General features: G+C 60.8%; 57 protein-coding genes, 1 other RNA gene and 1 pseudogene (2 of these 59 running past the window's edge). 23 read left to right on the forward strand and 36 right to left on the reverse strand.

Going from position 1 to position 55,856, the window contains the following annotated elements; all coding sequences use genetic code 11:
• The 4 genes from rsmH to rsmI all read right to left on the reverse strand — a co-directional run.
• On the reverse strand, positions 1-750 hold the 5' portion of the coding sequence (rsmH, locus tag BLO97_RS11920) for a 16S rRNA (cytosine(1402)-N(4))-methyltransferase RsmH (protein WP_003205354.1). The gene continues 198 nt to the left of window position 1, outside the view; 750 of the gene's 948 nt are visible here — the first part of the coding sequence; its start codon is at positions 748-750; the stop codon falls past the left edge of the window.
• The gene (mraZ, locus tag BLO97_RS11925) at positions 747-1,202 is read right to left on the reverse strand and encodes a division/cell wall cluster transcriptional repressor MraZ (RefSeq protein WP_003205355.1); all 456 of its coding nucleotides are present in this window, start codon (positions 1,200-1,202) and stop codon (positions 747-749) included. The genes rsmH and mraZ overlap by 4 nt, the downstream gene beginning before the upstream one ends.
• A 308-nt stretch (positions 1,203-1,510) precedes the next feature.
• Positions 1,511-1,864: RNase P RNA component class A (gene rnpB / locus BLO97_RS11930), an RNA gene on the reverse strand.
• Positions 1,865-1,938: 74 nt separating this feature from the next.
• Positions 1,939-2,844, reverse strand: coding sequence for a 16S rRNA (cytidine(1402)-2'-O)-methyltransferase (rsmI, locus tag BLO97_RS11935; RefSeq protein WP_072348523.1), 906 nt, complete (start codon positions 2,842-2,844; stop codon positions 1,939-1,941).
• Positions 2,845-3,151: 307 nt separating this feature from the next.
• On the opposite strand from rsmI, the gene BLO97_RS11940 reads away from it, so the two are divergent.
• The 5 genes from BLO97_RS11940 (at position 3,152) to BLO97_RS31895 (ending at position 6,974) form a co-directional block, all read left to right on the forward strand.
• On the forward strand, positions 3,152-4,963 hold the full coding sequence (locus tag BLO97_RS11940; RefSeq protein ID WP_092345996.1) for a penicillin-binding protein activator: 1,812 nt from the start codon (positions 3,152-3,154) through the stop codon (positions 4,961-4,963).
• Positions 4,963-5,325 carry a YraN family protein gene (locus tag BLO97_RS11945; protein WP_092345998.1) on the forward strand — a complete coding sequence of 121 codons (363 nt, stop codon included), beginning with the start codon at positions 4,963-4,965 and terminating at the stop codon, positions 5,323-5,325. The genes BLO97_RS11940 and BLO97_RS11945 overlap by 1 nt, the downstream gene beginning before the upstream one ends.
• Positions 5,326-5,427: 102 nt before the next feature.
• Entirely contained in the window at positions 5,428-6,021 is a 594-nt protein-coding gene (locus tag BLO97_RS11950; RefSeq protein WP_007928463.1) for a phosphoheptose isomerase, read from the forward strand.
• Positions 6,018-6,596, forward strand: a complete 579-nt coding sequence (locus tag BLO97_RS11955) for a BON domain-containing protein (RefSeq protein ID WP_003178201.1) — start codon at positions 6,018-6,020, stop codon at positions 6,594-6,596. The genes BLO97_RS11950 and BLO97_RS11955 overlap by 4 nt, the downstream gene beginning before the upstream one ends.
• A 252-nt stretch (positions 6,597-6,848) precedes the next feature.
• Positions 6,849-6,974: a hypothetical protein gene (locus BLO97_RS31895; RefSeq protein ID WP_256571814.1), complete on the forward strand. Its 126-nt coding sequence runs from the start codon at positions 6,849-6,851 to the stop codon at positions 6,972-6,974.
• A gap of 584 nt (positions 6,975-7,558) precedes the next feature.
• Here the strand turns inward: BLO97_RS31895 and BLO97_RS11960 are convergent.
• The 7 genes from BLO97_RS11960 to rplM form a co-directional block, all read right to left on the reverse strand.
• Positions 7,559-7,972, reverse strand: a complete 414-nt coding sequence (locus BLO97_RS11960) for a ClpXP protease specificity-enhancing factor (RefSeq protein WP_053124982.1) — start codon at positions 7,970-7,972, stop codon at positions 7,559-7,561.
• Between the two features lie 16 nt (positions 7,973-7,988).
• The gene (locus tag BLO97_RS11965; protein WP_003178195.1) at positions 7,989-8,606 is read right to left on the reverse strand and encodes a glutathione S-transferase N-terminal domain-containing protein; all 618 of its coding nucleotides are present in this window, start codon (positions 8,604-8,606) and stop codon (positions 7,989-7,991) included.
• Between the two features lie 148 nt (positions 8,607-8,754).
• Positions 8,755-9,537, reverse strand: coding sequence for a cytochrome c1 (locus BLO97_RS11970; RefSeq protein ID WP_063324477.1), 783 nt, complete (start codon positions 9,535-9,537; stop codon positions 8,755-8,757).
• Positions 9,537-10,748, reverse strand: a complete 1,212-nt coding sequence (locus BLO97_RS11975; RefSeq protein WP_063324476.1) for a cytochrome b — start codon at positions 10,746-10,748, stop codon at positions 9,537-9,539. Before BLO97_RS11975 ends, BLO97_RS11970 begins: the two co-directional genes overlap by 1 nt.
• The gene (gene petA / locus BLO97_RS11980) at positions 10,748-11,341 is read right to left on the reverse strand and encodes a ubiquinol-cytochrome c reductase iron-sulfur subunit (protein WP_060740746.1); all 594 of its coding nucleotides are present in this window, start codon (positions 11,339-11,341) and stop codon (positions 10,748-10,750) included. Before petA ends, BLO97_RS11975 begins: the two co-directional genes overlap by 1 nt.
• A 256-nt stretch (positions 11,342-11,597) precedes the next feature.
• On the reverse strand, positions 11,598-11,990 hold the full coding sequence (gene rpsI, locus BLO97_RS11985; protein ID WP_003205364.1) for a 30S ribosomal protein S9: 393 nt from the start codon (positions 11,988-11,990) through the stop codon (positions 11,598-11,600).
• 14 nt (positions 11,991-12,004) lie between these two features.
• Positions 12,005-12,433 (reverse strand): 50S ribosomal protein L13, encoded by a 429-nt coding sequence (gene rplM, locus BLO97_RS11990; protein WP_003205365.1) that lies wholly within the window; start codon positions 12,431-12,433, stop codon positions 12,005-12,007.
• A gap of 245 nt (positions 12,434-12,678) precedes the next feature.
• Between rplM and BLO97_RS11995 the strand changes: the two genes are divergently transcribed.
• Positions 12,679-13,719 (forward strand): NADP(H)-dependent aldo-keto reductase, encoded by a 1,041-nt coding sequence (locus BLO97_RS11995; protein ID WP_092149508.1) that lies wholly within the window; start codon positions 12,679-12,681, stop codon positions 13,717-13,719.
• Positions 13,720-13,850: 131 nt separating this feature from the next.
• On the opposite strand, the gene BLO97_RS12000 is transcribed toward BLO97_RS11995, so the two are convergent.
• Positions 13,851-14,987 carry an acyl-CoA dehydrogenase family protein gene (locus tag BLO97_RS12000; protein ID WP_063324474.1) on the reverse strand — a complete coding sequence of 379 codons (1,137 nt, stop codon included), beginning with the start codon at positions 14,985-14,987 and terminating at the stop codon, positions 13,851-13,853.
• A 244-nt stretch (positions 14,988-15,231) separates the two neighbouring features.
• Between BLO97_RS12000 and BLO97_RS12005 the strand changes: the two genes are divergently transcribed.
• The gene (locus tag BLO97_RS12005; protein ID WP_175489844.1) at positions 15,232-16,128 is read left to right on the forward strand and encodes a GlxA family transcriptional regulator; all 897 of its coding nucleotides are present in this window, start codon (positions 15,232-15,234) and stop codon (positions 16,126-16,128) included.
• A 106-nt stretch (positions 16,129-16,234) separates the two neighbouring features.
• On the opposite strand, the gene zapE is transcribed toward BLO97_RS12005, so the two are convergent.
• The 3 genes from zapE to BLO97_RS12020 form a co-directional block, all read right to left on the reverse strand.
• Positions 16,235-17,329, reverse strand: a complete 1,095-nt coding sequence (gene zapE, locus BLO97_RS12010) for a cell division protein ZapE (protein WP_092346002.1) — start codon at positions 17,327-17,329, stop codon at positions 16,235-16,237.
• 101 nt (positions 17,330-17,430) lie between these two features.
• A complete protein-coding gene (locus BLO97_RS12015; RefSeq protein ID WP_092149495.1) occupies positions 17,431-18,786 on the reverse strand; it encodes a tryptophan--tRNA ligase in 1,356 nt (451 codons plus the stop codon).
• A 24-nt stretch (positions 18,787-18,810) separates the two neighbouring features.
• Positions 18,811-19,440 (reverse strand): alpha/beta hydrolase, encoded by a 630-nt coding sequence (locus BLO97_RS12020; RefSeq protein WP_063324470.1) that lies wholly within the window; start codon positions 19,438-19,440, stop codon positions 18,811-18,813.
• Between the two features lie 147 nt (positions 19,441-19,587).
• On the opposite strand from BLO97_RS12020, the gene BLO97_RS12025 reads away from it, so the two are divergent.
• Complete coding sequence (locus BLO97_RS12025; protein ID WP_046063603.1) at positions 19,588-20,022, forward strand: Z-ring associated ZapG family protein; 435 nt, start codon at positions 19,588-19,590, stop codon at positions 20,020-20,022.
• 194 nt (positions 20,023-20,216) lie between these two features.
• Here BLO97_RS12025 and BLO97_RS12030 read toward each other — a convergent pair whose 3' ends face one another.
• The 8 genes from BLO97_RS12030 to BLO97_RS12065 all read right to left on the reverse strand — a co-directional run bounded on the left by BLO97_RS12030 (position 20,217) and on the right by BLO97_RS12065 (position 29,808).
• The gene (locus BLO97_RS12030; RefSeq protein ID WP_092223703.1) at positions 20,217-21,602 is read right to left on the reverse strand and encodes an aspartate aminotransferase family protein; all 1,386 of its coding nucleotides are present in this window, start codon (positions 21,600-21,602) and stop codon (positions 20,217-20,219) included.
• Entirely contained in the window at positions 21,599-23,086 is a 1,488-nt protein-coding gene (locus BLO97_RS12035) for an NAD-dependent succinate-semialdehyde dehydrogenase (protein ID WP_092346004.1), read from the reverse strand. The genes BLO97_RS12030 and BLO97_RS12035 overlap by 4 nt, the downstream gene beginning before the upstream one ends.
• 131 nt (positions 23,087-23,217) lie before the next feature.
• Positions 23,218-23,697: an Lrp/AsnC family transcriptional regulator gene (locus BLO97_RS12040; RefSeq protein ID WP_092346006.1), complete on the reverse strand. Its 480-nt coding sequence runs from the start codon at positions 23,695-23,697 to the stop codon at positions 23,218-23,220.
• A gap of 184 nt (positions 23,698-23,881) precedes the next feature.
• Complete coding sequence (gene doeB / locus BLO97_RS12045; RefSeq protein WP_092346008.1) at positions 23,882-24,883, reverse strand: N(2)-acetyl-L-2,4-diaminobutanoate deacetylase DoeB; 1,002 nt, start codon at positions 24,881-24,883, stop codon at positions 23,882-23,884.
• Between the two features lie 3 nt (positions 24,884-24,886).
• Complete coding sequence (gene doeA, locus BLO97_RS12050; protein WP_092346010.1) at positions 24,887-26,077, reverse strand: ectoine hydrolase DoeA; 1,191 nt, start codon at positions 26,075-26,077, stop codon at positions 24,887-24,889.
• Positions 26,078-26,117: 40 nt separating this feature from the next.
• On the reverse strand, positions 26,118-27,110 hold the full coding sequence (locus BLO97_RS12055; RefSeq protein WP_092346012.1) for a cyclodeaminase: 993 nt from the start codon (positions 27,108-27,110) through the stop codon (positions 26,118-26,120).
• Positions 27,111-27,131: 21 nt separating this feature from the next.
• Positions 27,132-28,103 carry a hydroxyectoine utilization dehydratase EutB gene (gene eutB / locus BLO97_RS12060; RefSeq protein WP_092346014.1) on the reverse strand — a complete coding sequence of 324 codons (972 nt, stop codon included), beginning with the start codon at positions 28,101-28,103 and terminating at the stop codon, positions 27,132-27,134.
• 310 nt (positions 28,104-28,413) lie between these two features.
• Positions 28,414-29,808 (reverse strand): MocR-like ectoine utilization transcription factor EhuR, encoded by a 1,395-nt coding sequence (locus tag BLO97_RS12065; RefSeq protein WP_092346016.1) that lies wholly within the window; start codon positions 29,806-29,808, stop codon positions 28,414-28,416.
• A gap of 290 nt (positions 29,809-30,098) precedes the next feature.
• Here BLO97_RS12065 and ehuB point away from each other — a divergent pair, with 290 nt between their 5' ends.
• From ehuB to ehuA, 4 genes are all read left to right on the forward strand, one after another.
• Positions 30,099-30,956: an ectoine/hydroxyectoine ABC transporter substrate-binding protein EhuB gene (gene ehuB, locus BLO97_RS12070; RefSeq protein WP_092346018.1), complete on the forward strand. Its 858-nt coding sequence runs from the start codon at positions 30,099-30,101 to the stop codon at positions 30,954-30,956.
• 81 nt (positions 30,957-31,037) lie between these two features.
• Positions 31,038-31,697: an ectoine/hydroxyectoine ABC transporter permease subunit EhuC gene (gene ehuC / locus BLO97_RS12075; RefSeq protein WP_092149462.1), complete on the forward strand. Its 660-nt coding sequence runs from the start codon at positions 31,038-31,040 to the stop codon at positions 31,695-31,697.
• Positions 31,694-32,350, forward strand: a complete 657-nt coding sequence (gene ehuD, locus BLO97_RS12080) for an ectoine/hydroxyectoine ABC transporter permease subunit EhuD (RefSeq protein WP_092346020.1) — start codon at positions 31,694-31,696, stop codon at positions 32,348-32,350. Before ehuC ends, ehuD begins: the two co-directional genes overlap by 4 nt.
• Positions 32,350-33,219, forward strand: coding sequence for an ectoine/hydroxyectoine ABC transporter ATP-binding protein EhuA (gene ehuA, locus BLO97_RS12085; RefSeq protein WP_371914657.1), 870 nt, complete (start codon positions 32,350-32,352; stop codon positions 33,217-33,219). Before ehuD ends, ehuA begins: the two co-directional genes overlap by 1 nt.
• A 246-nt stretch (positions 33,220-33,465) precedes the next feature.
• On the opposite strand, the gene BLO97_RS12090 is transcribed toward ehuA, so the two are convergent.
• Both BLO97_RS12090 and BLO97_RS12095 read right to left on the reverse strand, forming a co-directional pair.
• Positions 33,466-34,203, reverse strand: a complete 738-nt coding sequence (locus BLO97_RS12090) for a YiaD family glycine zipper/OmpA-like lipoprotein (protein WP_063324469.1) — start codon at positions 34,201-34,203, stop codon at positions 33,466-33,468.
• Between the two features lie 152 nt (positions 34,204-34,355).
• Entirely contained in the window at positions 34,356-35,531 is a 1,176-nt protein-coding gene (locus BLO97_RS12095) for an aspartate aminotransferase family protein (RefSeq protein WP_092149456.1), read from the reverse strand.
• Between the two features lie 99 nt (positions 35,532-35,630).
• Here BLO97_RS12095 and BLO97_RS12100 point away from each other — a divergent pair.
• From BLO97_RS12100 to BLO97_RS12115, 4 genes and pseudogenes are all read left to right on the forward strand, one after another.
• Positions 35,631-36,527 (forward strand): annotated as a pseudogene (locus BLO97_RS12100) (LysR family transcriptional regulator); the annotation flags it as partial.
• Positions 36,528-36,785: 258 nt separating this feature from the next.
• On the forward strand, positions 36,786-37,799 hold the full coding sequence (locus BLO97_RS12105; RefSeq protein WP_092223715.1) for a sensor domain-containing diguanylate cyclase: 1,014 nt from the start codon (positions 36,786-36,788) through the stop codon (positions 37,797-37,799).
• A gap of 91 nt (positions 37,800-37,890) precedes the next feature.
• A complete protein-coding gene (locus BLO97_RS12110; RefSeq protein ID WP_092346022.1) occupies positions 37,891-38,634 on the forward strand; it encodes a DUF72 domain-containing protein in 744 nt (247 codons plus the stop codon).
• A gap of 139 nt (positions 38,635-38,773) precedes the next feature.
• Positions 38,774-39,478, forward strand: coding sequence for a hypothetical protein (locus tag BLO97_RS12115; RefSeq protein WP_072348620.1), 705 nt, complete (start codon positions 38,774-38,776; stop codon positions 39,476-39,478).
• Between the two features lie 186 nt (positions 39,479-39,664).
• Here the strand turns inward: BLO97_RS12115 and BLO97_RS12120 are convergent, their stop codons facing one another.
• The 10 genes from BLO97_RS12120 to hmpA all read right to left on the reverse strand — a co-directional run bounded on the left by BLO97_RS12120 (position 39,665) and on the right by hmpA (position 48,081).
• Positions 39,665-39,979, reverse strand: coding sequence for a helix-turn-helix domain-containing protein (locus BLO97_RS12120; protein ID WP_063324464.1), 315 nt, complete (start codon positions 39,977-39,979; stop codon positions 39,665-39,667).
• Positions 39,976-40,320 (reverse strand): toxin, encoded by a 345-nt coding sequence (locus BLO97_RS12125; protein ID WP_092223719.1) that lies wholly within the window; start codon positions 40,318-40,320, stop codon positions 39,976-39,978. The genes BLO97_RS12120 and BLO97_RS12125 overlap by 4 nt, the downstream gene beginning before the upstream one ends.
• Before the next feature lie 139 nt (positions 40,321-40,459).
• Positions 40,460-41,347: a heme o synthase gene (gene cyoE / locus BLO97_RS12130; RefSeq protein ID WP_003178131.1), complete on the reverse strand. Its 888-nt coding sequence runs from the start codon at positions 41,345-41,347 to the stop codon at positions 40,460-40,462.
• An 11-nt stretch (positions 41,348-41,358) separates the two neighbouring features.
• On the reverse strand, positions 41,359-41,694 hold the full coding sequence (gene cyoD / locus BLO97_RS12135; protein ID WP_014340102.1) for a cytochrome o ubiquinol oxidase subunit IV: 336 nt from the start codon (positions 41,692-41,694) through the stop codon (positions 41,359-41,361).
• Positions 41,695-42,321 carry a cytochrome o ubiquinol oxidase subunit III gene (locus BLO97_RS12140; RefSeq protein ID WP_063324462.1) on the reverse strand — a complete coding sequence of 209 codons (627 nt, stop codon included), beginning with the start codon at positions 42,319-42,321 and terminating at the stop codon, positions 41,695-41,697.
• Between the two features lie 3 nt (positions 42,322-42,324).
• Positions 42,325-44,355, reverse strand: coding sequence for a cytochrome o ubiquinol oxidase subunit I (gene cyoB, locus BLO97_RS12145; RefSeq protein WP_092149448.1), 2,031 nt, complete (start codon positions 44,353-44,355; stop codon positions 42,325-42,327).
• 3 nt (positions 44,356-44,358) lie between these two features.
• The gene (cyoA, locus tag BLO97_RS12150; protein ID WP_057451773.1) at positions 44,359-45,306 is read right to left on the reverse strand and encodes a ubiquinol oxidase subunit II; all 948 of its coding nucleotides are present in this window, start codon (positions 45,304-45,306) and stop codon (positions 44,359-44,361) included.
• 333 nt (positions 45,307-45,639) lie between these two features.
• Positions 45,640-45,987, reverse strand: coding sequence for a hypothetical protein (locus BLO97_RS30900; protein WP_139197678.1), 348 nt, complete (start codon positions 45,985-45,987; stop codon positions 45,640-45,642).
• Positions 45,988-46,080: 93 nt separating this feature from the next.
• Complete coding sequence (locus BLO97_RS12160; RefSeq protein WP_033062546.1) at positions 46,081-46,590, reverse strand: disulfide bond formation protein B; 510 nt, start codon at positions 46,588-46,590, stop codon at positions 46,081-46,083.
• A 309-nt stretch (positions 46,591-46,899) separates the two neighbouring features.
• Complete coding sequence (gene hmpA / locus BLO97_RS12165) at positions 46,900-48,081, reverse strand: NO-inducible flavohemoprotein (RefSeq protein WP_092346024.1); 1,182 nt, start codon at positions 48,079-48,081, stop codon at positions 46,900-46,902.
• A 152-nt stretch (positions 48,082-48,233) separates the two neighbouring features.
• Between hmpA and norR the strand changes: the two genes are divergently transcribed.
• The 5 genes from norR to BLO97_RS12190 all read left to right on the forward strand — a co-directional run bounded on the left by norR (position 48,234) and on the right by BLO97_RS12190 (position 53,402).
• Complete coding sequence (gene norR, locus BLO97_RS12170; RefSeq protein ID WP_092149442.1) at positions 48,234-49,790, forward strand: nitric oxide reductase transcriptional regulator NorR; 1,557 nt, start codon at positions 48,234-48,236, stop codon at positions 49,788-49,790.
• Positions 49,791-50,155: 365 nt separating this feature from the next.
• Positions 50,156-51,058 carry a chemotaxis protein CheV gene (locus BLO97_RS12175; protein WP_057451776.1) on the forward strand — a complete coding sequence of 301 codons (903 nt, stop codon included), beginning with the start codon at positions 50,156-50,158 and terminating at the stop codon, positions 51,056-51,058.
• A gap of 101 nt (positions 51,059-51,159) precedes the next feature.
• Positions 51,160-51,486, forward strand: coding sequence for a hypothetical protein (locus BLO97_RS12180; RefSeq protein ID WP_072344311.1), 327 nt, complete (start codon positions 51,160-51,162; stop codon positions 51,484-51,486).
• Positions 51,487-51,565: 79 nt separating this feature from the next.
• Complete coding sequence (locus tag BLO97_RS12185; protein WP_092346026.1) at positions 51,566-52,315, forward strand: YkgJ family cysteine cluster protein; 750 nt, start codon at positions 51,566-51,568, stop codon at positions 52,313-52,315.
• 115 nt (positions 52,316-52,430) lie between these two features.
• Positions 52,431-53,402, forward strand: coding sequence for a 2-hydroxyacid dehydrogenase (locus BLO97_RS12190; RefSeq protein WP_063324456.1), 972 nt, complete (start codon positions 52,431-52,433; stop codon positions 53,400-53,402).
• 222 nt (positions 53,403-53,624) lie between these two features.
• Here BLO97_RS12190 and BLO97_RS12200 read toward each other — a convergent pair whose 3' ends face one another.
• A complete protein-coding gene (locus BLO97_RS12200) occupies positions 53,625-54,527 on the reverse strand; it encodes a DMT family transporter (protein WP_072344318.1) in 903 nt (300 codons plus the stop codon).
• A 136-nt stretch (positions 54,528-54,663) separates the two neighbouring features.
• Between BLO97_RS12200 and BLO97_RS12205 the strand changes: the two genes are divergently transcribed.
• Positions 54,664-55,539, forward strand: a complete 876-nt coding sequence (locus BLO97_RS12205; protein WP_092346028.1) for a helix-turn-helix domain-containing protein — start codon at positions 54,664-54,666, stop codon at positions 55,537-55,539.
• A gap of 129 nt (positions 55,540-55,668) precedes the next feature.
• On the forward strand, positions 55,669-55,856 hold the start of the coding sequence (locus BLO97_RS12210; RefSeq protein WP_092149430.1) for a sigma-70 family RNA polymerase sigma factor. It continues 301 nt past the right edge of the window; the window shows 188 of its 489 coding nt (coding positions 1-188); the start codon lies at positions 55,669-55,671; the stop codon falls past the right edge of the window.

The raw sequence follows: 55,856 nt of genomic DNA on the forward strand, positions 1-55,856 counted from the left end.
GTCTTCCAGGGAATGGAAGCTGATCACCACCAGCCGACCGCCGATCTCCAGCGCTTCAAGCGCCGCTTCGAGACCGACTTCCAGATCGCCCAACTCGTTATTGACGTGGATGCGCAAGCCCTGGAACGCACGGGTCGCCGGGTTCTTGCCCTTTTCCCAGGCCGGATTGGCAACTTTCAGCACTTCGGCCAGGTCGCCGGTGCGCTCGAATGGCTTGATGTCGCGGCGTTCGACCACGGCGCGGGCCATGCGGCCGGAGAAACGCTCTTCGCCGTATTCCTTGAAGACACGGGCGATTTCTTCCACCGGGGCGGTATTGACGAATTCGGCGGCACTGATGCCACGGGACGGATCCATGCGCATGTCCAGCGGGCCGTCATTGAGGAAACTGAAACCGCGCTCCGGGTCGTCCAGTTGGGGCGAAGACACGCCCAGGTCGAGCAGCACGCCACTGACCTTGCCGGCCAGGCCACGCTCGGCGACTTCCGAAGCCAGCTCGGCAAAACTGCGTTGCACAATGACAAAGCGGCCGTCTTCGGCCGCCAGCGCTTGCCCGGTGGCAATCGCTTGAGGATCCTTGTCGAACCCCAGCAACCGGCCACCCGGACCGAGCTTGCTGAGAATCAACCGGCTGTGTCCGCCACGCCCGAATGTGCCGTCCAGATAGCAGCCATCAGGACGTACGGCGAGAGCCTCGACGGCTTCGTCAAGCAGTACGGTGATGTGGTTAAAGCCGCTATCAATAGTCACAGGATCAAATCACGCAGTTCATCAGGCATGGCGCCCGGTTGTTGAATAGCAGCGAGGTCGGCGGCAGAAACCGCATTCCAGGCATCTTCGTCCCACAGCTGGAACTTGTTCAGTTGGCCTACCAGCATCGCGCGCTTGTCCAGCTTGGCGTATTCGCGCAGGCGCGGCGGAACCAGGAAACGACCGCTGCCATCGAGTTCGAGGTCGACGGCATTGCCGATCAGCAAACGTTGCAAACGGCGGTTTTCTTCACGCAACGAAGGCAGTGCGCGCAGTTTGGTTTCGATGATTTCCCACTCATCAAGAGGGTAAACACACAAACATGGATCAACGGCGTCGATCGTGACGATTAACTGCCCCGAACTTCGCGAAACGAGCTCGTCACGATACCGGCTCGGCATGGCGAGACGGCCTTTTGCATCGAGACTGATAGCGTTAGCTCCGCGAAACACGTCTGCGTTTCTCCACTTTTTGGCGTTTTACCTTCAAAAAAACCCACTTCATGCCACTTTCCGCCACTTGCGCACACTATAGGAATGCGCCCACCGCACCGTCAAGGCGCGGATTGAAGGAAAAGCCTTATAGATCGGAGATTTAGGAGCGTTTCAGGAGGGGTAACAAGAATCTGACGTAGGAAATTTCACCTCAACCCGAGGAAGCACAGGAGGCTGCGCGCACAAGTTAAAGTGATTTGTTAAGAGTAAGATTTTTTTGGTATTAGGAACTGCGTCTGCCAGTGATTCCAGCAGGAAGGGAAAAGGTGGAGAGTCGATCTGTAAGCCGGGTTCTGTCTTGAACAGTCATTCGTCTACGATGGCCATCACTGGACATCTTTAGCAACCTACCCGGTCCCAGCGCGGGCCACGCCTTGGGACCCTATTTGGTCTTGCTCCAAGTGGGGTTTACCTAGCCACGAACTGTTGCCAGCCGTGCGGTGCGCTCTTACCGCACCTTTTCACCCTTACCGGCGCCGAAGCGCTTAGGCGGTTATTTTCTGTGGCACTTTCCGTAGGCTCACGCCTCCCAGGCATTACCTGGCACTTCGCCCTATGGAGCCCGGACTTTCCTCCCCCCCCTAATTCTCATAGAGGGCAGCGACTGTCCGATCGACTCTCCGCCGCGAAGGTTAACGGTAGAGCGCTTGAAGAACAAGCGCTAAAAGCCTTGGGCCAGACCCACGCCTTGGTTTCACTGGCCTTTCTGTTTTTCCAGTGCGACCTGGTACAGCACATTCTTGCGCTCGCCAGTGATTTGCGCCGCAAGGGCCGCGGCACGCTTGAGCGGCATTTCCTCGAGTAGCAGGTTCAGGACGCGCATCGCTTCGCTGCTGACAGCGTCTTCACTTTCCGGGGCTGTCCACCCGGCCACCAGCACGACACACTCGCCGCGCTGCTGGTTGCTGTCGCTTTCGACGAAGGCTCGCAACTGCGCCAACGGCAACCCCTTGAGGGTTTCGAAGGTCTTGGTCAACTCGCGAGCCAGCAGTGCCGGGCGCTCGGCGCCGAACACCAGTTCCATGTCTTGCAGGCATTCCAGAATGCGGTGCGGCGCCTCATAAAAGATCAGCGTGCGCGGTTCTTCCTTTATAGCCTCCAGGCGCGCCCGACGCCCCACCGCCTTGGCCGGCAGGAAACCTTCGAAGATGAAACGGTCCGAGGGCAGGCCCGCCGCCGACAGCGCCGCGATCAATGCACAAGCGCCCGGCACCGGCACCACGCTGATGCCCGCCGCCCGAGCCTGACGCACCAGATGATAGCCCGGGTCGGAAATCAGCGGCGTACCGGCATCGGAAATCAGCGCGACGTTATCGCCCGCCAACAGCCGGGTAATGAAACGACTGCCCTCATCCCGCTCATTGTGTTCATGACAGGCCGCCAACGGCGTGGAAATGCCGAAATGCTGCAGCAGGCGCTGGGAATGACGGGTGTCTTCGGCTGCGATAAGGGCAACCTCTTGCAGGATTTTCAGCGCACGGGCACTGATATCGTCCAGGTTGCCGATGGGCGTCGCCACCACATAAAGCGCGCCGGCAGCGGAATTCAAAGCACCTGGAGCAGTCAAGACACACACCTCATGATCGGTAAAAACCGCCATTGTAGCGTGTGCAGGCCGTCTCGGCTGTTCACATCAGCCATTGTGGCGAGGGAGCTTGCTCCCGCTCGGCTGCGCAGCAGCCGTAAAATCTGCCAGCCGCCCCCCCGGATATACCGTGTTGAATGGGTTTGGGGCTGCTGCGCAGCCCAGCGGGAGCAAGCTCCCTCGCCACGGAGGGCAGTGCCTTTGTGCTGTGCCGCACTCTCTGCAATACCTAAATTGATCGATTCACACCACTAACATCGCGCCCCGGCCAGCGCTTGGGTACAATTCGACGCTAATTTGATCTCGTATCAGGAACACTTACATGATCGCTTGCCTGCGGCTGCTCTCCGCCCTCTGCCTCGCTGCCCTCCTGGCGGCCTGCGCCAGCTCGCCCTCGTCCAGCCTTGGCGAACTTCCACGCACCCCGGATGCCAGTATCGAGCAGTTGCTCGAACAGGCCACCCAAAGCAAAAATCCGGAAAAAGCCGCCCTGCTGCGCCTGAGCGCTGCCGACCTGGCCTACCGCCAGGGCAATGCCGGCCAGTCCGCACAGATCCTGCAACAAGTGCCGATGGAACAACTCAAGCCCGGCCAGCAGATTTTCGCCAGCACGCTGTCGGCTGAACTGGCGATGACCCGCAACCAGCCCAAGGCGGCACTGACCGCCCTGGCCCACCCAAGCCTGCAACACCTGAGCGAAATGCCGGTGGAGCAGCAGGTCCGTACCGGTACCGTCCGCGCCCGCGCCCTGGAGGCCGATGGCCAGACCCTGGCCGCCGCCAAGGAGCGCATTTTCATCGCGCCCCTGCTGGAAAACGACGCTGCGGCAAAAAACCACGAATCCATCTGGTCGTTGATCGCCTCGCTGCCCACCGACCAGTTGCAGCCAAGCTCCAACGACGACCTTGGCGGCTGGCTGAGCCTGGCCCAGGCCGTCAAGACCGCCGGCACCCTGGAACAACAGCAGGCGGCGATCGACCACTGGCGCGAACAGAACCCGAAACACCCCGCCGCCCTGCAACTGCCGACACCACTGGTCAAGCTCAAGGAACTGGCGAGCCAGCCGTTGAGCAAGATTGCCCTGCTGCTGCCACAAAATGGCCCGCTGGCTGCGGTTGCCAAGGCCTTGCGTGAGGGCTTCATGGCCGCGCACTACCAGGCCCAACAGGCCGGCCAGAAGCCGCCAAGCATCCAGTTCTATGACAGTTCCAGCCTGACCTCCATGGACGAGTTCTATCGCAAGGCCCAGGCCGACGGCGTGCAACTGGTAGTCGGACCGCTGGAAAAACCACTGGTCAAGCAGATCAGCACCCGCCCGCAACTGCCGATCACCACCCTGGCGCTGAACTACAGCGAAGGTGAACAAGGGCCGCCGCAACTGTTCCAGTTCGGCCTGGCACCCGAGGATGAAGCCCGCGAAGTCTCCCGTCGCGCCCGCGCCGACGGCCTGCATCGTGCCGCCGCCATGGTACCGAAGGGTGAATGGGGCGATCGCGTCCTGAGAGCCTTCAGCCAGGACTGGCAGGCCAATGGCGGCACCATCATCGCAATCGAACGGGTCGACCAGCCAGTCCAACTGGCCCAGCAGATCGCCGACATGTTCCAGCTGCGCCAGAGCGAAGGTCGCGCCAAGAGCCTGCAAAGCACCGTTGGCACCACGGTCGCAGCCCAGCCGTCCCGTCGCCAGGACATCGAGTTCATCTTCCTGGCCTCGACGCCGCAACAGGCCCAGCAGATCAAGCCCACCCTGAACTTCCAGTACGCAGGTGATGTGCCGGTCTACGCCACTTCTTCAGTGTTCAGCGCCAGCGGCGACCAGAACCAGTACAACGACATGAGCGGCATCCGCTTCTGCGAAACCCCGTGGCTGCTCGACGCCAATGACCCGCTGCGCAAGCAGGTCACCGCCCAGTGGCCCCAGGCAGGCGGCAGCCTGGGCCGGCTGTACGCGATGGGTGTAGACGCCTATCGCCTGGCACCGCGCCTAGGCCAGCTCAAGACGTTGCCGGACAGCCGCATCGAAGGCTTGTCGGGCAGCCTGGCCGTGTCTGCTACCCAGCGCGTACAGCGTCAACTGCCATGGGCCGAGTTCGTCAACGGCCAGGTGCAGCGCCTGCCGGACACCCAGCGCTGATGCCCGACCGATCACGCCAGCAAAGCGGACGGGATGCCGAGGGCCAAGCCCTCGCGCATCTCCAGCAACAAGGCCTGCGGCTGGTGGCGCAGAACTGGTTGTGTAAACGCGGCGAGCTTGATCTGGTCATGCTTGACGGCGATACAGTAGTATTCGTCGAAGTCCGCTACAGAAAAAATACTCAATGGGGTGGCGCGCTCGACAGCATTGACGAGCGCAAGCGCCAGAAGCTGGTTTTGGCCGCACAGTATTTTCTGCAAAGCGAGCCTCGCTGGGCCGATCATCCCTGCCGCTTCGACGTGGTTGCCATCGACAGCAACGCCGCCCAGTTGAACTGGCTGCAGAACGCCTTCGACAGTTGAGCGCCCATGCCGAGCCGGACACCTCCACCTAACTTTTTTGCTCTTTGCTTTGCGCGCCGCACATGTTTGTGCCGATAAGCCGCGCTACTTAAGGTCACACAGATGGACATGCAATCGCGAATTCGCCAGCTTTTTCAGGCCAGTATCGACACCAAGCAACAGGCGATGGACGTACTTGCACCGCACATCGAGCAAGCCAGCCAAGTGATGGTCAACGCCCTGCTCAACGAGGGCAAGATGCTTTCGTGCGGCAATGGCGGCTCGGCCGGCGACGCCCAGCACTTCTCTTCGGAACTGCTCAACCGCTTCGAACGCGAGCGCCCGAGCCTGCCGGCGATCGCCCTGACCACCGACAGCTCGACGATCACCTCGATCGCCAACGACTACAGCTACAACGAGGTATTCTCCAAACAGATCCGCGCCCTGGGCCAACCCGGCGATGTGCTGCTGGCGATTTCCACCAGCGGCAACTCGGCCAATATTATTCAAGCGATCCAGGCCGCACATGATCGCGAAATGATTGTCGTAGCATTGACCGGTCGTGACGGCGGCGGCATGGCGTCCCTGCTATTGCCAGAAGACGTCGAGATCCGCGTACCGGCCAATGTCACCGCACGTATCCAGGAAGTCCACCTGCTGGCGATCCACTGCCTTTGCGACTTGATCGACAGCCAACTGTTCGGGAGTGAAGAATGACCCCTAATCGCCTAGGCCTTCTGGCCCTGACCCTGTGCCTCGGCATCAGCGGCTGCACATCGGTGGTTAACGCCAGCCGGGAAAAGCCGATTGAAGATGACCGCGGCACCCGCACCTTCGGCAGCAAGATCGACGACTCCCTGATCGAAACCAAAGTGGGAGTGAACATCGCCAAGGCCGACCCGGACCTGGACAACAACTCGCACATCGTCGTCACCAGCTTCAACGGTGTCGTGCTACTCGCCGGCCAAACCCCGCGCGCCGACCTCAAGGCCAAGGCCGAACAGGAAGCCAGCGCTGTGCAGCGGGTCAAGACCGTGCATAACGAATTGCAGGTCTTGCAGCCTTCCTCGCTGCTGGCGCGCCAGAACGATGCGTGGCTGACCACCAAGATCAAGACCCAGATGCTCACCGACGCCAGCATTCCTGGCTCACGCATCAAGGTTGTGACCGAGAATGGCATCGTTTATCTGCTGGGTTTGCTGACCAAGAAAGAGGCCGCCCAGGCGACCAACCTGGTGCAGGGTGTGTCTGGGGTGCAGAAGATCGTCAAGTTGTTTGAATACATCGACTAAGGGGTGGTTCGGTTGCGGGCTTTGTGAGACGCAGCTTGTTGGTCATGTTGATCATTTAAGAAAACGGCGCTTCTTCCAGGGTGGGAAGGCGCCGTTTTTTTATGGGCGGGATTTTCGGGTTTTGGGTGTATATCCGTTGCTGCGGTGACGGCCACTGACGGTTCCGCTCTTACAGCGGGTCACTTTTGGAAGAGCGCCAAAAGTAACCAAAAACGCTCTGCCCCACCACTCGGTGCCTCGCTAGGGCTCGGCATGCCCGAACGCAGGCATTGCTCCGTGGGCCGCCGCGAAGGGCCATCCATGGCCCAGCGCGGCTACCTCGGCATCCATGCCGAGGTGCCCACTGCGCAATGCCTACGTTCGGCCAGCGTGGTTTAACGGGGCGTCAAAGATCAAGATCAAGATCAAGATCAAGATCAAGATCTAAAGCAAAGCAAGGGCGGGGATATATCCAGCATCTATGTGGCTGGGCCACCGCTATCGCGAGCAAGCTCACTCTTACATGGGGTTGTGGGTGTTCGCAGCAGCTACACACGACACAAACACCTGTGGGAGCGCGATCCCCATCAAGAACCAGGTCGGCTATCAGGCCGCCTCGCAGTGGACGTTGATCTCGGCGCCCCGTTAACCACGCTGGCCGAACGCAGGTATTGCGCAGTGGGCAACCCGGCATGGATGCCGGGTTAGCCGCGCTGGGCCATGGATGGCCCTTCGCGGCGGCCCACGGAGCAATGCCTGCGTTCGGGCATGCCGAGCCCTAGCGAGGCACCGAGTGGTGGGGCATATAGCGTTTTGCTTACTTTTGCGCTTTTCAAAAGTGAGCCGCTGTAAGAGCGGAACCCTAAGTGGCCGTTACCGCAGAAACGGATATACACACCAATCCACCAATAAATGCAGCCAAAAAAAAATGCCCACATCTCTCGACACAGGCATTTTCCTCAGCGAACAGATCACCCGCTCCGCTACTTCACCACCTTAAGACTAGGCCTACCGCTAGGCCGCGGCGGCTCGTCATCCGGTGGTGGCAGGTCGTCATCCGGCTCGAACTCTTCTTCACCGTCCAACGGCGCTTCCAGCTCAAACACCATGCCCTGGCCATTCTCCCGGGCATAAATCCCCAGAATCGCAGCAACTGGCACGTACAGGGTGTGCGGCACACCACCGAAGCGCCCTTCAAAGCTGACGGCGTCATTATCCATGTGCAGGTGACGCACAGCGGCTGGCGACACGTTCAGGACAATCTGCCCATCATTGGCAAAACCCTGCGGCACCTGCACCGACGGAAATTCGGCATTGACCAACATGTGCGGGGTGCAATCATTGTCCACAATCCACTCGTAGAGCGCGCGGACCAGATAAGGTCGACTGGAGTTCATAGCGGCTCCCTAAGCCTTAGCGCATGTCACGTTCGACACCAGACAGACTCGCCTGGAAAGCCTCACGCGCGAATTGGCGCTCCATATAATCAAGCAGCGGCTTGGCAGGCCGCGGCAGTTCGATACCCAGAATCGGCAAACGCCAGAGTATGGGCAATAGGCAGCAATCCACCAGACTTTGTTCCTCACTGAGGAAAAACGGCTTATCGACGAATAGCGGCGATACGCCAGTCAGGCTTTCACGCAATTCCTTGCGTGCCACGACCCGCGCCGGCTCCTTGGTCCGGGAATCCAGGATCAGATCCACCAACCCGCACCAGTCACGCTGGATGCGATGGATCAGCAAACGGCTATTGGCACGCGCGACAGGGTACACCGGCAGCAAAGGCGGATGCGGATAACGCTCATCCAGATATTCCATCACCACGGTCGACTCCCACAATGCCAGGTCACGATCGACCAGCGTAGGCAGGCTGCCGTAAGGGTTCACCTCGATCAGCTTCGGCGGCTGACGGCCCGCTTCGACGTAAATGATCTCGGCGCTGACACCCTTCTCTGCCAGTACGATGCGTACCCGGTGGGAATAGTGGTCGGCGGGGTCGGAGTAACAGGCCAACCGATTGGTCACGCCCATGGCGATCCTCCTCGCTTGTTGAAATTATCGAAAAACGGAAAAACGAGCGCGCCCAGAGGGCGTCTCCCGTAACACCTGGCTGGCCAGGCTCGTTACATTAGAGACGCCCTTGGGCGCGCACGATTAACAGCAACGGCTTACAGCTTTATCAATGCACGTCTTTCCAGTATTCACGCTTGAGCAGGTACGCGAATACGAAGAAGAACGCCAGGTACAGCAATACATAGGTACCGATGCGCTGATGCTCCAGCTTCACCGGATTGGCCGAGTAGGCCAGGAAGGTCACCAGGTTCTTGACCTTCTCGTCGAACTGCTCCGGCGTCAGGCTGCCGGTGTTCGGCAATACAGTCAGCTGGTCGCAGGCTTCATGAGTCAAAGCAGTGCCGGTCAGCGGGTCGAATTGCTTTTTACCGCCCTCAACGATCTGAACCTGTTTGCAGCCTACCACCTGGCGCCCCTGGAGGCCGACCAGTACGTTAGGCATGCCGACGTTCGGGAAGACCTTGTTGTTCACGCCCCATGGACGCGCAGGATCTTCGTAGAACGAACGCAGGTAACCATAAAGCCAGTCAGTCCCACGCACACGGGCGACAAGGGTCAGGTCCGGCGGCGCGGCACCGAACCAGGTCTTGGCATCCGCAGGCTGCATGCCGATGGTCATGTGATCGCCCAGCTTGGCACCGGTGAACACCAGTTTCTCGAGCATCACTTCATGAGGAATGCCCAGGTCATCGGCAACACGCTCGTAGCGCTGGAACTTGGCACTGTGGCAACCCATGCAGTAGTTGGCGAACGTACGTGCGCCGTCCTGCATGGCAGCTTTGTCGGAAACGTCGATGTCGACCTTTTCCAACTCTGGACCACCGTGTTCAGCCGCGAAGGACAATACAGGCATGGCAGCAAGAATCAGTACAGCAAATAGCTTTTTCATCAGCCAGTCACCCTTTCCGGAACCGGTTTGGTCTTCTCGAGCCTTGTGTAGAACGGCATCAGAATGAAGTAGGCGAAGTACAGGAAGGTGCAGACCTGCGACAGCAGCGTCCGACCCGGCGTTGGCGCCAGCACACCCAACACACCCAGGATCACGAACGAGATGCAGAACACCACCAGCCAGATCTTGCTCAGCCAGCCTTTGTAGCGCATCGATTTGACAGGGCTGCGGTCCAGCCACGGCAGGACGAACAGCACTGCGATGGCCGCGCCCATGGCGATAACGCCCATCAGCTTGTCCGGGATCGCCCGCAAAATCGCGTAGAACGGCGTGAAGTACCAGACCGGGGCAATGTGCTCAGGGGTCTTGAACGCGTTCGCCTGCTCGAAGTTCGGCTTCTCGAGGAAGTAACCACCCATTTCCGGGAAGAAGAACACGATGGAACAGAAGATGAACAGGAAGACCACCACGCCGACGATATCTTTCACGGTGTAGTACGGGTGGAAGGCGATGCCATCCAGCGGTACGCCGTTCTCGTCCTTGTGCTTCTTGATGTCCACGCCATCGGGGTTGTTCGAGCCGACTTCGTGCAAGGCCAGGATGTGCAGAACCACCAGGCCAAGGATCACGATCGGCAGGGCGACCACGTGCAGGGCGAAGAAGCGGTTCAGGGTAATGCCCGAGATCAGGTAGTCACCACGAATCCACTGGGTCAGGTCGTCACCGATGACCGGGATCGCACCGAACAGCGAGATGATCACCTGGGCACCCCAGTAGGACATCTGGCCCCACGGCAGCAGGTAGCCCATGAAAGCCTCGGCCATCAGCGCCAGGTAGATCAGCATGCCGAAGACCCACACCAGCTCACGAGGCTTCTGGTACGAACCGTAGAGCAAGCCACGGAACATGTGCAGGTAGACCACGATGAAGAACGCCGAAGCGCCGGTGGAGTGCAGCAGACGCAGGATCGAGCCGTACTCGACGTCGCGCATGATGTATTCGACGGAGGCAAACGCTTCTTCCGCCGACGGGGTGTAGCTCATGGTCAGCCAGACACCGGTGACGATCTGGTTGACCAGAACGAGCAGCGCCAGGGAGCCAAAGAAGTAGAAGAAGTTGAAGTTCTTCGGAGCGTAATACTTGCTGAGATGGTCTTCCCACATTTTGGTCGCGGGAAAGCGCGCATCAACCCAATCCATGAATTTGCTCATCACGCTTTCTCCGTATCGACGCCAACGACAATGATGTCATCGGTCTCATAGGAATGCGGGGGAACTGGCAGGTTCAGAGGTGCAGGCTGCGACTTGTAGACGCGACCGGCCAGGTCGTAGTGGGAGCCGTGGCAAGGGCAGAAATAACCACCGACCCAGTCCTTGCCCAGGTCGGCAGGCGCCACTTCAGGGCGGAACGTTGGCGAGCAACCCAGGTGCGTACAGATCCCGATCAGCAGCAGGACCTCTGGCTTGATCGAACGCGTCTGCGGGTCGACATAGGTCGGTTGCGTAGAGTTCTTGGAGGACGGGTCGGACAACTGACCCTCGATCTTTTTCAGATTCCCCAGGATTTCCTCTGTACGGCGGACGATGAACACCGGCTGGCCGCGCCACTCAGCAATCATCTGCTGGCCTGGCTCGATCTTGCTGACATTCACTTTCACCGGTGCACCTGCGGCTTTCGCCTTGGCACTGGGAAACCATGACCCCACGAACGGGACCGCAGCCCCCACCGCTCCTGCAGCACCCACCACGGATGTGGCTGCTACCAGGAAGCGACGCCGGCCTGCATTCACGCCGTCATTGCTCATTCAGTCCTCTCCCATCAGCTTTGTGGCCTGTTAGATCAGGCGTCTACTAAGTAAAAATCTGAACTTATAAAAATTTTGCCGAATGGTAATGAAAAGCCCCAATTCTGACAAGGTAATTACCAAGCGGCCAAACCGCCAAGCCTTGTAGTATAGGGGCTCTACGAATGTGGCAAGTTGTCACAGAGCAATTCTTTTGCCCATAAAAAAACGCCCAGCTCCGTGAGGAACTGGGCGCCTTTTGAAAGCGGAAGCGAAATTAACGCTTCGAGTACTGCGGACGCTTACGCGCTTTACGCAGACCGACTTTCTTACGTTCAACTTCGCGAGCATCGCGAGTTACGAAGCCGGCTTTGCGCAGAGCACCACGCAGAGTCTCGTCGTAATCCATCAGGGCGCGAGTGATGCCGTGGCGGATTGCGCCAGCTTGACCACTTACACCACCACCGATAACGGTGACGTAGATGTCGAATTTTTCGACGGTCTCGGTCAGTTCCAGCGGCTGACGAACTACCATGCGGGCAGTTTCGCGGCCGAAGAAGTTATCCAGGGAGCGGTTGTTGATGGAGATATTACCAGTGCCCGGACGCAGGAAAACGCGTGCGGTTGCAGTCTTGCGACGGCCAGTGCCGTAATTTTGAGTCGCCGACATAATGAACTATTCCGTTAAAACTTCAGTTCTTGGGGCTGCTGAGCAGTATGAGGGTGAGCAGCGCCCGCATAAACCTTCAGCTTACGATACATGTCGCGACCCAGTGGGTTTTTAGGCAGCATGCCTTTAACCGCGGTCTCGATCACGCGCTCAGGGGCTTTGGCGATCAGCTTTTCAAAGTTGATCGACTTGATGCCGCCAGGAAAACCGGAGTGGGAGTAGTACATTTTGTCAGTGGTTTTAGCGCCAGTAACACGTACTTGCTCAGCGTTGATCACGACGATGTAGTCACCGGTGTCAACGTGAGGGGTGTACTCAGGCTTGTGCTTGCCACGCAGACGGCTCGCGATTTCGGTGGCCAGACGACCCAGGGTCTGACCAGCAGCGTCGACGACAAACCAGTCGCGCTTTACTGTTTCCGGTTTAGCAGTAAAAGTTTTCATTCTTTATAGCCTCAGGGGCCGCCCTGTAAATTAGACGGCGGATCTTACTGAATAGTGCGTACTTTGACAAGTCAAAGGCAGCCGGATACAGACGCTTTCGGGGGCTCGGGTCGGCGCGTCCGTTCAACGGCAAGATTCTTCGGCGGCGGCGCATCACTTCCACTGCAGAAAGAGGTGCGCAATTATGCAGATTGCGAAAAATATTTCAACCTGCTTTTATGATTGTTTTGCCCAAGGAGTTCCCGATGGACTATCGCCCGCTAGGCCGTACCGATCTGAACGTGAGTGCCCTGTGCCTCGGAACCATGACCTGGGGTGAGCAGAACAGCGAGGCCGAGGCCTTCGCCCAGATCGAACGCGCCAAGGGTGCCGGCATCAATTTCATCGACACCGCCGAGATGTACCCGGTGCCGCCCAAGGCCGAAACCTACGCCACCACCGAGCGCTACATCGGCAATTACTTCAAGAGTCGCGGCGATCGTGCCGACTGGATCCTGGCGAGCAAGATCGCCGGCCCCGGCAACACTATCGACTACATCCGCGACAAGAACCTCAAGCACAACCGCCGCCACATCGTCGAAGCCGTGGACGCCAGCCTCAAGCGCCTGCAAACCGACTACATCGACCTTTATCAGTTGCACTGGCCGGAGCGCAGCACCAACTTCTTCGGTCAACTGGGCTACCAGCACAAGGCCGACGAAACGTTCACCCCGCTGGAGGAAACCCTCGAAGCCCTGGACGAACAGGTTCGCGCCGGCAAGATCCGCCATATCGGCCTGTCCAACGAAACGCCGTGGGGCACCATGAAGTTCCTTGCCCTGGCCGAGGCCCGTGGCTGGCCGCGAGCGGTGTCGATCCAGAACCCGTACAACCTGCTCAACCGCAGCTTCGAGATCGGCCTGTCGGAAATCGCCATTCGCGAGCAATGCGGCTTGCTGGCTTATTCGCCACTGGCGTTCGGCTTCCTGTCGGGCAAATACGAAAACGGCGCACGGCCAGCCAAGGGCCGCCTGACGCTGTACAGCCGCTTCATGCGTTACTTCAACCCGCAATCGGAAGCGGCGTGCAGCCGTTATGTGGCCCTGGCCCGCGAACATGGCCTGGACCCGGCGCAGATGGCCCTGGCGTTCGTCACCCGGCAGCCGTTCGTGACGAGCAACATCATTGGCGCCACCACGCTGGAGCAACTGGACAGCAACATTGCCAGCTTCGACCTGAAGCTGTCGGACGCAGTGCTGGCGGGGATTGAGGCGATCCACAAGGATCAGCCCAACCCGGCCCCTTGATCGATTCATAGGCCCCATCGCGAGCAAGCTCGCTCCCACAAGGGTTCTGTGCTGGTTACAACACAGTGATCAGACACAAATCGCCTGTGTGCGAGCTTGCTCGCGATAGCGGCCCCAAGTTCACCACCGCATCAAAGCGACCGCGCAATGATCTCCTTCATGATCTCATTGGTCCCGGCATAGATCCGCTGCACCCGCGCATCCGCCCACGCCCGGGCAATCGGGTATTCCCACATGAAGCCGTAGCCGCCATGCAACTGCACGCACTCGTCGAGCACCTTGCATTGCAGGTCGGTGCCCCAGTACTTGGCCATCGCCGCCGTCGGCACGTCCAGCTTGCCTTGCAGGTGCAATTCCAGGCAGCGGTCGACGAAGACCCGGCCGATCTGGATTTCGGTGGCCATTTCCGCGAGCTTGAAACGGGTGTTCTGGAAGTCCGCGATGGATTTGCCGAATGCCTTGCGCTCGCGGGTGTAGTCCAGAGTCCATTGCAGCGCCGCTTCAGCCGATGCCAGGCCGCCGATGGCGACGGTCAGGCGCTCCTGGGGTAGCTCCTGCATCAAGTAGGCGAAGCCCATGCCGGCCTGCCCCAGCAGGTTCTCCTTCGGCACACGGACATCCTGGAAGAACAATTCCGACGTGTCCTGGGCCTTCATGCCGACTTTTTCCAGGCGTTTGCCCTTTTCAAAACCCAGCGTGCCCGCCTCCACCAGGAACAGGCTGGTGCCCTTGGCGCCGGCCTTCGGATCGGTCTTGGCGACCACGATCACCAGGTCCGCCAGGAAACCATTGGTGATGAACGTCTTCGAGCCGTTGATGACGTATTCGTCGCCGTCCAGCACCGCCGTGGTCTTCACCCCTTGCAGGTCGGAACCGGCGCCCGGCTCGGTCATGGCGATGGCCGTGACCATTTCGCCGGACACCAGTTTCGGCAGGTACTTGTGTTTCAGCGCCTCACTGCCGTAATGCAGAATGTACGGCGCGACGATGTCGGAATGCAGCGAGAACCCGATCCCCGTCAGCCCCAGGCGGCCGATTTCCTCGATCACCACCGTGCTGTAGAGAAAATCGGCGTCCAGCCCCCCATAGGCTTCTGGAAGGTGCGAGCACAACATGCCCGCCTCCCCTGCCTTGTTCCAGAGCTGGCGATCGACATGTCCCTGTTTTTCCCACTGGCTGTGGTACGGCACGGCTTCTTTTTCGAGGAAGGTTCGTACGCTGTCGCGAAACAATTCGTGTTCGGGACTGAACAGTGTTCTGGGGATCATGGCGCACCTTTGGTTTTTGTTGGGCGTGGTTATCCGACAGAGCCTAAGCCTGCGGGGTACGACAGGACACTGGACACATCCGACAAAAAATAAGACGATCCAGCCGTCTGGTGACCACTTTCCCCTATAAAAATAAAGATGAATTATGTCTATGCACGCCTCCACGCCCTTGCGGCGCGTCAGCATCCTGGCAATCGACCGGGTCTTCGCCTCGACCCTCATGCAAGCCAAGGATTTTTTCCACCTGGCCAGCCTGCGTTATGGCAAACAACTGGGCCACGGCCTGACGCCGGCTTTTGAAACCCGACTGGTCAGCCCCGATGGCAAACCGGTGAACAGCTTCAGCGATGTAATCATGCCGGTGGACGGTGTCCTGGAAAACACCGATGTCATCATCCTGCCGGCCTTCTGGGATGATTTCGCCACCCTCTGCCAACGTTATCCCCAGGTCCTGCCTTGGCTGCGAGAACAACACGCGCGCGGCGCGGTACTCTGCGGCGAAGCCACCGGGGTGTTCTGGCTGGCGGAGGCCGGGTTGCTCGACGGCAAGGAAGCCACCACCTACTGGCGCTTCTTCAATGCCTTCAAGGAACGCTTCCCCCAGGTACACCTGAACCAGGACAAGCACCTGACCGACGCCGACAACCTGTTCTGCGCCGGCGGCACGACCTCAGCCTGCGACCTCTACATTTACCTCATTGAACGCTTCTGTGGCGCCAACGTCGCCCAGGCCGTGGCGCGGGACATCTTGTATGAGGTGCAACGCAGCTATTCGCCAGGACGGATCGGCTTCGGCGGGCAGAAACTGCACCAGGACGTGATCATCCTCCAGATCCAGCAATGGCTCGAAGAGCACTTCGCCGATAAATTCCGCTTCGAGGATGTTGCCCGGGAACATGGCATGAGCATCCGCAATTTCATGCGCCGCTTCCAGACCGCCACGGGCGACAAACCGCTGCATTACCTGCAACGGCTGCGGATCGAAACCGCCAAGGGCCTGCTCTCCGGCAGCCGCAAGAGCATCAAGACCATCAGTTATGAAGTTGGCTATGACGACGCGAGCTTTTTCGCCCGGCTGTTCCGGCAACATACCGACCTATCGCCGAACCAGTATCGGCAGCAGTTTCAGCAGGCGGCGTAGCCCGAGGGCTGGCAAGCTCCCTCCCACAGGGTTATGCCGTGAACGGCTGATTCCACGGGCACAAAAAAGGCCTGCAATCACAGGCCCTTCTTTTTTCCGAATTGCCCTACGGCTTATGCGCCCGCGCCAGGAATTCGTGGGACTGCATTTCCAGCAAACGACTCAAGGTCCGCTGGAATTCGAAGGTCAAGCGGCCGCCGGTGTAGAGGTCCTTGAGTTCGACTTCGGCCGAAATGATCAGCTTCACGTTACGGTCGTAGAACTCGTCGACCATGTTGATGAAACGGCGGGCGATGTCGTCGGTGGTGACGCTCATCTGCTCGACATTGCTCAGCAGCACGGCGTGGAAGATCTTGCCCAGTTCGATGTAATCGTTCTGGCTGCGGGGCCCGTCGCACAGTTCGCGGAAGTCGAACCAGGCCACGTCATCGCACGTACGCACGGCACGGATTTCGCGATTTTCGATGACCAATACATCATTTTCCACGGCCTGGGTGCATTCCGGCGTCAGGGCGCGGAAGCTCTTGCGCAGGCTCTCTTGGGCAGCGGCATCCAGCGGAAAGTGGAACAGCTCCGCTTGTTCGAGGTGACGCAGGCGGTAGTCGACGCCGCTGTCGACGTTGACGATTTCAGTGTGTTCCTTGATCAGCGCGATGGCCGGCAGGAAGCGCGCCCGCTGCAGGCCGTCCTTGTACAGGCCGTCCGGCACGATGTTCGAGGTGGCGACCAGGGTCACGCCGTTCTTGAACAGCTCTTCCATCAAGGTGCCCAGGATCATGGCGTCGGTGATGTCGGACACGAAGAACTCATCGAAGCAGATCACCCGGGTCTCGTTGGCAAAACGCTTGGCGATGATGGTCAGCGGGTTCTTCTCGCCGCCCAGGGTCTTCATTTCCTCGTGCACGCGCTTCATGAAGCGGTGGAAGTGCGTCCGCGTCTTCTCCTTGAACGGCAACGCCTCGAAGAAGGTGTCCACCAGGTAGGTCTTGCCACGGCCCACGCCGCCCCAGAAATACAGGCCCTTGACTGGTGCCTGGTCTTTTTTGCCGAACAGTTTGCCCAACAGGCCCGGCTTGTTGTTCGAGGCCGCGACCAGGTCGTCGTACAGGCGCTGCAAATGCCGCACCGCCGTTTCCTGGGCTGCGTCGTGGAAGAACTCCGGGCGTTTCAGATCTGCTTGATATCGTTCTAGGGGCGTCATATTCGTTAGCAAGGCAACAAAAACGGGCCGTCACTGTAGCGACGGCCCAGAGGAATGGCAATCGGCCCTTACTCGGGCCGATGGTCGGATGACGTGCCGGATCAGTCCTGGGCAGGCGTCAAGGCAACACGCAGCGCATCGACGGCGGCATCCCGCGCGGCGCTGTCAGCAAAAGCCGGGCTATTCGCCACGCACTCGCCGTCGAGCCAGACGCTGAAACCCAGGTCGTCGCTGCGTACGTCCAAGGGCTGGCCGGACTGCAATTGCTTGGTCACCTGCCCCGCGGTCTTGCCGTCGGCAAAATGGTTCGACAGCAACAGTTGCTCGCCGTCGGCGGACAGCAGTCGGAAGCGGAAACTGCCGTCGTCTTCGCGAAAACTGACGAAGCGTGCTGTCTTGGCGGCTTTCTTCTTGGTGCTGGCGGCCACCTGGACCTGGCTGACAAACGAACGCAGGCCAACAGCCTCGCGCAGTTCGTTGAGGAACGGCGTTGCCACGGCCCGGGCTTTTTTCGCGCCCAGTTGCAGGATGTCTTCAAGGTCCGATGGACGCTCAATGAACTGGTGATAGCGCTCGCGCGCTTCACCCAGCTCGCCGTCGAGCAACTGGAACAGGCGGTTCTTGGCTTCGCCCCAACCAAGGCCCTGCAGCAGTTCGTTGCGGAACTCGGCAGACTGTTCGGCAGTGGCGAAGGCCTGGAACAGGGTGAACAGATGCGAATTGTCCGGATCCTTGGCTTCGCCCGGGGCACGCGAGTCGGTGACGATCCGCGAGATCGCGTCCTTCATGTCCTTGGCGCTGCTGAACAACGGGATGGTGTTGTCGTAGCTCTTGGACATCTTGCGGCCATCGAGGCCCGGCAGCGTGGCGACGCTTTCTTCGATCAGCGCCTCGGGCATGGTGAAGAACTCCTTGCCCTGGCCGAACAGGTGGTTGAAGCGCTGGCCGATGTCGCGGGCCATTTCCACGTGCTGGATCTGGTCGCGACCGACCGGCACCTTGTGGGCGTTGAACATCAGGATGTCGGCGGCCATCAACACCGGGTAGCTGTACAGCCCCATGGTGATGCCAGCGTCCGGGTCTTCGCCGGCCTCGACGTTCTTGTCCACCGACGCCTTGTAGGCGTGGGCACGGTTGAGCAGGCCCTTGGCGGCGACGCAGGTCAGCAGCCAGGTCAGCTCCGGGATCTCGGGAATATCGGACTGGCGATAGAACGTCACGCGGTCCACATCCAGGCCACCGGCCAGCCACGTAGCGGCGATTTCCAGGCGCGAACGCTGGATACGCAGCGGATCATCGCACTTGATCAGGGCGTGGTAGTCAGCCAGGAAGTAGAACGAATCGGCGTTGCTGTCGCGGCTGGCGAGGATCGCCGGACGGATGGCGCCGGCATAGTTGCCCAGGTGCGGGGTGCCGGTGGTGGTGATGCCGGTCAGGATACGGGTACGCGTCGTCATGGGTTATCGCTTGTCAGACTGCTGTCAATTCGAGAGGCGCGGCAGGATCAGATCCTTGAGATCGGTCAGCTTGCCATGAAAAAAGTGTCCGCATTCTGCCACTTTCAGCAGCTCATGGGGACGTTGGAGCGTGTCGGACCATTCGTAAACCAATTGCGGATCGACCACTTCGTCGGTTTCCGGCTGGATCACGGTCAACTGGCCGCTCATCGGTAAGGGCGACTGCTCGTCCAGGCGCATCACCGCCGGGGCCACCATGAACAGGTGCTTGACCGGCTGCCCCTGGGCTTCCAGGCGCCCGCCCAGGCTGGCGGCGACGAAGCCACCGAAGGAAAAGCCGAACAGTGTCAGGGGCAATTGCGGGTATTTTTCCCGCAGCCATTGCGCGACAGCCTGGGCGTCGTCCACTTCTCCGGTGCCCATGTCATGATTGCCGGCACTGGCACCTACGCCACGATAATTGAAACGCAACGTAACCAGGCCAGCATCGCGGGCAGTGCGTTGCAGGGTCGAGACCACTTTGTTGAGCATGGTCCCACCCTGCACCGGGTTCGGGTGGCAGATCAGCGCCAGGCCACGGGGAGCCTCGCTGTCCAGGTACAAGGCTTCCAGTTGGCCCACCGGGCCATCGATGACTACAGGGGTTTCGCGCATAAGCAAGGGAAAGAACTCCGTGACCTCGAATAGGGTCGACTCGTCTAGCTAAAGTCTGTGCCTGGCATGATTGCGATGTTCTTCGCGGTATACAGCGCAGGTCCGAGCCGTTAACGTAAAGCAAAGCCGTTTATAGAGGAAGGACTCGTGGAACACTCGCTCTTAGTTTGGTTGTTGCCGACTCTTGCCCTGGTTGCCGGTGTCGCCATTGGATTCCTGCTTGCCCGACTGCTGCCCAACGCGGTGCCCAACAGCACGCAACGTCAGCTGGACGACATCCAGGAACGTTTCGACAGTTATCAGAATGAAGTGGTCACTCACTTCAACAGCACCGCGTCCCTGGTGAAAAAACTCACCCAGAGCTACCAGGAAGTCCAGGATCACTTGTCCGAGGGTGCCAATCGCCTGGCCCTGGACGAGCAGACTCGCCAACGCCTGCTGGCTGCCCTGCACGCCGATTCGGCGCAGGCTCCACGGGAACGCCTGACCCCGCCAAAGGATCAGGAACCGCCCCGGGACTACGCCCCCAAGGCCCCGAATTCGCCCGGCATGCTCGATGAGCATTACGGTTTGAAGAAGTAATCGCCAAGCAACAACCAAAAGCCCGCCCGATCACATGATCGGGCGGGCTTTTTTATGGGTTTCAGATCCGTTGTGGCGAGGGAGCTTGCTCCCGCTCGATTGCACAGCAATCGCAAAAAAGGGACCGCTTCGCGGCCCAGCGGGAGCAAGCTCCCTCGCCACGGGGTGTTTTTGCCTGAAGTATTTTTCTCAGCTTAAGCCAACACCTCACCCGCCACTTGATCGACAGCACCTTTGGTGATGTCGACGATCAGGTCTGCATCCTCGCGGGTCAGGATCAATGGCGGGGCGAAGCCCAGGATGTCACCGTGGGGCATGGCGCGGGCGATCATGCCGCGTTCCAGGCAAGCCGCCGAGACTTTCGGGCCGACCTTGAGTGCCGGGTCGAACGCCGTGCGCTGTTCACGGTCGGCCATGAATTCCACCGCCGCCAGCATGCCGTCACCACGCACCTCGCCCACCAGCGGATGACCTTCAAGGGTTTCACGCAGGCGACGATTCAGGTAGCCGCCAACATCCTCGGCGTTGGCCGTGAGGTTTTCCCGTTCAAGAATGTCGAGGTTCGCCAGTGCCGCCGCCGCGCAAATCGGGTGCCCGGAATAGGTCCAGCCATGGCCCATGGCCCCTTCGGCCTGGGAGGCTTTTTCAATCACGCTCCAGACCTTTTCCCCGATGATCACCGCCGACAAGGGCGCATAGGCACTGGTCAGGCCTTTGGCGGTGGTGATCAGGTCCGGCTTCATGCCGTAACGCTGGCTGCCCATCTTCGAACCGAGGCGGCCGAAGGCGCAGACCACTTCATCGGCGATCAACAGCACGTCATATTTTTTCAGCACGGCCTGGATCGCATCCCAATAACCGGCCGGGGGAACGATGATGCCGCCGGTGCCCATCAGCGGTTCGCCGATGAACGCCGCCACGGTGTCCGGGCCTTCGGCGAGGATCATTTTTTCCAGCTCATCGGCGCAGTAACGCACGAACGTCGCTTCGTCCATGCCCGCCGGGGCCTTGCGATACCAGTGGGGGCACACGGTGTGCTTGACCCCTTCCACCGGCAGGTCGAAATGTTGGTGGAAGGTCGCCAGGCCGGTCAGGCTGCCGGTCATGATGCCCGAGCCATGGTAGCCACGGTCGCGGGAGATGATTTTCTTCTTCTGCGGTCGGCCCAGCACGTTGTTGTAGTAGCGCACCAGCTTGACCTGGGTTTCATTGGCATCGGAGCCGGACAAGCCGTAATAGACCTTCTTCATGCCCTCCGGCGCCCAGTCCATGATGCGGCTGGACAGCTCGATGATCGCCTCGCTCGAATGGCCGACGTAGGTGTGGTAGTAGGCCAGTTCCTTGGCCTGCTTATAGATGGCGTCGGCCACCTCGGTGCGGCCATAGCCGATGTTCACGCAGTAGAGGCCGGCAAAGGCGTCGATGAACTCCCGGCCTTCATGGTCGCGAATGCGAACGCCTGACGCACTCTTGATGATCCGCCCCTTGAGCGCGCCGCTGGCGTGGTCGTGAGCGTGGGTCGAGGGGTGCATGAAATGCGCACGGTCTTGTTCGAACAGCGTATTGAGTTCTTGGCTCATGCGGGCTCTCCTGGGAACTGGCCTTGATGGTGCAGGCAGAAATATTTGGTTTCGACAAAGGGCTCGAAGCCCTCGCTGCCACCCTCGCGGCCGAGGCCCGAGGCTTTCATGCCACCGAAGGGAATCGGGTGGCCGGTGAACTTGACGCCGTTGACCGCGACCATGGCATGGTCGAGACGGCGGATCAGCGGATAAATGACGTCCAGGCGGTTGGAACAAATATAGGCCGCCAGCCCGTACTCGGTGTCGTTGGCCATTTCGATGGCTTCGTCCAGGGTGTCGAACGGCATCACCCCGGCAATGGGCGCGAAGTTTTCTTCACGGTAGATGCGCATCTGTGGCGTGACATCGGCCAGCACAGTCGGTTGGTAGAACAACCCGCCCAAGGCATGGGCCTCACCGCCCACCAGGCGTTGAGCGCCAAGGGCCAGCGCATCGGCGACGCGGTCAGCGGTCGCATCGAGCGCCGCCTGGTGCATCAACGGCCCGACCTCCACGTCCTGCTCCTGTTGATCGACCATGGCCGGCCCGACGCGCAAGGCGCGCACCGCTGCGGCGAAACGACTGAGGAATGCCTGGTATACCGGGCGCTGCACCATGATCCGGTTAGCCGCACAGCAATCCTGGCCGGAGGTCTGGAATTTCGCCTCCACGGCGACTTTCACCGCCAAGGCCAGGTCGGCATCGGCGCAGACAATAAATGGCGCGTTGCCGCCCAGTTCCAGCGCGACTTTCTTCACGTCATGGGCTGCCGCCTGCAACACCAGCTTGCCCACCCGGGTCGAGCCGGTGAAGCTCACCGAGCGTACGCGACGATCCTTGACCAGGGTTTCCATGGCCATTTGCGGCTCGCCCAATACCACGTTGAAAACCCCGGCAGGAAAGCCTGCCTCCTCGGCCAGTTGCGCCAGGGCCATTGCCGAGTAAGGGGTTTCGTGGGCCGGCTTGATCACCACGGTGCAACCGGCGGCCAGGGCGGCGGCGGCCTTGCGGGTGATCATCGCCGACGGAAAATTCCACGGCGTCAGCAGCGCACAGACGCCTACTGGCTCCTTGATCGTACCCAGGTGCGCACTCGGGATATGGCTGGGGATGTTCTGCCCGTACAGGCGCCGGGCTTCCTCGGCGAACCACGGGATGAAGCTGGCAGCGTAGGCGATTTCGCCGCGGGACTCGGCCAATGGCTTGCCCTGCTCCAGGCTGAGAATGTGCGCGAGGTCTTCGCTGTGTTCGACGATCAATGCCGCCCAGCGCCGCAGCAGTGCGCCCCGGCTCTCCAGGCTCTGCTCACGCCACGCCGGGAATGCGCGATGCGCCGCGTCCACCGCCGCGACAATCTGCGGCTGATCGAGCATCGGCACATGGCCGATGACCGTGCGGGTGGCGGGGTTGTGCACAGCGATACTGTGGCCGCTGTCGCTGTGGACCCAATGGCCGTCGATGTAGCAAAGCGCCTTGAACAGTAGCGGATGTTGGTAAGTCATGACGTTCACTCCAGAGCGTGTGCGTGAAGCCATGCTAGGGCAGCGGCGCTTGGGTAATCGGCTGTTTGCCGTGGGGCAAACCCTGGTTTTTTTCTGAATCGAGGGCGGCAAAAACAGGTTTTCTGCGGTGCTCAGGACGGCTCGGCCAACTCCGCCGGCAAGGCGCCGCTGGTCTTGATGGTCTTGGTGACGATGTAGGTGAAGTAGCGTTCGATGCCGAGGTCTTCCAGCAGCAGTTGATCGACGAAACGCTGGTAATAGTCGACGTCCGGTGCCTGGATCATCGCCAGGTAATCGACCCCGCCACCGGTGGCGTAACAGAACGCCACTTCTGGCGCGGCGATCATGCGTTGCTCGAACCGGCGCATGTCCTGGGCGGTGTGGCGGGCCAGGGTGATCTCCACCAGCACCTGTTGGCGCTTGAACACCGCGCCCCAGTCGATCTGCGCCCGGTAGCCGCTGATCAACCCGGCCATCTCCAGCTTGCGCACCCGTTCCCAGGCCGGCGTCACCGACAGGTTGATGGCTTCGGCCAGGCTCGACTTGGTGATCCGTCCATCTTCGGCGAGGATTTGCAGGATCTTGAGGTCGTAGCGATCGAGTTTGTGCATGGGCGGCGCTCTCCAGTCAGTTCAGGCATCACACCGATTACTGTGGCGAGGGAGCTTGCTCCCGCTGGGGCGCGCAGCGGCCCCGATCTCGGTTCCGTCTGCCCCAGGCCGAAAAGCGACGACTGCTTCGCAGCCGAGCGGGAGCAAGCTCCCTCGCCACAGGGGGTGTGTCAGTTGAGGTGTATCAAGCCAACACATCGGCAATCACCACCAACGTATCGCCACACTGCACCAGCCCCGGAAAATGCCGGGCCGCCAGCAGGCCGCTGCGGGCGGCGCGGTATTCGACTGGGGCGATGCCGCTGCGGGTGGCGTCGTAGATGCGCGCCACCACCTCGCCCAGGGTCACGTGGTCCCCCAGGTCGCGGCACATTTCCAGCAAGCCATCGTGCTCGCTGGCGATGAAGCAACTGGCGTCCGGCATGTCGAGCACCAGCGACGGCTGCAACTCGATCGTACCCCGCAGGATGCCGGCGTGAATCAACAGGTTGCGCACCCCACGCTCGGCAATCGCCACGCTGCGGGCCGTCGACGAACCGCCGCCGCCCAGCTCAGTGGTGACGAACACCTTGCCCTGGGACTCGGCCGCCGTGTCGTACATCGCCCCGGCGTCCAGCTCCAGCATGCGCATGCAATACGGCGCGTTGAACGCCAGCATCCCGGCCTCGCAGCGCGCTTGCTGCTGTTTGTCCGGCAAGACGTGGCAGGCGGCAAATGGCAGGAAATCCAAGGTCCGCCCGCCGGAGTGAATGTCCAGGACAATGTCGGCCAAGGGCAGCAGCGTGCGATTGAAATAGTCGGCGATTTTCTCGGTGACGGTGCCGTCCGGCCTACCGGGAAAACTGCGGTTCAGGTTGCCCTTGTCGATGGGCGAAGTCCGGCGTCCGGCGTGGAAGGCCGGGGTGTTCATGAACGGCACGATGATCACCCGCCCACACACGTCTTCAGCCGTCAGTTGCTGCGCCAGCTTGCTCAGGGCCACCGGGCCTTCGTATTCATCGCCATGGTTGCCACCGCTGAGCAGCGCCGTCGGACCGCTGCCGCGCTGGATGACCGTGATGGGAATCATCACCGCGCCCCAGGCCGAATCGTCCCGTGAATACGGCAGCTTGAGAAAGCCGTGCTGCACGCCTTCGCGGGTGAAGTCGATCGTGGCGCTGATGGGATTATTAGGCTGATCGGGCATGGATCAATCCTTCACGAACAATTGACGGGGCACGTTGCACAGCGTCTCGACGCCAGTCTCGGTGATCAGGATGCTTTCGGTGATTTCCAGGCCCCAATCGTCCATCCACAGCCCCGGCATGAAATGGAAGGTCATGCCCGGCTGCAACACGCTGTTGTCGCCGGGGCGCAGGCTCATGGTGCGCTCGCCCCAATCCGGCGGATAACTGATCCCGATGGGGTAGCCGCAACGACTGTCCTTGTGGATGCCGAATTTCTCCAGCACCTTGAAAAACGCCACGGCGATGTCGCCCGTGGTGTTCCCTGGCTTGGCCGCGTCCAGGCCGGCGGCGATGCCCTCGACCACGGCTTTTTCGCCGTCGAGGAAATGTTGCGGCGGCTTGCCCAGGTAAATGGTGCGCGACAGCGGGCAGTGGTAACGCTTGTAGCAACCGGCGATTTCAAAGAAGGTGCCGGCGCCCTTTTTGAAGGGTGAATCGTCCCAGGTCAGGTGCGGCGCACTGGCGTCGGCCCCGGTAGGCAACAGCGGCACGATGGCCGGGTAGTCGCCGCCATGACCGTCGGCGCCGAGGATGCCGCTGCTGTAGATCTCGGCCACCAATTCGTTCTTGCGCATACCCGGTTCGATGCGTTCCAGGATCCGGCTGTGCATGTTTTCGACGATGCGTGCGGCGATGCGCATGTAGGCGATTTCCTGGGGCGACTTGACGGCCCGCTGCCAGTTCACCAGGCCCACCGCATCCACCAGTTTTGCCTGGGGCAAATGCTTTTGCAGCGACAGGTACGCGGCGGCGCTGAAGTAATAGTTGTCCATCTCCACGCCGATGCTCAGCGCGCCCCAGCCACGGGCGATGATCACCTCGCGGGACAAGTAGTCCATGGGGTGGCGCTCGCGGGACTGCACATAGATGTCCGGGTAGCCGACGATGTTATCGGCCTGCATGAACACCGTGCGTTTTGCACCGTTGGCATCCTGGCCACGACCGAACCACACAGGCTCGCCCTCCAGTGCCACCAGCACGCACTGGTGCACATAGAACGACCAACCGTCATAGCCGGTGAGCCAAGCCATGTTCGACGGATCGGTGACCAACAGCAGCTCCAGGCCCTGGGCCTGCATGGCCGCGCGAACCTTCGCCAGGCGTTGGGTGTATTCCTCCCGTTGGAACGGAAGATTGACGACTCTCTCTGACATCCCTCTGCCCTCTGATCAATGACGCACGAATGGAAAATGGTTAGCGACCGAATGGGAAACCCTTGCCCGCCGCCCGTGCCCGCTCGAACGCCAGGTTGGCGATGGCGGTGTCCTGGGCACCGGTGCCAGTGAGGTCGCACAGGGTGACCTGCGCCTCGTCGGTACGCCCGGCCCGCTGCCCTGTCAGCACCTGGCCCAGCTCGTGCAACGCGACCTCATCGCCAACGGTGCCGGCCAACAGGGCGTGATGCAGTTCGCCGAGCACGCGGGTCTGGCTCAGGCGATCGGCGACATAACAATCGACAGCCGCCAGGGCTTGCGGGGAAATCTCGTTCTTGTGTTCCGCGTCCGAGCCCATCGCGGTGATGTGCAGGCCCGGGTGCAGGTGCCGAGCTTCGATCAGCGGCTCGCGGCTGGGGGTGCAGGTGATGGCGATGTCCACGCCTTCCAGCGCGGCGTCGACACTGGCGCATGGCGTGACCGCCAGCCCTGTGTCGCGGGCCAGTTCGGCGCTGAACGCCCGGGCCTTTTGCGCATCGCGCGCCCAGACCCGCACTTCTTCGACGGGCCGCACCAGGCGCAGCGCCTGAAGTTGCAACGCCGCCTGCTCGCCGGCACCGATCAGCGCGACGCTGCGGCTCTCCTCACGAGACAGGCAGCGCGCCGCCACCGCACCCGCCGCCGCCGTGCGTACGGCAGTGAGATAACCGTTATCCAGCAACAGCGCCTCCAGCAGACCAGTGCGCGCCGACAGCAACATCATCATGCCGTTGAGGCTGGGCAGGCCGAGCTTGGGGTTATCGAAAAAACCCGGACTGACCTTGATGGCGAAGCGTTCCAGGCCCGGCAGGTAAGCAGTCTTCACGTCCACTTCACCGTTATGTTCGGGGATGTCCAGCCGCAGGATCGGCGGCATCGCCACAGCCGCCGTCGCCAACAGCACGAAGGCCTGTTCGATGGCGTCGATGCTGGCCAGGTCGAGGGCCACGCAGCTGCGCAGGTCGGCTTCGCTCAATAGGGTGACTTCACTCATGACAGGCTCCGTTAGGGGTTATCAGGCGTTGGCGCCAGCGATCACGCGGGCATGGTGTTCGGTGTCGACGTTGCGCCCGCTGACCACCAGGACAATGGGGCCGCGCGGCTCGACCAGGCCGTCGAGCAGCGCCGCGATGCCCATCACGGCAGCCCCTTCGAGCACCAGGCGTTCGTGGTGATAGGCGTGGCGGATGGCATTGGCGATAGAGGCTTCCGAGAGCAGGTGTACGTCATCGCTCAGTTGCCGGGTCATGGCGAAGGTGTAGCGGTTGTCCAGGCCGATGCCGCCACCGAGGGAGTCGGCCAGCGTCGGCAGTTCTTCGATGTCCACGGGCTGCCCCGCGGCGAGGCTGGCGTGCATCGCGGCGCCACGGGCCATGCTGATGCCGTGGACTTGAATCGCTGGGTTCGCACTTTTGAGGGCCAGGGCAACACCGGCGAACAAGCCGCCACCGGACAACGGCACCAGGACCTGGGCCACCTCCGGTTGCTGCTCGAGGATCTCCAGGCCGAGGGTGCCCTGCCCGGCGATGATCGCTGGATGATCGAAGGGCGGCAAAAAGGTCGCGCCCTGCTCCCGGGCGATGCGCTCGGCCTCGCGCTGGGCATCGTCCTGGGACTGGCCGACGATGCACACCTCGGCGCCCAGGTCGCGAATCGCCTGCACCTTGTTGGCCGGCACCAGGCTCGACAGGCAGACAATCGCCTTGACGCCTTGTTGCGAAGCGGCATGGGCCAGTGCCCGCCCATGATTGCCGGTCGAAGCCGTGACCACGCCTTGGGCCTTTTGCTCGGCGCTGAGCTGCGCCACTGCATTGCTCGCCCCGCGCAGCTTGAAGCTGCCGGTGATTTGCAGGGCCTCAAGCTTGAGATACACCGCCACGCCCATCAACCGCGACAAACTCGGGGAATGCTCCATGGGTGTACGCCGCACCAGCGACTCGATGCGCTGGCGAGCACGGTAGATATCCTGAAGCTGCAACACTGCCATGACCGCGTCCCGAGCTGATGTGTTGCGCGCAGTCTAAGAGGGCTGGATTGTGGTGATGAATGTACTAGGGCAATTTAATTTGCATTCATTGCCACCAGAAGCGATGAACAAAATCCATCAGGCGCCCCTACCCCTGTGGCGAGGGAGCTTGCTCCCGCTGGGCTGCGCAGCAGCCCCTTCTCAACGGTCACTCAGTTGACATGGTCCACCATGTCGCCGGTTGTAGGGCCGCTGCGCGCCCCAGCGGGAGCAAGCTCCCTCGCCACAAAAGCGCCCACACATTCGCTTGCGCAGCGGGCGATGTGGGGCATCAGAAATCATGAATCTGCGGGTACTGGTTGAAGATCTGCCGCATGCCGATCAGCGCATGGCGCATTTCTTCATCGCTGCATTCGGCACCGACGCAGACCCGCACCGCGCGGGGCCTGGGGGTGCCGCGGACGGTGAACGGATCGGGGGAAGTCACAGCGATGTGCTTGTGCCGCAGGGCCCGCACCAAGCTGTCCACTTCCCAATGGGACGGGATGCCAACCCACGCATTCAAGGCATGCGGATGCTGGCCCAACACGTGCTCGCCCATGTACTCGGTGACCATCGCCTGGCGCCCGGCCAGCAGTTGACGTTGCAATTGCACCAGCGACTCGGCGCGTCCATCGCGAATCCAGCGGGTGGCGATCTCCGAGACCATGGGCGTGGCCATCCAACTGTTGACCCGCAGGATGCTCTCGGTGCGCAGGGCCAGACGCTTGGGCACCACCAGGTAGCCGATGCGCAGCCCCGTGAGCACCGACTTGGTCATGCTCGTGCAATAGAACGACAGCTCCGGCAGGTAATGGCTGATGGGCGGCGCCCGGCGTTCGTCCAGCAGCGGGCCGTACACATCGTCTTCGATAATGTGCACACCGAAGCGCCGGGCAATCTCGGCGATTTCCCGGCGGCGGGCGTCGGGCATCAGGCTGGTGGTGGGGTTGTTCAGGTTTGGCGTGCACACCAGCGCGGTGATGCGTTCGTTGCTGCACATGTCTTCGAAATGTTCCGGATCGATGCCATAGCGGTCCATCTCCAGGCCCTTGAGGGTGAAACCCAGCACCTGGGAGTTGCCGATCACGCCGTGGTCGGTCAAGCCTTCGCAAAGCACCACATCATCAGGGCCCGCCAGCGAAGCGAGAGCCAGGAAAATCCCGTGGGCCGCACCATTGGTGATCAGCACATCGTTACGGTCGACTTTCAGCCCTTGCCGACCGATCCATTGCGCCGCCGCTTCGCGATGGGATTCGAAACCGGCGATGGGACGAAACGCATGAATCCACGGCTGATCCTCTTCAGTACTCAGCGCCGCGCAGGTATCACGCCAGGCCTGGTCATGCTCGCGGGTGTGCAGGATGCGGGTGATGGAAAAATCCACCAGCGCTCGCTCGGGACTGTCGAGAATGTACGTCGCCACCCGGTCGCTCATGCGCCGCGAGACGAAGCTGCCACGCCCGACTTCACAGCGCACCAGGCCCTGGCGCTCCAGTTCCTTGTAGGCGTTGGTGACGGTCTGCACGCTGATGCCCATGGCGTCGGCCACCTGCCGTTGCGGCGGCAGGCGCTGGTCATTGGCCAGGGTGCCCTGTTCGATATCGTCGGCAATGGCCTGCACCAGAATCTTGTATTTGGATTCACCGCTGCGGGCGAGGTCCAAGGCTGACTTCCACTTATCCATGACAGCTGCAACCGGCGTGTTTAGGGGTGCGCACAGCATTGCGCGGCCATCGCGGCAAAGCAATTGTCCTAGTGCAATACAATCGATGCCGGGGCTTTTGTATGCTCGGTCCAAGGTCGTCATCCAGGCGGGTTCATCACCCTGACAAAAAGCCGGATCGACCTGTACCGGCGCCGCTCCCGATCCATGGCCCAGCCTGGATCAGCCGCAGTACGCTTTGCTCTTGTAACACTGCCTCCTACCACAGAGCCGTCAAACGACGGATCCACAAGAAACAGGAGATTTTATCGATGAGCAATTTTCTTCCCCGCACAGGCGCGCCCTTGCGTCGGCTTTTGCTGACCTGTGCCGTGCTTGGCCTGGCCGGCGGCGTCCAGGCGGCGACCTTGGATACCATCAAAAGCAACAGCAGCATCCGGATCGGCTACGCCAACGAAACCCCGTTCGCCTTCACCGAAACCGACGGCACCGTGACCGGTGAATCGCCGGAAATCGCCAAGATCATCTTTGCCAAGATGGGCATCCAACAGGTCAACGGCGTGCTGACTGAATGGGGCTCGCTGATTCCCGGCTTGCGCGCCGGCCGTTTCGACGTGATTGCCGCCGGCATGTACATCACCCCGGCGCGTTGCAAGCAGGTGTTGTTCACCGACCCGCAATACCAGTTGCCCGATGCCTTGCTCGTGGCCAAGGGCAACCCGAAAAACCTCCACAGTTATGAAGACATCGCCAAGCAACCGGACGTGAAGCTGGCGATCATGGCCGGTACGGTGAACCTGGCGTACGCTCGAGATTCCGGGGTCAAGGACGAGCAGATCCTCCAGGTTCCCGACACCACCGCACAGTTGCAAGCGGTGCGCGCCGGTCGCGCGGACGCCGCCGTCGGCACGCAACTGACCATGAAAGGCCTGGCCAGCAAGGGCGGTGAAAAGGTCGAGGCGATGACCGAGTTCAAGGACGATCCGTCCCACATCGGTTACGGCGCCCTCGCCTTCCGCCCCGAAGACAAAGACCTGCGCGACGCGGTCAACGCCGAGCTGAAGAAGTGGCTGGGCTCCGAAGAACACCTCAAGACGGTTGCGCCGTTCGGTTTCGACAAATCCAACGTGACCAGCAAAACCGCGGCCGAGCTCTGTGCTCAGCCATAGTCGAAACTGACGTGCCGAAACAGGCGTGACGCGCGCTGCGTGATGCCTGTTCCCCTGCTTCATCGGATATCGGGTCGAACCATGGGCGAATTACTTCCGTTATTGATTCAAGGGGCCTGGGTCACGCTGCAGGTGACCTTCTTCGGCTCGCTGCTGGCGATTGTCGCCGCGGTCTTGGCGGCCCTCGGGCGGCTGTCGCCGTGGCGCGCGCTGCGCTGGTTCAGCATCACCTACATCGAAGTCTTCCGTGGCACCTCGCTGTTGGTCCAGCTGTTCTGGCTGTTCTTCGTGTTGCCGCTGCCGCCGTTCAACGTCGAACTGAGCCCCTACGCGGTGGCGATCGTCGGCCTGGGCCTGCACATCGGCGCTTATGGGGCCGAGGTCATGCGCGGTGCCATCAGCTCGGTGGCCAAGGGGCAATACGAAGCTTGCACGGCGCTGAATTTCAGTAGTTTCACGCGCTTCAAACGGATCATCTTGCCCCAGGCCTTGTTGGCAGCGATTCCGCCGGGCACCAACCTGCTCATCGAGCTGCTGAAAAACACCTCGCTGGTGTCGCTGATCACCTTGTCCGACCTGAGCTTCCGTGCCCGGCAACTGGACCAGGCGACCTTCCAGACCCTGGAGATCTTCAGCCTGGCCCTGGTGATGTATTTCATCCTCGCCCAGGCCATCAACTTCGGCATGCGCCACGTCGAACGACGACTGAGCCGGGGCCGGATGCGTGGAGGTCTGTCATGACGCTGTTCGATTGGTCCTACGCCGCACAAATCCTGCCGGACCTACTGCGCGCCTCTCTCAACACCGTGGGTATCACCCTGGTCGGTTTCCTGATCGCGATTGTCCTGGGGCTGTTCCTGGCGATTGGCCGGCGCAGTCGCACATTCTGGTTGTCGTGGCCGGCCACTGCGGTGATCGAGTTCATCCGCAGCACACCGCTGTTGATCCAGGTGTATTTCCTCTACTACGTACTGCCCAACTACGGCTTGAGCCTGACGGCCATGCAGGTCGGCATCCTCGGCATCGGCCTGCACTACGCCTGCTACATCGCCGAGGTCTATCGCAGTGGTCTCGACGCGGTGCCACGGGCGCAGTGGGAGGCGGTGACGGCATTGAACATCGCGCCGTACGACGCCTACCGCAACATCATCCTGCCCCAGGCGCTGCGACCGATCGTGCCGCCGCTGGGCAACTACCTGGTGGCGATGCTCAAGGACACGCCGGTGCTGTCGGCGATCACCGTGGTGGAAATCATGCAGCAGGCCAAGAATATCGGTTCCGAGAATTTCCGTTACCTGGAACCGGTCACCATGGTTGGCCTGTTCTTCCTCGCCCTGAGCCTTGCCTTGGCTTATCTGGTACGGCGCCTTGAAACGCGCATGGAGCTACGCTAATGACTTTACCTCTGTCCACGCCCACCGATTTGTCCCGGCGCAGCACGCTGGCGTCGCAGCAGGAGGCCCCGGCCATGCAAGATCCCACACCGTCCCGGCCGATCGTGAGTTTCCAGGACGTGACCAAAAGCTATGGCAGCTTCACCGTGCTCGACCATCTGAACCTGGATGTCGCCCCCGGTGAAAAGGTCGCGATCATCGGCCCCAGCGGCTCGGGCAAGTCCACGCTGCTGCGGGTGTTGATGACCCTGGAAGGCATCAATCAGGGCCAGATCCGCGTAGAGGATGACTCCCTGACCCACATGCCCAACCGCAACGGCGTGCTGGTGCCGGCCAACGACCGACACATCCGCCGGGTGCGCGGCAAGATCGGCATGGTGTTCCAGAGTTTCAACCTGTTCCCCCACATGACGGCGCTGCAAAACGTGATCGAGGCGCCGGTGCAGGTGCTGGGCATGAACCCGAAAGAAGCCCGGGAGCGCGCCGCCGACCTGTTGGAACTGGTGGGGCTGGGCAACAAGCTCGACCATTATCCGTCGCAGTTGTCCGGCGGCCAGCAACAGCGGGTGGCGATTGCCCGGGCGCTGGCAATGCGGCCCAAGGTGATGCTGTTCGACGAAGTGACCTCGGCGCTTGACCCGGAGTTGTGCGGCGAAGTGCTGAATGTGATCCGCAAACTGGGGGCCGAACATAACCTGACGATGCTGATGGTGACCCACCAGATGGGCTTCGCCCGGGAGTTCGCCGACCGGGTGTGCTTTTTCTATAAAGGGCAGATTCACGAACAGGGCACTCCGGCGCAGATCTTCGAACATCCGCAACAAGAACGGACGTGCGCGTTTTTGAGTGCGGTGAAAGAGGCCAATTGATCCCGCTCACGCAAGTGAACACCGTTGTGGCGAGGGAGCTTGCTCCCGCTGGGCTGCGCAGCAGTCCCAAATCAGCGAACGTGGTGTGCCTGGGAGACCGAGGCGAATGATCTTGGGGCTGCTTCGCAGCCCAGCGGGGATAAATCCCCTCACCACAGGTTTTGGTGTCAACCTGAAGGGAAATGGCAGCCATAAAAAAACGGGGACCATGTCTGCATGGCCCCCGTTTCATTTACTGCCCAGCGATCAAGGGTACTGCTGGTAAGTCTGCCCCTGCTGCTGCGGCGCCTCCTGATATTGCTGGCCGGGAATCGCCTTGAGGTTGACCTCGACACGACGGTTCTGCGCACGGCCATTGACGTCGGCGTTGCTGGCCACCGGGTTGTCCGGGCCGGCGCCACGGGCCGACAGGTTGGCACCGCTCACGCCCTGGGACGTCAGGTAGGTCGCCACGCTCTGCGCACGACGCTGGGACAGGTCCATGTTGTGCTGGCGGCTGCCGGTGCTGTCGGTGTAGCCGACGATTTCGATCTGGTTCTGGTTGAACTCCTTGAGGGAGTTGGCCAGGTTATTCAGCGGCTGGTAGAAACTGGACGCGATGTTCGCCGAGTCGGTGGCGAAGGTGATGTTGCCCGGCATGATCAGCTTGATCTGGTCGCCCTGGCGCTGCACTTCAACGCCGGTATTGGCCATGCTGGCGCGCAGCTTCTTTTCCTGCTGGTCGGCGTAGTAGCCGTAACCGGCCGCAGAAGCCCCCACCACCGCTGCACCGATCAACGCGCCCTTGCCACGGTTATCGTGACCGATGGCCGCACCGGCCAACGCCCCCGCCAGTGCACCGAGGCCGCCATACTTGGCGGTTTTGCTCATGCCCGAAGATTCGGTAGAGGCCTGGCCCTGATTGTCATAGGGGTTAGGCGACGCACAGCCGGACAACAAGGCCACAGCAGTAGCGACAACGATCAAGCGACGCGAGGTGAACATGAAGATGCTCCTGGGTTTTCAGTCTGAATGCCAAAGTGTAGGCAATCGACTCTGGCAGGCGTTGGAACGCGGCAATCGTTAAAAATTCCGTCGCGCTGCGTTGCGCTTCGCCCGGCTGACCGATAAAAAACCGGCGTCCGGGCGAATGCCCCTCACCCCTGCGCCAGGCAGCGGCTCACGCCCCTGACAATCATCTCCACTTCTCGCCCATCGATCGTCAACGGCGGCAGCAGGCGGATGGTCTGGCCCCGAGTGATATTGATCAGCAGGCCGTGGTCCCGGGCGGCGCGAAGGGCCAGGTCGCGGACCGGTTGCTTGAGTTCGATGCCGATCATCAACCCCTGGCCGCGGATCGCCAAGACATTCGGGGTGTCCGCCAACTCGATGCGCAACCGGCTCAGCAATAGGTCGCCCTGGTGCCTGGCGTTGTCCACCAGCGCTTGTTGCTCAATGATCTCCAGCACCGTGCAGCCGACCCGACAGGCCAGCGGATTACCGCCAAAGGTGCTGCCATGGCTGCCAGGGGTAAACAGCTCGGCCGCCTTGCCCCGCGCCAGGCAGGCACCAATGGGTACGCCATTGCCCAGGCCTTTGGCGAGGGTCATGACGTCCGGCACGATGCCCTCGTGCTGGAACGCGAACCATTGGCCAGTGCGACCGATGCCGGTCTGGATCTCGTCGAGCATCAACAACCAGGCGCGCCGGCTGCACAGTTCACGCAAGGCCTTGAGATAGCCCGGCGGTGCGAGTTGCACACCGCTTTCGCCCTGGATCGGTTCTACCAGTACTGCGACGATGCGCTCGGCATGAGCTTGCTGGATCGCTTCAAACGCCGCCAGATCGCCGAACGGCACCTTGATGAAATCCCCCGGCAACCGATTGAAACCCAGCCGCACGGAGGGGCCGTCACTGGCACACATCGTGCCCAAGGTGCGCCCATGGAACGCATTGTCCATGACCACGACCAACGGCTGCTCAATGCCTTTATGCCAACCATAGAGGCGCGCCAGTTTCAATGCGGTTTCGTTGGCCTCGGCGCCTGAGTTGTTGAAAAACGCCCGCTCCAGCCCAGACAGCTGGGTGAGCTTTTGCGCCAGGCGTTGTTGCCAATCGATGCTGTACAGGTTCGACGTGTGCAACAGCAGGCCGGCCTGCTCGCTGATGGCGGCCACCAACCGTGGGTGGGAATGGCCGACATTGGTCACCGCCACGCCCGCCACCGCATCGAGGTACTCGCGGCCATCCTGGTCCCACAAGCGCGTACCCAAACCATGGGTGAAACTCAGCGCCAGGGGTTGGTAAGTGGTCATCAGGCAGGCAGCGGTCATGGCATCAAGCTCCATTGGGTTGGTTTTTTCCAGTATGGTTAGCCACCAAGGCTGGATAAACGCTGCTTTACTTCAATCATTTAAAAGCCGAGCTTGATAATGGACTTGTTCCAAGCAATGACCGTTTATGTGAAGGTAGTAGAAACCGGAAGCCTGACGGCGGCGGCCCAGGCGTGCGAAATGTCCACCACCATGGTGGGTAATCATCTTCGTGCACTGGAGCAACGTCTCGGCGTACGCCTGATCAACCGTACGACGCGGCGCCAGCGCCTGACTGAGTTTGGCTCGACCTACTACCAACGTTGCCTGGAAGTGCTGGGGCTGGTGGCCGATTCCGAGCGCCTGGCCGAACAGACCCAAGGCGAGCCCAGCGGCACCCTGCGCATCACCGCGCCGCTGACCTTTGGTACCGAACGCCTATCGCCGGCGCTGGCCGAATTCAGCCAGCGCTTCCCCCAGGTCAAGCTCGACGTGATGCTGACCAATCAGCGGCTGGACCTGCTCGAACATGGATTCGATGTCGCCATTCGCCTCGGCCATCCCGACCCGAAACTGATTGCCCGTCCGTTGGTGGACTACACCCTGACCATCTGCGCCTCCCCTGCCTACCTGGCCCGGCGCGGCACACCGGAACAACCGGCGGACCTGCAACGACACGACTGCCTGTCGTTCGCCTATTCGGCAGCAGACGAATGGCGCTTCGCCCAGGAACACTGGCCCATCAACGGCCCGGACGGCGAGATCAAGGTCCCGGTAAACGGACCGATGCTGATCAACAGCTCCTCGGGCCTGCATCGCGCCGCCTTGGCCGGGATGGGCGTGGTGATGCTGCCCGATGCGCTGGTGGCCCAGGACCTGAAGGATGGTCACCTGGTGGCGTTGTTGCAGGACTATCAGTTGCCCCATCGCCCAATGAGCCTGATGTACGCGCAGGACCGCTACCGTTTGCCGAAACTGCGCAGTTTTGTCGAGTTCGCACTGGAGAAATGGGGCAAACCCCAACCCAATGATGCTGTGGCGAGGGAATTTATCCCCGCTGGGTTGCGCAGCAACCCCAAGACTGTCGGTTCACATCGCAGGTGATGTCGGGTTTGATGATTTTTGGGGGGCCGCTACGCGCCCCTGCGGGGATAAATCCCCTCGCCACCAAAGCAAACCCCGTCTGAACATCCGCCGCTAGTTCCCCACCCCCCCATCAGCTACTCTTCCTCCTTGGACGAGCATTTTGATATCAAGGTTGATGAGGAAACGATGATGGGAGATGCCTCGAACATCGATATGCTGCGGTTCGACCTGTCCGATCTGGACGAAGGCGTACTGCACACCATCCTGGAACTGGTCAGCGATGGCATCTGGGACTGGAATGCCAACACCGGCTTCGTCTACCGCAACCCCGGCTGGTACACGATGCTTGGCTACCTGCCTCATTCACTGGACAACAACGTGCTGACCTGGGAGAGCGTGATCCACCCGGATGACTATCCACGGGTCATGGCGTTGTTCGACGACTACCTGGAACAACGCTCCCACGGTTACCAGGCCGAATACCGCTGCCGCAAGCGCGATGGGGCCTACATCTGGATCGAGGATCGCGGCTACGTGATCGCCCGTAATCCGGACGGCACGGTGGCGCGCATGATCGGCGCCCATCGCAGTATCGACGACAAAAAGCGTCTGTTCGAACAACTGGAACAGCGTAACCAATCCCTGGAAGTCATCATTGAAGAACGCACCCGCGAACTGTCCCGGGTCAACCATCAGTTGCAGATCCAGCTCGACGAGAATCGCCGGCTTGCCGAAACCGATGCGCTGACGCGGGTCGCCAACCGTTATCGCCTGGACCAGGCACTGCCGCTGGCCTGTGAGCGCGCACAGCGTTTCCGCGAGCCGTTGTCGCTGATCGCCATGGACGTGGATGATTTCAAGGACATCAACGACCGCTACGGCCACGCCTTTGGCGACGCAGCGCTGGTGCAAGTGGTGCAGAGCGTCAAGCGTTGCCAGCGCGACGGCGATTTGCTGGTGCGCTGGGGCGGTGACGAATTCATCATGATCTTGCCCAATACCACCCTGGCCGACGCCCGCCTGCTGGCGGAAAGCATTCGCCGGGGTCTGTCCGACCTGCTGCCGGTGGGCGACTTCCAGATCACCATGAGTTTTGGCGTGGTGCAGCGACTCGAGAATGAACAGCACGCGACGTTGCTGCACCGGGCGGATCAGGCGCTGTATCGCTCCAAGATGTCGGGCAAGAATGTGATTTGTGAATGAACCGGGCCCAGGCCCGAAGGTAAAAAAGAATGCAGACATGAGGCGCTGGCAGCGGTCATAGGCTGTATCCCTAGCAATCAGGCTTTCACCCTTGCCGATTCGATCCCCCTCCTTCCCACGCCTTTACCTGGGCTGCGCCGGCTGGTCGCTGCCCCGGGAGCACTGGCCGGCCTTTGCTGTCGACGGGACTCATTTGCAACGCTATAGCAGCCGATTCCCGGCCGTGGAAATCAACAGCTCGTTCTACCGCCCTCACCGTCCCGCCACGTATGCAAAGTGGGCAGCCAGCGTGGCCCGGGATTTTCGTTTCTCGGTCAAAGTGCCCAAGCAGATCACCCATGAACGGCGACTGATCGACTGCGAAGGGCCTGTGGATGAATTCCTCGGGCAATGCTCGCAACTGGGAGATCAGCTTGGCTGCCTCTTGATTCAGTTGCCCCCGTCGCTGGCGTTCGATGCCGCGGCGGCTGGGGCGTTCTTCAAGGCCGTGCGAGACCGTTATCAGGGTTACGCGGTGCTTGAGCCGCGACACCCGAGCTGGCTCGAGCCCCAGGCCGCAGCGATGCTGCAAGACGAATGCATCGGCCGTGTCGCCGCCGATCCGTCCCCCTTGCCCGGCGGCGATCAACCCGCTGGCTGGCCTGGCATTCGCTACTACCGCTTGCACGGTTCTCCACGGATTTACTACTCAGCTTACGAAGACGCCTGGCTGGAGCGCCTCGCCCGAGCATTGAAAGCTGACCCCGACACGCCGACCTGGTGCATCTTCGACAACACCGCCAGCGGCGCCGCGACGAGCGATGCCTTGCGATTGATGGACCTGATGCACAACTGAAACCCGCTACCGATAACAAATGGTCAGCTGCTACCGGTCCGACCGTGACAACACCGCCCGCGTCCAATAGATTAGGCGACCGGAAAAAAGCTCAATGCCTTTCTCGCCTCATCCCGCTAACAGAAGTAGTGAAATTTCAATGTCCGATTCCAACACCGCTGAATCCGTAGTCACCCTGTCGTCCAAAGCGGAATACGAAAACTCCATCAATCTTTCACAGCATCTGCCCCAGGCCAAAACCATCAGCGAAATGGTCCTCGATGCATTCCAGTCGAATCGCGAAAGCGACCAGATCCGCGAACTGCGCAACGCCATCCGCCAGGCTCACGATGCGTTCGACGACGACAAGGCCTACGAACTGATGGGCCAGCTCAAACAACTCAAAGACGCCGAAGCCGCCGATTTCGCGGCCCTAGAAGACCTGAGCAGCCGCTTCCCCATCAGCCGTATCCTCTCCAGCTACAAGGACGACCCGTCGTTTCAAGAACTGGTCTACGGCCTGGCCCTGAAAGTACTGAACCAGACCCATCAGGCCATCAGCAATCCGAGCGGCAGCAAGGGCAAGGCCTCACGCGCCAAGAAAGAAGCCGAAGTGTTTGTCATCAGCAAGGACGGCATCAGCGTCACCCTGCCCCTGCGCACACCACGCTCCAAGCCGAACGTCGACCGCGAGGCCTTCGAGTTCCTGGGCTTCAACTTCGTAGGCGAAGGCGACGAAGCCGAGCTGGAAAGCGAAACTTTCCTGGACAATGACGGCACCGAACAACAGGCCACCCGCAAAAGCATCGTCACCGCCCTGCAACAGCAAAAAGCATTCGACGGCTACAGCATCGCCCAGCAATAAGCCATCGCCCAACGATCGTTCCCACACTCCGCGTGGGAATGCCTCCTCGGACGCTCCGCGTTCGGCTTCTTGGGACGCAGAGCGTCCCTGGCTGCATTCCCACGCAGAGCGTCCAGGCAACGCCCATGAAAAAGCCCCGCTCTTCTCTCAAAGGCGGGGCTTTTTCATGGGGATGAGGAGATCGTCTCAAACCGCTCCGAGCCGCTCGACCATGTCTGGAAATTTCTCGACCAGCCTGATCAGAAGAGCCGCCTGGGCATTGGGTTTGGACTTCTCCTGCTCCCAGTTCCTAAGGGTGCCAGGACTGGTCCTGATGCTCTTGGCAAAAACGGCCTGAGACATATGGAGCTTGTCGCGCAACGCTACGATTTCTTGCGCCGACACCTCGGGAACCGGTTTGTCTTCGATCGATATCTGGCGAAGGGTAATCTTGCCCTCACGGTGAGCAGCCATCTCCTCGACGCCTTGCATCATCTCGGCAAACAGATCACGTTTTTTCATAAGGTACCTCGCACTTTCAACTCTGCTTCTATGGCGCGCTTGAGCGTCTTCTCTTGCTCGGAGGTGAGGTTTTCCAACTCGTCCTTGTCATAAATCGCGAACATCCAGAACTGACGATCATTCATGAGCCAATAGTAAATGACTCGCAACCCACCTCGCTTCCCTTTGCCACGGCGTTCATCGAACCAGCGCAGCTTACGAAAGCCGCCGGTACGTGGCATGACGTCCCCGACCTCAGGATGCTGCAGCATATAGGACTGAAGCAGGCGATATTCATCGTCAGTCAGGTAATGGCCAACCGTGGCGGTGAACGTAGTCGTTTCAAAAAATAGGGTACGCATGGCAAAAACTATAGGCAAATTGCTTATAGTTCAACAAACCAAAATCTATTGCGACGAATGACAGCCAATCCATGCCCCACCTAGACAAAAAGCCCCGCGCTTCTCTCGAAGGCGGGGCTTTTCGTGCAGCTTCTGAAGCTTAAGGCGCGTACGTCAGCAGCAGCTCACTCGGCACTTTGAAGTCCAGGGACATCATGACGCTCAGGGCGGTGATGGTGAAGATCGAGAACACGAACAGCTTGCGTGCCCAGACCGTGTCGTCCACCGCCTTGTAGCCGGTCCAGGCCATGTACAGCCAGTACATGCCCATGGCGGCGGCGACGGCGAGGTAGCTCATGCCGGCGTAACCGCTGAAAGTCAGCATCAAGGTCGCCACGAGGAAGGCCAGGATGTAGAGCAGGATGTGCTTCTTGGCCACGCGGATGCCGCGCTTGACCGGCAACACCGGAATCGACGCTGCCAGATAGTCATTGAAGCGGAAGATCGCAATGGCGTAGGAATGCGGCATCTGCCACAGGCTGAACATCACCAGCAGCGTCAGCGCCGCCATGTCGAAGCTGTTGCTCACCGCCACGTAGCCGATCACCGGCGGCATCGCCCCCGACAGGCTGCCCACCAGCGTGCCGTGGACCGACTTGCGCTTGAGGTACAGGCTGTAGAGGCCGACGTAGATGACAAAACCGATCACCGCGAACAACGCCGCCAATGGATTGGCCACCCAGTACAACAGCGCCACGCCGGCCACGCCCAGCACCGTGGCGAATGCCAGGGCCAGTTGCACCGGAATCAGGCCTTGGACCAGCGCCCGATTCTTGGTGCGCTCCATCTTGATGTCGATATCGCGGTCGATGCAGTTGTTGAACACGCAACCGGACGCCACCACCAGGGAAGTGCCGATCATCGCCGCCAGGAAGATGGCCAGATCGACATGCCCTTTCGAGGCCAGGAAAAACCCGCCTGCCACAGAAAGCACGTTACCGAAAATGATCCCCGGCTTGGTGATTTGGATAAAGTGCTTCAGGGACATCCGGACTTTCCTCAGTGCGCCATCATGTTGGTGTGGATGCTGAACATGATCCACAACGACAGGCCGACCAGCAGGACAATCACGATCGCGGCAAAGACAAACGCGACCACGTTGTTACGTTGGGCGGCGGAGCGGTCCAGGTGCAGGAAGTACACCAGGTGCACCAATACCTGGACCACGGCGAAGATCAGGATGATCCACAGGGTCAGGCTCTTGGGCAGCGACGGGTACATCACCAGGCCGAACGGAATGACGGTCAGGATCACCGACAGGATGAAACCGATGGCGTAGGACTTGACGCTGCCGTGGCCGGCGTCGTGGCCATCATGGGAATGTGCGTTAGCCATTTACAGGGTCCCCATCAGATAAACAACGGTGAATACGCAGATCCACACCACGTCCAGGAAGTGCCAGAACAGGCTCAGGCAGCTCAGGCGCGTCTTGTTGGTGGCGGTCAGGCCGTTTTTGTGGACCTGGTACATCATGATCGCCATCCAGATCAGGCCGCTGGTCACGTGCAGGCCGTGGGTGCCGACCAGGGTGAAGAACCCGGACAGGAAACCGCTGCGGCTAGGACCGAAGCCTTCGGAGATCAGGATGTGGAACTCGTTGATCTCCATGCCGATGAAGCCGGCACCGAACAGGAAGGTCATGGCCAGCCAACCCAGTACCTGGGTTTTCTTGCCCTTGAACAACGCCAGCATGGCGAAGCCGTAGGTGATCGAGCTGAACAGCAGCAGCGCGGTTTCGCCCAGTACGTACGGCAGTTCGAAGATGTCGTGGCCCGATGGGCCACCGGCGACGTTGTTAACCAGCACCGCGTACGCTGCGAAGATCGACGCAAACAGAATGCAGTCGGTCATCAGGTAGAGCCAGAAACCGAATACGGTCATCTCGCCCGAATCGTGGTGATGGTCATCGTGCCCATGGTCATGACCATGGGCGTGTCCAACAGTGGTCACTAAGTTCGACATGGTTTAAGCCTGTTCCAACGAGGTTTCAACACGGGTGGCGTTGGCGGGGACTTTCCCGGCCGCGACCAGACGTTTGTGCTGCTCGGCTTCGATGCGCTCGATGACATCCACCGGCACCATGTAGCCCTGATCGTCACGGGCAGCATGGATAGCGAAATACACCACGGTGCCGACCAGGCTGGCGATGGCCAGCCACCAGATGTGCCAGATCATCGCGAAACCGAACACGGTCAGCAGCGCGCCCATGACCACACCGGTAGCCGTGTTGTTGGGCATGTGGATCGGCTCGTACTTGGCCGGGACCGGGTACGCGGTACCGTTTTCCTTGGCTTCGGTGAACGGGTCGATGACGTCTGCTTTTGGCAGCACGGCGAAGTTGTAGAACGGCGGTGGCGAAGAGGTCGACCATTCCAGGGTATGGGCATTCCACGGGTCGCCGTGTTCGCACATGTTCTCTGGCTTGTTGCGATCGCGCACGCTGACATACAACTGGATCAGCTGGCAGGCGATACCAACAGCGATCATCACCGCACCAAACATGGCGACGTACAGGTACGGCACCCACTCAGGGTTGGTGGTGGTGTTCAGGCGACGGGTCATGCCCATGAAGCCCAGTACATAGAGCGGCATGAACGCGACGAAGAAGCCGGTGATCCAGAACCAGAACGCTGCCTTGCCCCAGCCCTCGTGCAGCTTGAAGCCGAAGGCTTTCGGGAAGTAGAAGGCGAAGCCGGCGATGTAGCCGAACACCGCACCGCCGATGATCACGTTGTGGAAGTGCGCGATCACGAACAGGCTGTTGTGCAGCACGAAGTCAGCACCCGGGATGGCCAGCAATACGCCGGTCATGCCGCCGATGGCGAAGGTCACCATGAAGCCCAGGGTCCACATCACGTGGCTGGTGAAACGCAGACGGCCCTGGTAGATGGTGAACAGCCAGTTGAACAGCTTCACCCCCGTCGGGATCGAAATCAGCATCGTCGCCAGGCCGAAGAAGGCGTTGACGCTGGCACCCGAACCCATGGTGAAGAAGTGGTGCAGCCAGACCATGAAGCCCAGTACCGAGATCGCGCCGGAAGCGTAGATCATCGAGTGGTGGCCGAACAGTTTCTTGCCGGAGAAGGTCGAGATGACTTCGGAGAAAATGCCGAACGCCGGCAGGATCAAGATGTACACCTCAGGGTGACCCCAAGCCCAGAACAGGTTGACGTACATCATCGGATTTCCACCCAGTTCATTGGTGAAAATGTGGAAATCCATGTAGCGGTCAAGCGTCAGCAAAGCCAGGGTAGCGGTCAGGATCGGGAAGGAAGCGACGATCAGCACGTTGGCCCAGGTGCAGGTCCAGGTGAAGATCGGCATGTCCATCAGCTTCATGCCCGGGGTACGCATCTTCACCACGGTGGCGAGGAAGTTGACCCCCGTCAGCGTCGTACCCAATCCGGAAAGCTGTAGCGCCCAGATGTAGTAATCCATCCCCACGCCCGGACTGTATTGCAGGCCCGACAGCGGCGGATAGGCAACCCAGCCGGTCTTGGCGAACTCACCAACGCCCAGGGACAGGTTGATCAGCACCACGCCGGACACCAGCAACCAGAAGCTCAAGGAGTTCAGGAACGGGAAGGCCACGTCACGGGCGCCGATCTGCAGCGGCACTGCGAGGTTCATCAGGCCGGTGAAGAAGGGCATCGCCATGAAGATGATCATGATCACACCGTGGGCGGTGAAGATCTGGTCATAGTGTTCAGGCGGCAGGTAGCCAGGCGAACCCTCGGTGGCCATGGCCAGCTGGGTACGCATCATGATGGCGTCGGCAAAACCACGCAGCAGCATGACCATGGCGACAATGATGTACATCACGCCGATTTTCTTGTGGTCGACCGAGGTCAGCCACTCGGTCCACAGGTAGGTCCACTTCTTGAAATAAGTGATGCCTGCAAACAATGCCAGACCACCGAGCGCGATGATGGCGAGGGTCACCATGACAATCGGCTCGTGGAACGGGATCGCTTCCCAACTTAATTTACCAAACATCGTTTACTCCTCTGCCCCGGCAGCTGAATGCGAGCTCATGTCCATCCCTTCCATGTTGTGAGCCACTTCCTTCTCGTTCTTCTCGTGGTGCATCGGCTTGCCCGGATTCATCCCTTCATACTTGTCGATGATGGTCTGGAACAGGTTCGGCGTAACCGACGAGTAGAGTTCGACTGGGTTGTTCTGGCTCGGCTTGGAAAGGGCTTCGTATTCAGCTTTTTCAAGCTGTTTAGGTGCCTTCTTCACATCGTTGACCCAGGCGTCGAAATCTTCCTGGGTCGTGGCGATTGCTTTGAACTTCATGCCGGTAAAGCCCGCGCCGCTGTAGTTGGCGGAGATACCGTCGAGTTCGGCGTTCTGGTTGGCGATCAGGTGCAGCTTGGTCTGCATGCCCGCCATCGCGTAGATCTGGCCGCCCAGGCCCGGGATGAAGAACGAGTTCATCACGGTGTCGGAAGTGACCTTGAAATTGATCGGCGTGTGGGCCGGGAACACGATCTTGTTGACCGTGGCGATGCCTTGTTCCGGGTAGATGAACAGCCACTTCCAGTCCATGGAGACCACTTCAATGGTGATCGGCTTGACGTCCGAATCCAGCGGACGATAGGGGTCCAGGGCGTGGGTCGACTTGTAGGTGATGTAACCCAGGGCAATGATGATCAGCACCGGGATGGTCCACACCGCCACTTCGATCTTGGTCGAGTGCGACCACTTCGGCGTGTAGGTGGCATTGGTATTGGTTGCGCGGTACTTCCAGGCGAACAGGAAGGTCATGACGATGACCGGCACAACGACCAGCAACATCAGCAGCGTAGCGGTGATGATCAGGTTTCGTTCATCCAGGCCGACCTGGCCCTTGGGATCGAGCAAGGTCATGTTGCAGCCTCCCAGCAGCAACGTGCCGAGCAGCGGCAACAAGCCTAGTAATCGGGGGTACCTGTTTTTACTCATCTCACGACCTCTAAAGCAGCTTGCGCAATGCAGTTGGGTTTTGATCGCCAACACTTCACCCTGCCAAGGGTTGGCATTTTCTTGGATTGAATAAGGGCTGCCCGTCGAACGTCAGCGGCAGTTCGACACATCCTGGGCCAGCAGTGAGTTCTTATTCGTTGGTCAAAGGCCTAGTTCAAGCCCAATTCCATTTGGTGCGGGTAGTTGGAGGCACCGACACCTGGGGTCGCATGGGGCGCTGGCGCCCTTCGACCACTCTCGTGCTCAAGCTTGAGCCGGGTCGGAAAATCGGTGCGGGCGATTGTAGTGAGCTGACGCGCTGTAGACCATGTCTCATCTCGAAATAATTTTTATCCGATCCGGCAACAATCTCTTGCCGATATTGCAACGAGCCAGCATGTTATCGAAATTCATTCTCAACAAGAACCCCAAAAAACGTAGGCCTACTACGCCCGATTTAGACAGCTCGAGAGGATCATCAAGAGGTTTTTTGCCCGGCAAGCGCCCAGTTTTCGGGGCCTGCGCCGCCTGACGCGGCGCTGTTAAAAATGCCTGCTGCAGGCGATACCCTGATTGCGAAACCAGACATTTTTTTGTTACAGGAAAGCGTGCTTTATCTCCCTCGCAAGGGCTGAGCGCCGCAAGATATGTGACAACGTGTCGCACATTGCCGCAGGTCATTCTTGCCTCGGATCAAGGACGCTCCGGCTTGAGCGTGAAACGTAAAACGCCCCGACTCTCCAGAAGAGAACCGGGGCGTTTCAGCGAGGCGTTTCAGCGAAGCGGTTTGCGGTTACGTGACACCAGCAACGGCACCAGCACCACTGTCAACACAAAGGCCACCAGTGCCCACTGTGCCAGGGACAGCCCCAGGATCGGTGGGTAGGGGGTGGAGCAAAAGCCGTCGACCTGGAATCCCAACGGAAAGATCTTCGCCAACGGCAGGTCATCGACAATCGGTTGCAACACGTCGATGCCGCAACTGACCGCCGGAAAGAACTGGGTGTACACGTGATGCCCCGCCACACCGGCACCGGCCAGGGCGCTGAGCACCACCAGGCCTTCGAAAATCGTCAGGCTGCGGCGGGTGCGCATGGCGGCACCGATGAAGGCGAAGATTGCGATCAGCAACAGCGCATAGCGTTGCAAGATACACAGCGGGCACGGCGCCTCACCGAGGGCCACCTGCATATACAGCGCACCGCCAATCAGCGCCAGGCAGATCAGCCCCAGCAGCACCAGATAGCGCCGCTCACGCCCTAACCGCATCATTTCCTCACTCATTGCGTTTCCCTTTGTCTGCATGGATCGACGCGCGGCACGGCAACATTCGGGCGCGCGGTCGGATGCCCGAAGTCTACACGCAGACCATGACAGTGAACGAGCAGCGGGCGTCGACATTGAAGGGGAATAGACCGCAAGAAGGTTAAGTGCGGATTAATTCTGGCAGTTGGACAAGGATGGACCTGCCGTCGCCATCGCGAGCAGGCTTGCTCGCGAAAGCGATGGGTCAGCTTGCATCAATGTTGGATGTGCCGCCGTCTTCACGAGCAAGCCCGCTCGCACAAGGGATCTGTGGCGGGCGTGGAGACCTTATTCCAGCGCTGCCGCCGGGCCGAAGAATTCGTAACGGCTCTGCTGCTCCGGCACGCCCAAGGCCTTGAGGTGACGCTTGACGGCACCCATGAAGCCCTTCGGGCCGAGGAAATAGGCGTCCACGTCACGTTGCTGCGGCAGCCATTGCGCCAGTTGTTCCTGGCTCAGCAGCCCCACCTTGTCGGCCGCCGGGCTCAAGCCGTCGTCTTCGTCGTAGCAATAGAAGCGCTTGAGCTGCGGATGCCGCTTGGCCAAGTCGTCGATCCAGTCGCGGAAAGCATGGGCACGGCCGTTGCGCGCGCAATGAATGAAATGCACCGGCCGCTCGGTTTGCAGCGCCGCCTGCAACATGGCCAGGGTCGGGGTGATGCCGACGCCGCCACTGATCAGCACCAGCGGTTTGTCGCTGGCAGTCAGGTAGAAATCCCCGGACGGCGGGAACAACTGGATGCGGCTGCCGACGTCGAAATGATGATGCAGGTGGTTGGACACCCGCCCGCCCGGCTCGCGCTTGACGCTGATACGGTATTGACCGTTGTCCGCCAGGGCTGACAATGAGTAGTTGCGGCGTACTTCCTCGCCATCGAGCATGAGCTTCATGCCGATGTACTGGCCCGGCTCGGCCAACAGGATCGGGCCCTTGTCCGCCGGTTCAAAGTAAAACGAAGTGATCTCCGAGCTTTCCTGGACCTTGGCTGTCAGGATGAATTCACGCTCGCCACGCCAGCCGCCCGGCGCCTGGGCCTTCTTGTCGTACATGCCAGCTTCGGCGCCGATCAAGATATCGGCCAACTGGTTGTAGGCTGCGCCCCACGCCGCAATCACTTCGGGTGTGGCGATCTCCGCGCCCAGCACTTCGGCGATTGCTCGCAGCAGGCACGAACCGACAATCGGGTAATGTTCCGGCAGGATCTGCAGGGCAACGTGCTTGTTGACGATCTTCGCCACCAGGTCGCCCAATTGATCGAGTTGGTCAATGTGCCGCGCATACATCAACACACCGTTGGCCAAAGCCCGCGGCTGATCGCCACTGGCCTGGTGAGCCTGGTTGAACAACGGGCGTACCTGCGGGTATTCGGACAGCATCATGCGATAGAAGTGAGTGATCAGCGCCTCACCACCACTTTCAAGCAACGGAACGGTGGAACGAATGATGGCGCGTTCTTCTCGACTGAGCATAAGGTGACTCCTGGCGTATGACCGATAACAGTTAGGTAAGTCTTATCAGTTTCCATGCCATTAATTTTTTTATTGAATATCAGTCAGTTACATACAGTGTAGTCATATCGACACGGTTCATCTTATAGTCGTTAAGACTACATGGAGTCATTATGACCGCAACCGCCCTGCTGACCTCTCTGCTGCCACTGGTGGCCGATCTGTCCCGCGAACTGCCTGAAGGCGAACGTTATCGGCGCCTGCTCGGCACCTTGCGAACCCTGCTGCCCTGCGATGCGGCGGCGTTGTTGCGCCTGGACGGCGACTGCCTGGTGCCGCTCGCCGTGGATGGCCTGAGCACCGATACACTGGGCCGGCGATTCCGGGTCAGCGAACACCCGCGCTTCGAAGCGCTGCTGGCCAACCCACAGCCCACCCGCTTCGCCGCCGACAGCGGCCTGCCCGATCCCTACGACGGACTGGTCGAGGGGCTCGCCGAGCATCTGGAGGTTCACGACTGCATGGGCTGCCCGCTGTTCGTCGACGAGCGGCCCTGGGGCCTGCTGACCCTGGATTCGCTGGATCCGGAGCGCTTCGAGCCCATCGACCTGAGTGCCCTGCAAGCCTTCGCCAGCCTCGCCGCCGCCACGGTCAGCGCCGCCGAGCGCATCGAGCGCCTGGCCCTGAAGGCCGAGGACGAGCACCGCCGCGCCGAGGTCTATCGCCAGGCCAGCGGCCAGCAACCTCGCGACATGGTCGGCCAGAGCAAGGCCCACAAACGCCTGGTGGAAGAGATCACGCTGGTGGGCAGCAGCGACCTGACGGTATTGATCACCGGCGAAACCGGCGTGGGCAAGGAACTGGTCGCCCAGGCCATCCATGCCGCGTCGAAACGTGCCGAGCAGCCACTCATCAGTCTCAATTGCGCCGCCCTGCCCGATACCCTGGTGGAAAGTGAACTCTTCGGCCATGTACGAGGCGCCTTCACCGGGGCCACGAACGACCGGCGCGGCAAGTTCGAACTGGCCGACGGCGGCACCTTGTTTCTCGACGAAGTGGGCGAGTTGTCCCTGGCCGTCCAGGCCAAGTTGTTGCGGGTACTGCAAAGCGGCCAACTGCAACGCCTGGGCTCGGACAGGGAACACCGGGTCGATGTGCGCCTGATCGCGGCCACCAATCGCGACTTGGCCGAGGAAGTGCGCAACGGCCGTTATCGGGCCGACTTCTACCATCGCTTGAGTGTGTACCCGCTGCAGGTGCCGGCGCTGCGCGATCGTGGACGTGATGTGCTGCTGCTCAGCGGTTTTTTCCTGGAGCACAACCGTTCGCGCATGGGCCTGGGCAGCCTGCGCCTGACCGGCGACGCCCAGGCCGCGCTGCTGGCCTACGACTGGCCAGGCAATGTGCGCGAACTGGAACACCTGATCGGCCGCAGCGCCTTGAAGGCCTTGGGCCGGTGCGCGACGCGCCCGAAAATCCTCAGCCTCAGCGCCCAGGACCTGGATTTGCCCCAGGCGCCTGTGGACAACCCCACTCCTTCGTCCATCAGCCCGGCGTCGACCGCGCAGGGCGTAACGGGGGACTTGCGCGAAGCGGTGGACGAGTTCCAGCGCACGCTGATCGCTGCCTGCCTGGAGCGTCACCAACACAACTGGGCCAGCGCCGCCCGGGAGCTCGGGCTGGACCGGGCGAACCTGGGGCGGATGGCCCGGCGGTTGGGGCTGAAATAATCCCGTCTGTTGCCGCCGACCGCTGTTGTGGCGAGGGGATTTATCCCCGCTGGGTTGCGAAGCAGCCCTGAAACCTCTCGCCTCGGAGTGCCAGACTAAATGCGTTCAACCTTTCTGGGGGGGTTGCTACGCAACCCAGCGGGGATAAATCCCCTCGCCACAAATAAATCCCCTTGTCACAGATAAATCCCCTTGCCAGAGATAAATCCATTCACCACAAGGTGTGTACTCACAGGTCATTGACTTGAAATTGACTGTCGACAGCTTTCGCCCTAAAGCCTGCCCCCGACAAGTCGATAACCCAATATCAAAAGCTGTTTTGGCGAGCGGCATGCTCGCCCCACCTTTTTCCACAGAAGGTTTTTATGTCTTCCAACAAAGCCCGCGCAGATTCACTTTCGCTTCTGCTGTTTACCTTGCGCAGCGGCAAGCTGATGGCAATCAACCTGCTCAAGGTCAGCGAAATCATTCCCTGCCCACCATTGACCAAGCTGCCGGAGTCGCATCCGCACGTCAAAGGCATCGCCACCCTGCGCGGGACATCGTTGTCGGTGATCGACCTGAGCCGCGCCATTGGCGAGCGACCGCTGGAAGACCCGGATGGTGGCTGCCTGATCGTCACTGACGTCAGCCGCTCCAAACAGGGTTTGCATGTGCAGGCCGTGAGCAAGATCGTGCATTGCCTGACCACCGACATCAAACCACCGCCCTACGGCTCCGGCGGTGTGCGTTCGTTCATCACCGGCGTGACCTCGGTGGACGGCACGCTGGTGCAGGTGCTGGACATCGAAAAGGTCATCCACGGCATCGCGCCAGCGCAGATCGAAACCGCGCCGACCGAACTGAGCATGGAAGACGCCGAGGTGCTGGGCAACGCACGGATCCTGGTGGTCGATGACAGCCAGGTCGCGCTGCAGCAATCGGTACACACCCTGCGCAACCTGGGTCTGCAATGCCACACCGCCCGCAGCGCCAAGGAAGCCATCGAATGCCTGCTGGACCTGCAAGGCACGGCCGAACAGATCAACCTGATCGTCTCCGATATCGAGATGTCCGAGATGGACGGCTATGCCCTCACCCGGACCCTGCGCGAAACGCCTGACTTCGCCCACCTCTACGTGTTGCTGCACACCTCGCTGGACAGTGCCATGAACAGCGAAAAAGCCCGGCTGTCGGGTGCCAACGGCGTGCTCACCAAGTTCTCTTCACCGGAACTGACCAAGTGCCTGATCACGGCGGCCAAGGCCGTTGCCGAGCAAGGTCACTGAGTCATCTCGGTTGCTCGCTTCTGCGTTCCAGCGCGGGAGCGATCACCGTCCGACAACCTCAGGCATACTCTTGTCCTGGCTTCCCGGAACAAGGCTCCCTGATGAAAATCCGTCTGTTGATTCTCCTTGGTCTCACCGTCCTGGCCTCCCAGGCTCATGCCTCCAGCCCGGACGCCTGGGCCACCCACGATAAAGCCGTGCTGGCCAGTTGCATCAAGGCCAGCAGCTTGAAGAGCGCTGAGCCGGTGGGTAGCGCCGCTCAATTCGACGACCGGGTCGGCTACACCGCGCTATTGCTGCAAGGCCAATATCCGCAGGAACACATGAAAGGGGCGATCGGCACCGAGTTGTGCCTCTACCGCAAAAAAACCAAAACCGCCTACGTGACCGAGTGGGACTCGATCCACCCTGCCGCTACCGACCGGTGAGTGGCGCATAACTTGCTTCGCACGGTCCATCACGGCGTTTTTCTGTCGCCGTCCCCAGCTTTCTGCGACCGGGCGCTCAATGAACACAACGTTTTCCTGTGTAGGGTGCGGCAAATGCTGCACCGATCACCACGTCCCCCTGACCCTCGACGAGGCCCGGATGTGGGCGGACGACGGCGGCCAGGTGATTGTCCTGGTGGAAGCCTTCCTGCCCAATGGCCTCGGCCTGCCGGCAGGGCAACGCGAGCATGCCGAACGACGCTCGGCGGTGGTCCGTAGCGGCACGAGCGACGCCCTGGTGGCGATCACGCTCGCCGCTTATAACGTGGGTCGTTGCCATAATCTGGACGACGAAAACCTGTGCCGCATCTATGAGCGCAGACCCTTGGTGTGCCGCATCTATCCCATGGAAATCAACCCACACATCCCGCTCAATACCGCCGCCAAGGATTGCCCACCGGAGTCGTGGGAAACGGGGCCGCAGTTGATACTTGGCGGTGAATTGGTGGACCAGGAACTGGCCCGGTTGATCGAGCGTTCACGCCAGGCCGATCGTGAGGAAATCGCGATCAAGGAACGCATCTGCATGTCCCTGGGTATCCACACGACGGCGTTGAAGGGCGACGGATTCACGGCCTACCTGCCGAACATGGCTGCGTTTGCCGCCGCCATCGATCAAGCCCGCTCTCGGCCGTTGGACCAAGCGCCTGGCGAATGGCAGTTCCACCTGTCCGGCGAGGATGTGGCCAACCAGGTCTCGGCCAGCGGCGCGCGGGTGGTCACTGAAGCACCGGTCACCTACGCGTTCATTTCCCTGCGAGCCGCCTGAGTCTGTAAAGATCCCCCAGAGGACTGGCGGCGCTGCGATTACACTCTCCCCTCTCGCCTAACCCGCGCCATGAATGTTAGCGTGCTTGGTATTCCCTGCAGATGAGCCTTGCACGATGAAAAAAACCGTACTTGCCTTCAGCCGTATCACGCCCCCCATGATCGAACGCCTGCGCCAGGACTTCGACGTGATCGTCCCCAACCCGTCGAACGGCGACATCAACGCGCAGTTCAACGAAGCCTTGCCTCACGTCCACGGGCTGATCGGTGTCGGTCGCAAGCTCGGCCGCGAGCAACTGCAGAGCGCCACGAACCTGCAAGTGGTCTCCAGCGTGTCGGTGGGCTACGACAACTATGACCTGGCCTACTTCAATGAGCGCGGGATCATGCTCACCAACACCCCCGACGTACTCACCGAAAGTACCGCCGACCTGGCCTTCGCCCTGCTGATGAGCAGCGCCCGGCGCGTGGCCGAACTGGACGCCTGGACCAAGGCTGGCCAATGGCAGGCGACAGTCGGCCCGCAACTGTTCGGCAGCGATGTACATGGCAAGACCCTGGGTATCGTCGGCATGGGCAATATCGGCGCGGCCATTGCCCGGCGTGGCCGACTTGGATTCAACATGCCTATCCTCTACAGCGGCAACAGTCGCAAGACTGAACTGGAAAACCAACTGGGCGCACAGTTTCGCGAATTGGATCAGTTGCTGGCCGAAGCGGACTTCGTCTGCCTCGTCGTACCGTTGAGCGAAAAGACCCGCCACCTTATCGGTCAGCGTGAACTGGGCCTGATGAAGCCGAGTGCCATCCTGGTCAACATTTCCCGGGGCCCTGTGGTAGACGAACCAGCGTTGATCGAAGCGTTGCAGAACAACCGCATCCGCGGTGCCGGGCTGGATGTCTACGAGAAAGAGCCATTGGCCGAATCGCCGCTATTCCAGCTGAAAAACGCCGTGACCCTGCCCCACATTGGCTCGGCGACTCACGAAACCCGTGAGGCCATGGCCAATCTGGCTGTGGATAACTTGCGCAGTGCCTTGTTGGGCGAGCGACCAAAGAACCTGGTCAACCCGCAAGTCTGGAAGTAAACCTTCCGCAAAAGTCCCCGGCGGAACACACCGTGGCGAGGGAGCTTGCTGTGGCGAGGGGATTTATCCCCGTTGGGCTGCGCAGCAGCCCTGATCCGGCTGATGTGGTCGACCTGACTCACCGAGCTGTCAGGGTTTGGGGCTGCTCCGCAGCCCCACGGGGATAAATCCCCTCGCCACAGCAAGCTCCCTCGCCACGGGGTTATCGCCAGGCGTTCTGTCTCAGCGGGCACCCAGCGCGACATTCGTCGCCACCGGCCGCGGCTTGCGGAACACCAGCACGTTCCCCAGCATCACCAGGACCAACCCGACCAGCGCCGGCGCGGTCCACTGATACCCTTCGGCAAACGCCGAGACATTCAACGCCACCACCGGGAACAACACGGTGCAATACGCCGCCCGCTCCGGGCCCATGCGTCCCACCAGCGTCAGATAGGCCGTAAAGCCGATCACCGAACCTGGGATCACCAAGTACAACAGCGAGCCGATGTAGCGTGTGCTCCATTCCATGTCGAACGGGATGCCTTTGAACGCACACCACACCGCCAGCATCGCCGCGCCATAGGCCATGCCCCAGGCGTTGGTGGTCAACGGCTTGAGGCCCGCCTTCTGCTGCAGGCTCGACAGCATGTTGCCTGCCGAGAAACACAAGGTGCCCAGCAACGCCAGCGCCAAGCCAAGCAAGGTTTGCGGGCTTGCGCTATGGCCGGCCAGTTCCGGCCAGAATAGCAGCGCCAGCCCCAGCAGCCCCAGGGCGCCCCCCAACAGCACGTTACGGGCAATCCGCTGACCGAAGAACACGCGGGCATTGAGAGCGTTCCAGAGCGTGGCGGTGGAAAACACCACAGCGACCAACCCACTGGGAATCCACTGGCTGGCAGTCAGGAAGCACATGAAATTAATGCAGAACAAGCACAGGCCCTGGGCAACGCAAATCAAATGGCCGCGCCGATTCATCACCTGCAAGCGCCGGCTGAGCAAGAGCATCGCAAACAGGATCAGGGCTGCAAGGCCGAAGCGATAGACAATCGACACGGGAATGGCGACGACGCCCAACTGCAATTTCAGGGCAATCCAGGTGGTGCCCCAGATGAGCACGGTAAGCAGGTACAACGAGAGGTTCATGGTGACGGCTCCTGACAATGACGCTCAGTGTCCCGCTGCCATTGACCCGGCGCTTGCGTAAACTTGCGGTTTTGTCGGCTGACAGGCTGGCACGGATCGACCGACAGAGTAGGATGCAAGCGTTGGAGAACCGATCATGTCCACACTGCAAACCCTACAAGTCTTTCAAGCCCTCAACAGCTCGCCCAATGCTCGCCTGGAGCACAGCGCCGAGCTCGGGGACGGCATGGCGGCCGCTTTGTGGAGCAACCACCACGACGCCCGGGACTACGAGGCGCCAACGCACCATACGCTGTCGTGCTACATCGCTGGCGGCACCGGTACGTTTCGCCGCGAGCGGCCCGACACCACGGGGGCACCGGACAAACTCTGCATCCTGCCGGCCGGGCATGAATCAGCCTGGATCATCAACGGCGACATTCGCCTCGCCCACCTGTATTTCAGTGCTGAACAATTTGCCCTTGGTTGCGTCACACTGCTGGACCGCGAACCCCGGCAGGTGCAACTGCACGAAGAGACCTTCCTCGACGACCCGCGACAGGCACAGCGATTTCGCCAGTTGATCGCGCTGAACTGGGACGAACCCGGTGAACGCCTGCTGACCACCAGCCTGGCCCATGACTTGCTCAATCACCTGCTGCTCAGCCAGGTGGGCCAACGCCAGGGACTTCGCCTCAAAGGCGGCCTGGCCGCTCATCAGCGGCGGTTGCTGGTGGATTACGTCGACAGCCACTTGGCCGATGCCATTAGCCTCGGCCAATTGGCGGCGTTGTGTGCGTTGTCCGAATACCACTTCGCGCGGATGTTCCGCGAGAGCTTCGGGCTGCCTCCTCATCAATATGTGCTGGCCAGACGCTTGACCTGCGCGCGGCATTTGCTGCGCACCACCTCACAACCGCTGGGCGACGTGGCGCTGGCCTGCGGATTTGCCAGCGCCAGCCACTTCACCAATCGTTTTCGCCAGACCTTGGGGGCAAGCCCCGGGGAATATCGACAGGCATTCTTGCGCTAGGCACCACCGCGCTCCGGTCAAATGAAACAACCAGGCACTGATCCCGATTGCCGTAGCCACTGCCGCGCCCCTACAATGCGAACAATTCTTGTTCTCTAGCACAGCTCAGCGCTGTCGGGATGTTCCTCGTTGCCGCCTGCACACACCGTCGAAGTGCTCTACAACGCCCATCACAGTTGGCTCAACAGCTGGTTGCGAAGAAAACTCGGCTGCCCCGACAGTGCCGCCGACCTGACGCAGGACACGTTCATGCGCGTACTGACGACGCGCGATCCGCAGCCTGTCCTGGAACCCCGCGCGTTCCTTACGACTATTGC

The sequence above is a fragment of the Pseudomonas sp. NFACC05-1 genome (assembly GCF_900100135.1).
Classification (GTDB): domain Bacteria; phylum Pseudomonadota; class Gammaproteobacteria; order Pseudomonadales; family Pseudomonadaceae; genus Aquipseudomonas; species Aquipseudomonas fluorescens_Q.

Excerpts from the sequence above, each read along its gene's own strand:
- rsmI (WP_072348523.1), bottom strand. The coding sequence starts at position 2,844 with ATGGCGGTTTTTACCGATCATGAGGTGTGTGTCTTGACTGCTCCAGGT.
- BLO97_RS11940 (WP_092345996.1), top strand. The coding sequence starts at position 3,152 with ATGATCGCTTGCCTGCGGCTGCTCTCCGCCCTCTGCCTCGCTGCCCTC.
- BLO97_RS11945 (WP_092345998.1), top strand. The coding sequence starts at position 4,963 with ATGCCCGACCGATCACGCCAGCAAAGCGGACGGGATGCCGAGGGCCAA.
- BLO97_RS11950 (WP_007928463.1), top strand. The coding sequence starts at position 5,428 with ATGGACATGCAATCGCGAATTCGCCAGCTTTTTCAGGCCAGTATCGAC.
- BLO97_RS11955 (WP_003178201.1), top strand. The coding sequence starts at position 6,018 with ATGACCCCTAATCGCCTAGGCCTTCTGGCCCTGACCCTGTGCCTCGGC.
- BLO97_RS31895 (WP_256571814.1), top strand. The coding sequence starts at position 6,849 with ATGCCCGAACGCAGGCATTGCTCCGTGGGCCGCCGCGAAGGGCCATCC.
- BLO97_RS11960 (WP_053124982.1), bottom strand. The coding sequence starts at position 7,972 with ATGAACTCCAGTCGACCTTATCTGGTCCGCGCGCTCTACGAGTGGATT.
- BLO97_RS11965 (WP_003178195.1), bottom strand. The coding sequence starts at position 8,606 with ATGGGCGTGACCAATCGGTTGGCCTGTTACTCCGACCCCGCCGACCAC.
- BLO97_RS11970 (WP_063324477.1), bottom strand. The coding sequence starts at position 9,537 with ATGAAAAAGCTATTTGCTGTACTGATTCTTGCTGCCATGCCTGTATTG.
- BLO97_RS11975 (WP_063324476.1), bottom strand. The coding sequence starts at position 10,748 with ATGAGCAAATTCATGGATTGGGTTGATGCGCGCTTTCCCGCGACCAAA.
- petA (WP_060740746.1), bottom strand. The coding sequence starts at position 11,341 with ATGAGCAATGACGGCGTGAATGCAGGCCGGCGTCGCTTCCTGGTAGCA.
- rpsI (WP_003205364.1), bottom strand. The coding sequence starts at position 11,990 with ATGTCGGCGACTCAAAATTACGGCACTGGCCGTCGCAAGACTGCAACC.
- rplM (WP_003205365.1), bottom strand. The coding sequence starts at position 12,433 with ATGAAAACTTTTACTGCTAAACCGGAAACAGTAAAGCGCGACTGGTTT.
- BLO97_RS11995 (WP_092149508.1), top strand. The coding sequence starts at position 12,679 with ATGGACTATCGCCCGCTAGGCCGTACCGATCTGAACGTGAGTGCCCTG.
- BLO97_RS12000 (WP_063324474.1), bottom strand. The coding sequence starts at position 14,987 with ATGATCCCCAGAACACTGTTCAGTCCCGAACACGAATTGTTTCGCGAC.
- zapE (WP_092346002.1), bottom strand. The coding sequence starts at position 17,329 with ATGACGCCCCTAGAACGATATCAAGCAGATCTGAAACGCCCGGAGTTC.
- BLO97_RS12015 (WP_092149495.1), bottom strand. The coding sequence starts at position 18,786 with ATGACGACGCGTACCCGTATCCTGACCGGCATCACCACCACCGGCACC.
- BLO97_RS12020 (WP_063324470.1), bottom strand. The coding sequence starts at position 19,440 with ATGCGCGAAACCCCTGTAGTCATCGATGGCCCGGTGGGCCAACTGGAA.
- BLO97_RS12030 (WP_092223703.1), bottom strand. The coding sequence starts at position 21,602 with ATGAGCCAAGAACTCAATACGCTGTTCGAACAAGACCGTGCGCATTTC.
- BLO97_RS12035 (WP_092346004.1), bottom strand. The coding sequence starts at position 23,086 with ATGACTTACCAACATCCGCTACTGTTCAAGGCGCTTTGCTACATCGAC.
- BLO97_RS12040 (WP_092346006.1), bottom strand. The coding sequence starts at position 23,697 with ATGCACAAACTCGATCGCTACGACCTCAAGATCCTGCAAATCCTCGCC.
- doeB (WP_092346008.1), bottom strand. The coding sequence starts at position 24,883 with ATGCCCGATCAGCCTAATAATCCCATCAGCGCCACGATCGACTTCACC.
- doeA (WP_092346010.1), bottom strand. The coding sequence starts at position 26,077 with ATGTCAGAGAGAGTCGTCAATCTTCCGTTCCAACGGGAGGAATACACC.
- BLO97_RS12055 (WP_092346012.1), bottom strand. The coding sequence starts at position 27,110 with ATGAGTGAAGTCACCCTATTGAGCGAAGCCGACCTGCGCAGCTGCGTG.
- eutB (WP_092346014.1), bottom strand. The coding sequence starts at position 28,103 with ATGGCAGTGTTGCAGCTTCAGGATATCTACCGTGCTCGCCAGCGCATC.
- BLO97_RS12065 (WP_092346016.1), bottom strand. The coding sequence starts at position 29,808 with ATGGATAAGTGGAAGTCAGCCTTGGACCTCGCCCGCAGCGGTGAATCC.
- ehuB (WP_092346018.1), top strand. The coding sequence starts at position 30,099 with ATGAGCAATTTTCTTCCCCGCACAGGCGCGCCCTTGCGTCGGCTTTTG.
- ehuC (WP_092149462.1), top strand. The coding sequence starts at position 31,038 with ATGGGCGAATTACTTCCGTTATTGATTCAAGGGGCCTGGGTCACGCTG.
- ehuD (WP_092346020.1), top strand. The coding sequence starts at position 31,694 with ATGACGCTGTTCGATTGGTCCTACGCCGCACAAATCCTGCCGGACCTA.
- ehuA (WP_371914657.1), top strand. The coding sequence starts at position 32,350 with ATGACTTTACCTCTGTCCACGCCCACCGATTTGTCCCGGCGCAGCACG.
- BLO97_RS12090 (WP_063324469.1), bottom strand. The coding sequence starts at position 34,203 with ATGTTCACCTCGCGTCGCTTGATCGTTGTCGCTACTGCTGTGGCCTTG.
- BLO97_RS12095 (WP_092149456.1), bottom strand. The coding sequence starts at position 35,531 with ATGACCGCTGCCTGCCTGATGACCACTTACCAACCCCTGGCGCTGAGT.
- BLO97_RS12105 (WP_092223715.1), top strand. The coding sequence starts at position 36,786 with ATGGGAGATGCCTCGAACATCGATATGCTGCGGTTCGACCTGTCCGAT.
- BLO97_RS12115 (WP_072348620.1), top strand. The coding sequence starts at position 38,774 with ATGTCCGATTCCAACACCGCTGAATCCGTAGTCACCCTGTCGTCCAAA.
- BLO97_RS12120 (WP_063324464.1), bottom strand. The coding sequence starts at position 39,979 with ATGAAAAAACGTGATCTGTTTGCCGAGATGATGCAAGGCGTCGAGGAG.
- BLO97_RS12125 (WP_092223719.1), bottom strand. The coding sequence starts at position 40,320 with ATGCGTACCCTATTTTTTGAAACGACTACGTTCACCGCCACGGTTGGC.
- cyoE (WP_003178131.1), bottom strand. The coding sequence starts at position 41,347 with ATGTCCCTGAAGCACTTTATCCAAATCACCAAGCCGGGGATCATTTTC.
- cyoD (WP_014340102.1), bottom strand. The coding sequence starts at position 41,694 with ATGGCTAACGCACATTCCCATGATGGCCACGACGCCGGCCACGGCAGC.
- BLO97_RS12140 (WP_063324462.1), bottom strand. The coding sequence starts at position 42,321 with ATGTCGAACTTAGTGACCACTGTTGGACACGCCCATGGTCATGACCAT.
- cyoB (WP_092149448.1), bottom strand. The coding sequence starts at position 44,355 with ATGTTTGGTAAATTAAGTTGGGAAGCGATCCCGTTCCACGAGCCGATT.
- cyoA (WP_057451773.1), bottom strand. The coding sequence starts at position 45,306 with ATGAGTAAAAACAGGTACCCCCGATTACTAGGCTTGTTGCCGCTGCTC.
- BLO97_RS30900 (WP_139197678.1), bottom strand. The coding sequence starts at position 45,987 with ATGACCTGCGGCAATGTGCGACACGTTGTCACATATCTTGCGGCGCTC.
- BLO97_RS12160 (WP_033062546.1), bottom strand. The coding sequence starts at position 46,590 with ATGAGTGAGGAAATGATGCGGTTAGGGCGTGAGCGGCGCTATCTGGTG.
- hmpA (WP_092346024.1), bottom strand. The coding sequence starts at position 48,081 with ATGCTCAGTCGAGAAGAACGCGCCATCATTCGTTCCACCGTTCCGTTG.
- norR (WP_092149442.1), top strand. The coding sequence starts at position 48,234 with ATGACCGCAACCGCCCTGCTGACCTCTCTGCTGCCACTGGTGGCCGAT.
- BLO97_RS12175 (WP_057451776.1), top strand. The coding sequence starts at position 50,156 with ATGTCTTCCAACAAAGCCCGCGCAGATTCACTTTCGCTTCTGCTGTTT.
- BLO97_RS12180 (WP_072344311.1), top strand. The coding sequence starts at position 51,160 with ATGAAAATCCGTCTGTTGATTCTCCTTGGTCTCACCGTCCTGGCCTCC.
- BLO97_RS12185 (WP_092346026.1), top strand. The coding sequence starts at position 51,566 with ATGAACACAACGTTTTCCTGTGTAGGGTGCGGCAAATGCTGCACCGAT.
- BLO97_RS12190 (WP_063324456.1), top strand. The coding sequence starts at position 52,431 with ATGAAAAAAACCGTACTTGCCTTCAGCCGTATCACGCCCCCCATGATC.
- BLO97_RS12200 (WP_072344318.1), bottom strand. The coding sequence starts at position 54,527 with ATGAACCTCTCGTTGTACCTGCTTACCGTGCTCATCTGGGGCACCACC.
- BLO97_RS12205 (WP_092346028.1), top strand. The coding sequence starts at position 54,664 with ATGTCCACACTGCAAACCCTACAAGTCTTTCAAGCCCTCAACAGCTCG.